Here is a 57,671-nt window from a genome sequence, read left to right on the forward strand (position 1 = left end):
TGCACCACAAAGGTAACTTTGCGGAACAAATTTCCCTTTCTCTTTTTTAATCGTTTAGGACGCTATTGTTTTGGAATCTATTTTCACGGAATCTTTTAAGCTCTCAATGATTGTGTTTTGAGCTTCAGTTATTTTTCCTGAATCATCACCAGAATATAAATATTCGACTAAAAGAGATTCGTATTCTTCTTTAAACTTAATATTTGTTTCACGTTTTTTTCTTAATCTTTGACGGATGATTTTTAAGTACATACTCATAAAAATGATAATTAGAGTCAACGACACACTAATTAACCAAGTCAGTTTAATTAGTAAAGGTAGGTCGTTATAAATGTTGTTTATGTACTGGTAATCAATCATGGGGGGAATTAATTTCAGTTATATGGTGTTGTTATATCTTCAATAATCGATTTACTCTAATCATTAATTCATTTGGACTAAATGGTTTTCCCATAAAATCATTAGCACCTAAATTAAAAGCTTTAAGCACCATTTCTTCTTGACCAGCGGCTGAAAAAACAATTATAGGAGTTTCTGAATTTATTTTATTTCTGATATGACTAATAACTTCTAGTCCACTAATAAAAGGCATCATGATGTCTGTGATGATTAAATCTGGTGAATTGCTTTCAATTAATTCTAGAGCTTCTTTACCATCTTTGGCCATGAATAAATCAAAACCTTCTTTTTCTAATCTAAATTTTAGTAATAAAGATAGTGTCGTGTTGTCTTCAGCTAAAACAATTTTCATTCTATTCATGTTGTAAATCTATATAGTTATATGTTTTATAGGTCACTTTACTTTTTTGATTATGACATTTATTAAATTCAATTGTTGAGATTTAATTTGGTGCAATATATGTATTTTAATCGACAAAATACATAAATAATCGATAAAGGGTATTATTATAGTGAAAAATATTTCATTACTAATATGATATAGAATAGCGTATTTGTATTAATATACTGTTTTTCAGCGTTTTGAAGTTTTAGGAAGATGTGGCGTGAAAATATTTGTAAGAAAAATATCTTGAAGATAATTGTGAATTTTAAATAGTAATGAGCTTATACTTTATAAGATATTGTAGGGTATATAGGCTGTTATTGAAGTAATTTCTTTATGATTGTATTGCTGTTTTTGGGGATATAATTATTACTCCACCTTCAAATTAACAGAAACCTCATTATTCTCCTGTATTTTTATATAATTACCTTTAGCAATAATTAAAACACCAATAATAAGTATTACTAAACTAATACCTAAAAATGTTTTACTTTTTTTCGAAGCACCTTTCCATTCTTTAGTTAAAATACCATTAAAAGTAGCTACCATAATTGCTCCTGTTTCTAGAATTGCAAATCCAACTGAAGTCCCTAATTCTCCTAAATGATAAGCTGCTAAACCATAAATAACCAACGCAGAATCATGAAAAACAGCCATTGCTATAACCAAAACTAGGGCTGTTAAAGCTCCAGATTTAGTATAGTTTCCCCAGGTTTTATTTTTTGTTAATCTATAACTAAAAAAAAGCATTGTTGAGATTGTGGCACCCATAAAAATTGGCAATAAAACGGCTAAACGAGCAATCCAAGGTTCATTTCCAAATTGAATTTCCGCTATTTCACCTATTCCCCCTAAATTATTTCCTGTGTGATATGATAAATTAAAACCCGCAGCACAAATAGCACCTAAAACACAAAATAAAATTCCTTGTCGTATCGTTTTCGTATCCTTTTCCTCGTTGTCTTTTCCTTTACTTTTATCCCTCAAAATACCGGCATATCCATTTAAAGCTATACCAGAAACAATAATACCAATACCGAATAACATTATATTGCCAATTTCTGTTCCAATAACGCTCTCTTGTCCTTCTGGCACTAAAATCAATGGCAATATAGTGTCAATAGAAGTTATAACGCCTAAAAACAAACTAAAGGCAAGTGCCATTCCAATAGAGTTAATACTATATCCCCAGAGTATATTTCCAATTCCCCAACAGAAGCTTAAGCCAAACATTGTAAAGAATACCCAAGAAGGAATTTGTTCATAAATTGCCCATAAATCTTTTACCAGTAGAAATGTGATGATAGTAGGAATAACAAACATTCCAAAGAAAAAAAAGCCTCCCCAAGTATTTTCCCAAGCAAAACCCTTGGTGTACTTTGATGGAAGCGCATAAACACCTAATAAGACAGCAGATAAAAGCGCAAATAAAATTCCTGAAAACATATAAAAATATTAAATTTGTCGAATATAAATAAAAAAACACCAAAGTTATGGTGTTTTTTATTTATATTAAAATGCATAACGTTGTGGGCCACCACGTCTAATTTCCTCACTACAATGGTCTTCAAACTTTTTAAAGTTTTCACGAAACGCATTGGTCAATTTAAACGCTGTTGTATAATAGGCTTCATCGTCATTCCAAGTTGCTCTAGGACTTAGAACACTAGTTGGAACGCCAGGACATGTTCTAGGTTGAGCAACACCAAATACCGAATGAATATGGTAGTCATCATAATTATACAAGCCTAAATCTCCATTTAAAACGGCATTTATCATGGCGCGTGTATACTTTAATTTCATTCTAGTACCAACACCGTAAGGGCCACCGGTCCAACCCGTATTTATCAACCAAACGTTTACCCCAGCATCAATCATTTTTTTACTTAGCATTTCGGCATATTTAGAAGGATGCAGTGGCATAAAAGGTGCTCCAAAACATGCCGAAAAAGAAGGTTGAGGCTCTTTAACTCCTGCTTCAGTTCCTGCTACTTTAGCCGTATAACCAGAAATAAAATGATATGCTGCTTGACTTGGTGTTAACTTAGAAATAGGCGGAATAACCCCGAAAGCATCGGCCGTTAAAAAGAATATGTTTTTTGGGTTTTTACCTATCGATGGGATTTGAATATTATCAATATGATGAATTGGGTAACTAACTCGTGTGTTTTGTGTAATAGACGTATCTTCAAAATCAACATGTCCAGCCGCATCTAAAACTACGTTTTCAAGAATCGCTCCTTTTTTGATGGCATCAAATATTTCAGGCTCATTATCTCTCGACAGATTAATTACTTTTGCATAACATCCGCCTTCAAAATTAAAGATGGTATTTTCTTTTGTCCAACCATGTTCATCATCACCAATTAAACTTCTACTAGGGTCTGTAGATAATGTTGTTTTACCCGTACCGGAAAGTCCAAAAAATACGGCGGTATCGCCATCTTTACCAACATTTGCGCTACAGTGCATAGGCAAGGTGTCTTTAAAGACTGGAAGTATAAAGTTTAAAGCAGAAAAAATTCCTTTTTTAATTTCACCTGTATAACCGGTTCCACCAATCAATGCTATTTTTTTTGTAAAATTTAAAATCGCAAAATTGTGTTGGCGTGTTCCATCTTCATCTGGAATAGCCATAAAGCCTGGAGCATTAACAACTGTCCATTCTGGAGAAAAGTTTTCTAATTCAGCAATTGTTGGACGTAAAAACATATTATAGGCAAACTGGTTGCTCCAAGGATATTCATTAATAACACGAATATTCAGTTTATAGTCTTCGTCTGCACAGGCATAACAATCCCTAACAAAAATTTCTTTATTTGATAGATAATCTACAACCTTGTTATATAGCTTATCAAATTGATTGGCTTCAAAAGGAATATTAATATTGCCCCACCATATTTTATCTCTGGTTATATCATCTTTAACTATAAATCTATCCTTAGGAGAACGCCCTGTAAATTCACCTGTATTAACAGCCAAAGCACCAGAAGAGGCTTCTACGCCCAATCCTTTTTCAATAGAAATGTCATGTAATTCCTCTGGAGATAGTTGATACTTGATTTTGGCATTTTTTATGCCGTACTGCTCTAACAAAATTGTTTTCTTAACCTGACTATAATTTCCCATAATTCGATACAAAATTATTTATTATGCAAAATAAAGACAATTATTTTAAGTATCCATAATTTAAAATCCTTTTTTAGGTGAAATCTTCAAAAAACCGACAAACATAAAACCCCAAGCTACAATTAACAACAAACCGCCAATGGGTGTTATAAATCCAATCGATTTAAAATCGAAAGCGGTTAATGTATTTGTTGCCAAACCATAAATAGAACCAGAAAAAAACAATACCCCAAACATAATTAAGTAGTACATGATTTTTTTTGTTTTTGGTTGAATTAAAGATGTCGTGCCAACAAACAGTAGTAAAATAGCATGATACATCTGGTAGCGCACACCGGTTTCAAAAGTCTGTATAGCGTGTTCTGGAATGAGTTGTTTTAAACCATGTGCACCAAAAGCACCTAAAATAATGCTTGTCATTCCTAAAATGGACGCCACGATTAAAATTTTTTTAGTCATATTTTGTAAATTATTCGCAACAAATGCTATTAATATTTATTAATTTCGTAAAATAAAATGCTGTTTTGGCACTTTGATAAGATTGAACTCAAGTTTCGATTAAATCAAAAAGTCAAGATAAGTTTATTAAACAAAACTACTCAACAAAACCCAATATGCGAAAAATTTTAATCATTGGTTCTGGAAAATCAACGGCTTACCTTTTAAAATATGTGTTAGATAAATCGGTTGTCGAAAATCTATTTATTACCGTTGCCGATTTAAATATTGAAAGTGCTCAAAAATTAATTGGTAACCATCAGAATGCCAAAGCCATTAAACTGGATGTTTTTGATGGAGCTTCGCGTGCTGAAGCTATTAAAAATGCAGACATTGTCGTGTCGATGCTTCCTGCGCGTTTTCACATAGATGTAGCAAAAGATTGTATTTCGTTCAAAAAACACATGGTTACCGCTTCGTATGTTAGTCCCGAAATGCAAGCTTTAGATGAAGATGCAAAAGCAAACGGGCTTATACTCATGAATGAAATTGGTGTAGACCCTGGCATTGACCACATGAGCGCCATGCAAGTTTTAGACCGCATACGAGATAAGGGTGGGGACATTATTTTATTTGAATCCTTTACAGGTGGGTTGGTAGCACCCGAAAGCGACAATAATTTATGGAATTACAAATTTACGTGGAACCCAAGAAATGTTGTTGTTGCCGGACAAGGAGGTGCCGCTAAATTTTTGCAGGAAGGTGCTTATAAATACATTTCTTATAATCGTTTGTTCAGACGTACCGAATTTTTGAATATTGAAGGTTTTGGGCGATTTGAGGTTTATGCCAACCGAGATTCCTTGAAGTATCAAAGTGTTTACGGATTGGATAATATAAAAACGCTATACCGTGGAACGATACGTCGTGTGGGTTTTAGTAGAGCATGGAATATTTTTGTTACTCTTGGACTGACCGATGACAGTTACACCATAGACGATAGCGAAAACATGAGTTACCGCGATTTTGTTAACGCCTTTTTACCCTACAGTCCGTCAGATTCTGTAGAATTAAAATTAAGGCACGCTCTAAAAATTGACCAAGATGATATTGTTTGGGACAAACTTGTAGAACTAGATATTTTTAATGCCAATAAACGTGTCGAACTCAAAAAAGCAACACCTGCACAAATCCTTCAAAAAATACTCATGGATAGTTGGACGCTTTCAGAAGACGATAAAGACATGATTGTCATGTACCATAAATTTGGTTACGAATTGAATGGTAAGACATATCAAATAGAGGCCAATATGGTTGCGCTTGGCGAGGGCCAAACCTACACAGCCATGGCTAAAACGGTGGGCTTACCTGTGGCTATTGCTACACTTGCCATATTAAATAGTAAAATAAAAACACCAGGCGTTCAAATCCCTATAGCCAAAGAAGTTTACCAACCTATTTTAAAGGAACTGGGAACTTTTGGTATAACATTTCATGAAAAAGAAGTGCCTTATTTGGGTTATAATCCCTTAAATAATTAATATTTGGGCGTTACCCTTCCCGATAGCTATCGGGAAGGGTCGGGCTATTCGTTACAATCTTTTTAAAAATGTCATTGAGAGGAGTGAGCGACGTAGCAATCTGTTAATTTTTAGTTCTAATCAAACTTTATTACACCCAAGTTTTAAAAAGGATTTACACTACTATCCCTAACGCAACATATTAGTTTCAGTTTAAAAGCAAATGGTTATTTTTATGTTTTAGATTTACACAAAACAACAAGATTACCTTCTTCAAGGGAATAAAAAAAACGAGTTTTCAATGAAACAAAAACAAAAAACCATAACCATAGACGGTATTGATAAAAAAATTCTAAGAGCCTTAACAGTCGATGCCCGAACACCTATTTTAGAAATTGCTCGTAGCGTTGGTATTTCTGGAGCAGCCATCCATCAGCGTTTACGCAAGCTTGAAAAATCTAAACTTATTTCTGGCTCCCATTTTATCATAAACCCAAAAGTGTTGGGGTATTCTACAATGGCTTTTGTTGGTATTTATCTCGATAAAGCAGCAAATACAGATGATGTTATAAGAGCTTTTAAAAAATCCCAGAGGTTTTAGAGTGTCATTATACAACTGGTGTTTATAGTATTTTATTAAACTTCTTAGTAGGGATAATGCTCATTTAATGGCTTTACTTAGCAACAATATTCAAGCTATTGCAGGTGTTTTGAGAACAGAATCACTGATTTCTTTAGAGCAACAAGTTGATAGACAAATAAAAATTTAGTTTTCTATTATGAGATACTGAAACAATCCCGATAGTTATCGGGATAGCATGACAAACTATGTTTGTCACATCTTCATCAACCAAGAACGTACATCTACTTCTTGCTTAATAATCGCTCTTAGATCTTCAATTTTAACACGCTGTTGTTCCATAGAATCTCTATGACGTATGGTGACCGTGTTATCATCTTTAGTGTCATGGTCTACAGTAATACAAAAAGGTGTTCCGTTGGCATCTTGTCTTCTATAACGTCTTCCAACAGCATCCTTTTCATCATAAACCACATTGAAATCCCATTTTAATTCCTCGACAATTTGTTTAGCAATTTCTGGTAAACCATCTTTTTTAACTAATGGTAAAATAGCCGCTTTTACAGGAGCTAAAACACTTGGTAATTTTAAAACCGTTCTTGTGGTGCCATTTTCAAGTTCTTCTTCTTGTAATGAATTAGAAAATACGGCTAAAAACATTCGGTCTAAACCAATTGATGTTTCTAATACATAAGGTGTGTAGCTTTTATTTTCTTCATGGTCAAAATATTGTAATTTCTTTCCAGAAAATTCTTCGTGTGCTTTTAAATCAAAATCGGTTCTGGAATGAATCCCTTCCAATTCTTTAAATCCAAATGGGAATTTAAACTCAATATCAGCCGCTGCATCAGCATAATGTGCTAGTTTTTCATGGTCATGAAAACGATAGTTGTCCTTACCCATGCCTAAGGATAAATGCCACTTCATTCTATGTTCTTTCCAGTGCTCATACCATTCTTTTTGAGTGCCTGGTTTAATGAAAAATTGCATTTCCATTTGTTCGAACTCACGCATTCTAAAAATAAATTGTCTTGCAACAATTTCATTTCTAAAAGCTTTACCCGTTTGTGCAATTCCAAAAGGGATTTTTTGTCGACTCGTTTTCTGTACATTCAAAAAGTTAACAAAAATACCTTGAGCCGTTTCAGGGCGTAAATATAAATCCATTGCAGTATCAGCTGAAGCACCTAGTTTGGTTCCAAACATGAGGTTAAATTGCTTAACATCCGTCCAGTTTTTGCTTCCCGTTAACGGGTCTGCAATTTCTAACTCTTCAATAAGCGCTTTAACATCTGCTAAATCTTCATTTTCTAAAGATTTCCCCATCCGCGAAAGCGTACTTTTTATTTTTTCTTGATAGCCAACAACACGTCCGTTTGTAGCTAAAAATTCTTCTTGATTAAAGGCATCACCAAATCGTTTTGCTGCTTTAGAAACTTCTTTATCAATTTTAGCTTCAATTTTAGCACAATAATCTTCAATTAAAACATCAGCTCTATAACGTTTTTTAGAATCTTTATTATCAATTAATGGATCGTTAAACGCATCAACGTGTCCCGAAGCTTTCCATGTGGTTGGGTGCATAAATATAGCGGCATCAATACCTACTATGTTTTCATTCATCTGTACCATGGCTTTCCACCAGTAGTCGCGTATGTTTTTCTTTAACTCTGCTCCGTTTTGTGCGTAGTCATAAACCGCACTTAAACCATCATATATTTCGCTACTTTGAAATACATATCCGTATTCCTTTGCATGCGAAATAACCTTCTTAAATTTATCATCTTGATTTGCCATGGTGCAAAAATAAAAAAGCGATTCAAACAAACATGTTGTTTACTAAAAAATTAGTGTGAGATTCATGATTTTTTATTTAAGTTTACAACACTACATTTTCATTACAAATGATTAAACCCTTATTAAATTTATTCTTCCCGAAAGTATGTTACGCGTGCCTTAACTTACTGAATGATAATGAGGATACCATTTGTATGGATTGCAGACATGATTTACCTGTAACAAATTTTCATTTTGACGATAGTGATGACGTTGCAAAAGTACTTTACGGACGTGCCAAAATTGAAGATGGAACAGCCCTTTTTAGATTTGAAAAAAAAGGGAACGTACAACAACTTATTCATAATCTTAAATATAGAGACCATGAAAACATTGGGTTTCTTCTAGGGAATTGGTTAGGTGGTGAATTAAAAACGATTAAAAACTATAAAACTATCGATATTGTTATTCCGGTACCGCTTCATAAAAAGAAACTAAAAACAAGAGGTTTTAACCAAGTGGCTAAGTTTGGACAACAAATTGCAGAAGCATTAAACGCAGACTACATGGACGATGTCCTATTAAAACTAACCAATACCAAAACACAATCTAAAAAAGGACGCTTAGCACGATGGATTAATAGCGAAGAATTATTTGCCATTCAAAATATACCATCCATTGAAAATAAACACATTCTTTTGGTAGACGATATTATAACAACAGGTGCCACTTTAGAAGCTTGTATTTCTGTTTTAAATGAAGCTAAAAACATAAAAATTAGCATCGCAACTATGGCAATAGCATAACAGGGCAGCCACATTAAAAAGATTAAGCCACGAATTTCGGGAGTTTTCACTAATATTTGAAAAATCTAAAGATTTTTCTATTCGTGTAATCATTTTTGGATAATTACTAGCCTGCTGGCTGGCAGGTTTCACGAATTTTAAATGAGTTAAACTCATTTATTCGTGCCAATTAGTGAAATTCGTGGCTAAAAATAAGAATATTGATTGTAATGCGTTTGCTCTTTATGGCTTAATTAGAATATCGTTATATTCCTAAAATTATGTAGGTTTGTAAAAATTTAAAATTGTTGATGAACAAGACCCTTTCAAATTTTATTTTAGCGGCTGTTATAGGTCTCATTTTTATTAATTGTGCCAATCGAGGCACACCAGATGGTGGTCCAAAGGACGAAACGCCTCCTAGTATTGTTAAGTCTGAGCCAGATAATTATTCAATAAATTTTAAAGGAAAAGTAATCAAGATTTATTTTGATGAATATATAAAGATTAAAGATTTACAGAAGCAGCTAATTATTTCCCCGCCCATGAAAACGCAACCAGACGTTACGCCACTTGGAGCGGCAAGTAAATATATTACAATTAAAATTTACGATACGCTTCAGCCCAACACGACTTACGCCTTTAATTTTGGAAATAGTATTACTGATAATAATGAATCTAATCCTTATCCCTATTACCGTTATGTGCTTTCAACAGGAGATTATATAGATTCGCTTAACGTTAAAGGTAATATTGTGGATGCTCTTAAAAAACAACCAGAAACTTTTGTAAACGTAGCTCTTTATGAAGTCGATTCTACCTTTGCCGATTCTATTATTTATAAAGAAACTCCCAAATACATCACCAATACTTTAGATAGTTTAACTACGTTTTCCATTGAAAATATTAAAGCAGGGAAATATATGCTTATGGCACTAAAAGATGGTAATGGAGACAATAAATTTCAGCAAAAAACAGACCAAATAGCCTTTTATAAAAGCTTTATTGATGTTCCCACAGACTCATCTTATACGCTAAGATTATTTTCTGAAGATGTTGATTTTAAAGCAACAAGGCCACGATTATTATCTGGCGAGAAAATAGCTTTTGGTTATGAAGGTGACTATAAGGATATGGCTATTAAAATTTTATCTGAAACGCCTCCAGAATTTGAATATCGTATAACCAAAGACCCAAAAACCGATTCGCTTAATTACTGGTACAAGCCAAGGTTAGAAGTCGATTCCCTTATTTTTAAGGTATCGCATCCTAATTTTGAAAAAAATTTTACCGTTAGAATTAGTGAACAAAAAAGAGATTCTCTTTTAATCGAGACGGCTCCATCGGGTAATATTGGGAACGACGACGCTTTCAAAATTTCTGGTAATACGCCTTTGGTACGTTTTGATAATTCAAAAATCTCACTAATGGACCAAGACTCTACTTATGTAGATTTTACTTCAGATTTTGATACCATTACAAATACGTATGCCTTAAGTTTTAACAAGACAGAAGCGAACAACTATAAAATACAAGTATTACCCGAAGCTTTTGTTGATTTTTTTGATGATACAAATGATACATTGAATTATTCTGTTAGTACCAGAAAAGCTTCTAATTTTGGTTATGCAAGGTTTACCTTAGTAAATGCAAAATACCCGCTTATTATCCAACTAACGGACAATCAAGGAGAGGTTAAAGTAGAAGAATATGTTTCCGAAGCAGGCGAGATAGACTTCCTTAATTTACAACCAAGCATGTATTCCATTAGAATTATTCACGATGCAAACGGCAACCAAAAGTTTGATACAGGGAGTTATTTAAAAAAGATTCAGCCAGAAAAGGTTAGTCATTTTCAAGATATTGAAATTAGGGCTGATTGGGGAATTCAAGAAACACTTCAGTTTAAGTAATTATAAACGAATCTTTATCATTTAGGAATTTCAGCTTATTCCTGTAGGCTTCAATATGTCTTTTTTCTAAAAAGACTATTTGGGTTTGCTCTTTGTGAGGTTCAAAAGAAGTGATGGTATTTCCCAGTACATCATACACAGCAGAATGACCAGAATAGGCGCTATTTACACCATCAATCCCAACACGATTAACACCTATACAGTAACACATATTTTCGATTGCACGTGCTTTTAACAAAGCATCCCAAGCTGAAACCCTTGGTTTTGGCCAGTTGGCAACGTAGATTAAAATGTCATAATCTTCAGTGTTTCTAGCCCATACTGGGAACCGTAAATCGTAACAAATTAGTGGACTAATTTTCCAGCCTTTATATTCTATAATAACTTTTTTTGAACCTGCTGTATACGTTTTATCTTCTCCAACTAAAGTAAACGTATGCCGCTTATCATAAAAAGTAATATGCCCAGATGGGGCAACAAAAAGTAATCTGTTATAAAAATTGTTGTCTTCTGAAATAACAATACTTCCCAGTATGGCTACGTCTTTTTTCGACGCTAAATCTCGCATCCAAGAAACTGTTTCTCCTTGCATGGTTTCAGCAACTTGTCCAGCATTCATTGTAAAGCCTGTTGTAAACATCTCAGGAAGAATCACTATATCTAGGTCTTCATTGATGTTTTTAATCTTTTTTGTGAAATTATCACGATTTTGTTTTGGGTTTTCCCAAACTAAATCTGATTGAATTAACGCTATGTTGAGTTGGTTTTGCATTAAGTACGCTTTAGTTTCTTTTTGGCTTTTTGATGGTTTACTTTAAGTTTTTCTATTTTTTTAAGCCATTTAGATTCATCTTCAGGAGACAATTTACCTTTCTTTTTTAACTTATCGTACTTTTTTATAGCGCCTTGGTGTTTTTTACCCGATTTATCAAAATTTGATTGTGTCTTTTTCTTCTGTTTTAATGATTTTTCAGCCTTTTTTTGTTTTTTTATAGCACTTTTTTTGTCTTTTTCTACTTTTTTTAGTCTTTTAGTGATTTGTTCAGATTCTTCAATCTGCAGCAATTTTTTGTCAAAGGCGGTTCTAATTTGTTGCTTTTTTTCTAGAGTTAACGTTTCTGTTACATCAATGTTATCTTTAAATATTCGTTCTTTTTCAATCTTGTACGTTACGCCGTTAAAGTTAACTTCTTGGGCGTTAATCGTATAGCTAAAACCTAAAAATATTAGTATCATTAAAAACCTCATAATTCTTCTTTTAAAATTTATATCTAGTGTTGAGACACAAAAATATTGAAAAAGTTACCTAAATATGGTTTAAAATTTCTGCTGCTTTTTTTAAGGTCTCATCTGTTTTTGCAAAACAAAAGCGTAATACATTGTTGTCTAGATTGTTTTCATTGAAAACGGATAACGGGATGGATGCTAATCCAGACTCAATCGTCAACCTTTTTGCGAAATCTACATCATATTCTTGAGTTATTCTAGAATAATCTAACACCTGAAAATAAGTTCCTTTCGAAGGCGTAAAGGTAAACTGTGAATCTTTTATAAGGCTTAAAAATAAATCGCGCTTCTTTTGATAAAACGGTGATAATTCCAAATAATGCTTCGGCTCTTGCATATAATCCGCAATCCCTTTTTGAGTTGGATGATGCACACAAAACACACTATATTGATGTACCTGCATAAATAATTTCATTAACGCTTTTGGTGCGCAGCAATAGCCAATGCGCCAACCGGTGTTATGGAAAGTTTTGCAAAACGAAGCCACTACAAAACTTCTGGATTTTAAATTTGGAAACAAGCAGGCGCTTTGATGTTTTTCGTCATCATATATCATGTGTTCATAAACCTCATCACTCAAAACAATAATGTTTGTGTTTTTCGTAATCCTTTCTAATTCCGACATGTCTGCTTTTGAAAAAATAGTACCGCTAGGATTATGAGGCGTATTGATAATAATCATTTTAGTACGATTATTAATTTTTTGGCTTACCGCACTCCAATCTATACTAAAATTTGGTGCTTGAAGTTGAATGGGAATAACTTTGCCGCCATTAAGTTTTATACCTGGTTCGTAACTATCATAAGCGGGTTTGAAGATGATAACTTCGTCATTTAGTTTTACAAATGTTGAGATTATTGTTGAAATGGCTTGAGTTGCTCCTGCGGTAACAGTTATTTCGTTTTCTGGATGATATGAAGCATTATACAAGACATCCATCTTTATGGCAATAGCCTCTCGTAATGCTAAATTACCTGCCATGGGCGCATATTGATTGTAGCCAGAATTCATGGCTTTACATACTAAATCAATTAGCTTTTGGTCGCTACCAAAATCTGGAAATCCTTGAGATAAATTTATGGCGTTGTGCTTGTTTGCCAATCCACTCATTATTGAGAAAATAGTAGTTCCTACATCAGGAAGTTTAGAGGTATGCTTCATAAAAGTAAAGATATTAACTTAATAGCGGTATTTGCACGCCTTCTTTGGAATGACAAAACCATCAAACAATATTCATCTTTTTCAACAAGAAAGATGCATTCATATTTTGGCAAATACCTGCTTTTAAAGTATAATCAAAGTGAAGTTCGTCATTTATAATTTCAGCATCGAAATAATAGTTTTTCACGTCCTCTAGTTCTTTTGAGATTTCACATAAACTTAAATCGTGCGTCGCTATAATCCCCGTAGCGTTTGATGCTACTAATTTCTCCACAAACTTTCTGGAGCCAATGGCTTTGTCGGTGCTGTTGGTTCCTTTTAAAATTTCGTCTAAAACAATAAAATAAGGTTCTTTTTGAATGGCATCAACAATATATTTAAGTCGTTTTAATTCTGAAAAGAAATACGAACTGTCATCAGTCAACGAATCGGTAGTACGCATACTGGTAATTAGTTTTACTGGCGAATATTGGCTCTTTTTTGCACATATTGGCAAGCCAACATTTGCCATAACAATATGTAAAGACACGGTTCTTAAAAAGGTGCTTTTTCCAGCCATATTAGCCCCAGTAACAATAAAAAATTGTTCGTTTTTAATAGTTAAATCGCTATCAACTCGTTTTTCTTTGTTCAATAAAGGATGTCCTAAATGATCTGCTTTTATAACCGAACCATCGTTTGTTATTTCTGGGAAAATAAATTCTGGGTGGTTATAAGCATAATTACCTAATGAATTGTATGCATCGAAAAAAGATACCGCTTCAAACCAATCAGAAACCTTATTGGCATATTGCTCAATCCATCGTTCAATCTGATAGCTATGCTTTATATCTGTCAAAAAATAACCGTTACCAAAAATAGCTCCAATGAGGTTATTTCGATTATCTAAAGCATCTAACGATTTTGAAAACGCTTTAAAAATATCAGAAGCTTTTTTATCGCCAGACTGGATTTGCTTCTGCTTTTGTTGTAATAATTCCGAAGAAAAAGTTTTATTTTCGATTAAATCTAGCAACGTAGCATATTGACGAAATGTATCTCTAACTTTATCGGTATTTGATGCTAATGCATTTATTTTTTTAAGATAACGACCAGTTATGCCTAATCCTAAAAGCAGCCAATAGCCTATTAAAGCTTGATATGTTATAATCCCTAAAAGTATAAGCACAAATAAGGCGATAGACGCTAACCCAAATGCCATAGGCAACCATGACATGATTTTTGGTAAAAATATTTTGTGATTTTGCAACCAGGTTACAACCTGTTTAGCAGGAGTTTCAACATCAACTAAACTGGAAGTGGCTGAATAATATTGTCGCCATTTTGGTTTAGAACTTAGCTCTTTAATAGCATCTTGCCTAGATTCAATTCCATCTATATGGTTTGCTTTTAAAGCATTAACTAATTGTTGAGTGCCTTCATTTATTGTTGTTCTATTAATGAATTGAAAAAATGAACCACGCCCAAATAAATCAATATCCAAACTATAAAAATGTGTTGGGTCTTGAAATTGTAAGCCTTCATTTCTATCATGAAAATCGCCTGAAGCGATTTTTATCTCATCAATATTAATATCAACAAGTGCTTTATTGAACTCACGTTTCCTTTTAATATCAGTATATTTTGAAAGCAAATAAATAAATACAACTACGCCAAAAACTCCTATTGGCACAGCGATTTGCCATTGCTGAAAAAAGAAATAAACCCCAAAGCCAGTAACTAAAAACACGAATAAGCGCAGCGTGCTAAGTGCCGTCATTTGTTTATACAGCCTTTTAGCTTCAGAATTGTATAGTTCTAGATGTGATTTATAATATTCAATTGGGTTTTTCATTTTAAATTAGGTTTTTGCAAAAGCAGAAAAACAATTTCAATTAAACCCTTAAATTACAAATTCAGAGGTTGCTTTTTCGTGCTAAATAAACAAAAAAGCCCTGAAATAGTTCAGAGCTTTTGATTTGTAATTAATGTTAAGCTTATTTCGCTTCTGCGTATCGTTTTTCAACTTCATTCCAGTTAATGACATTAAAAAATGCTTTAATGTAATCCGGACGACGGTTTTGGTAGTTTAAATAGTAAGCATGTTCCCAAACATCAATTCCTAAAATTGGAGTGCCACCACAGCTAACACCAGGCATTAAAGGATTGTCTTGGTTAGGTGTAGAGCACACTTCTACTTTTCCACCTTTGTGTACGCAAAGCCATGCCCAACCAGAACCAAAACGTGTTCCTGCAGCTTTAGCAAAATCATCTTTAAAATCATCAACAGAACCATAAGCAGCTTCAATAGCATCTTTTAATTCTCCAGATAAATACCCTTTTCCTTCTGGATTCATAACGCTCCAATATAATGAGTGGTTATAAAACCCTCCACCATTATTTCTAACAGCGCTATTTTCCATATCCAAATTAGCAAGAATATCTTCAATAGATTTCCCTTCTAAATCTGTTCCTGAAATAGCATTATTTAAATTGTTAGTATATCCTTGATGATGTTTTGTATGGTGTATTTCCATGGTTCTAGCATCTATATAAGGTTCTAGAGCATCATAAGCATATCCTAATTTTGGTAATTCGAAAGCCATAATTTTTTGTTTTTAAATATTAGTATTTATTTTCATTCAAATTTAAGGATAAAACACTTCAATTAAAAATAATAAATTGTTATGAACTCATTGATAGTTTTTATATTGTAAAACAAATTCTATTTCATGCAAACCAGCTATTTTACTATATATAATGCTTCTGCGGGTAGCGGAAAAACCTATACGCTTGTAAAAGAATATTTGAAGATTTTATTTAGTTCTAATAATTCGGAACAATTTAAACGTATTCTGGCCATAACGTTTACAAATAAGGCTGTTGCCGAAATGAAATCCCGTATTATTGAAACGCTTAAAATATTTTCGGATAACGCTATTTTGGAAAACCCAGATAGTATGTTTGAAACCATTTGCAGTGAGCTTCAAATAGGTCCACAATCATTACATCAAAAATCCAAAAAACTACTAAATACCATTATACATAATTATGCGGCCTTTGATATTTCGACTATTGATGGTTTTACGCATAAATTGATTAGAACGTTTGCATACGATTTAAAATTACCTCTAAACTTTGAAGTTGAATTAGATCAAGACGCCCTTTTAAATGAAGCGGTCGATAGCTTGATTTCTAAAGCTGGAACAGATACAGAGCTCACTAAGGTTTTAGTGGATTTTGCTATTGAAAAAGCCGATGATGATAAAAGTTATGATGTGTCTTTTGATTTTAATAAGATTGCGAAACTTTTAGTAAACGAAAATGATATTCCCTTTATTGAAGGTTTAAAGGATAAGACTTTAGATGATTTTAAAGTCCTTAAAGTACAGTTGAAAAATGAAATTGCTGCACTAGAACTAAGTATTGTTGAAAAAGCACAAAATAGTTTAACCATAATTGAAGAAGCAGGATTAGAGTTTAACGATTTTTCGGGAAGTTATTTACCCAAGCATTTTAAAAAATTGGCAGATAAAATTTTTGATGTTAATTTTGAAGCCAAGTGGCAACAAGATATTGAATCCAAAACCTTATATCCAAAACGTGTTACCAGTGATATTGCAGGTATTATTGAACAAATTCAACCACAAATGGCTTTAGGGTTTAACGAAACGAAACATGCCGTTTTTCATCTTAAATTTTTAAAAGGATTTTATAAAAACATAACACCATTATCGGTTTTAAGCGCCATTAATAAGGAGCTTTCTTTTTTGAAAGAAGACCAAAATAAAATGTTGATTTCAGAATTCAATGCTATTATTAGCAAAGAAATTAGAAATCAACCCACGCCTTTTATTTATGAGCGTATTGGCGAAAAGTTTAATCATTATTTTATTGACGAATTTCAAGACACCTCGGTTATGCAATGGGAGAATTTAATTCCGTTGTTAGGGAATTCGCTTTCTACAGAAACAGGAAGTACCATGCTGGTTGGCGATGCAAAACAAGCTATTTACAGATGGCGAGGAGGTAAAGCAGAACAGTTTATAGGGTTGTTCAATAAAGAGAACCCGTTTTATATAAAAAAGCGTGTTGAAAATCTTCCTTCTAATTTTAGAAGCTTTAAAGAAATAGTACATTTTAATAATGGCTTTTTTAAGTTTTTGGCTACTCAGGTTTTTAATAATCCCGATTATAAAACCCTTTACGACAATGCCAATCAGATCATTACTAAAGATGACGCAGGTTATGTTGAATTATCGTTTTTAGATATTGAAAAGGATGATGATAGAGATGACATATTTTCAGGCAACGTTTTAAAAACAATCCAGAAATGTTTAGAAAATGGTTTTAAACTAGAAGACATTTGTGTTTTGGTAAGAAAGAAAAAAGAAGGTGTTGCGGTGGCTAATTATTTAAGTCAAAATCATATTCCTATTATTTCGTCTGAAACCTTACTTATTCATAATTCGCCAGAAGCCGTTTTTATAAATGACTTGTTGGCACTTTTAATTCAACCAAAAAATAATGAACTGAAAATTAAGGTTTTAAATTTTTTAGCAACGCTATTTAATATTGATGACAAGCACGCCTTTTTCTCAAATCATATAAAGTTGCCTATTTCAGAATTATTCAAAAGTTTTGAAGTTTTTAATATATTCATATCAAATGAAGTTTTGCTGCAACTTCCACTTTACGATTTAGCCGAAACCATTGTTAGAAGCTTCAATTTAGTGAAAACTTCAAACGCTTACATTCAATTTTATTTAGATGTTGTTTTAGATTTTTCACAGAAAAAAGGTTCTGATATTTCTGGTTTTTTAGATTATTTTGAGAAGAAAAAAGATAGTTTGAGCATTATATCGCCAAAAGGGCAAAATGCGGTTCAAATCATGACCATTCATAAATCAAAAGGTTTAGAATTTCCTGTGGTTATACTTCCTTATGCCGATTTAGATATTTATAGAGAAGTAGAGCCTAAAGAATGGTTTTCTTTGGACAAAGAAAAATACAATGGTTTTTCGCATACGCTTTTAAACTATAATAAGGATATTGAGCATTATGGTGAAGAAGGTCAATCTATATATAGTAAACATCAATCTGAACAAGAATTAGATAATATCAATCTATTATATGTAGCTTTAACCAGGGCTGTTGAGCAGTTGTATGTTATTTCAAAAAAAGAGGTCTCATCAAAAAGAGAAGTAAATAGCAAAAAATATTCGGGATTATTGATTAATTATTTGCAGCATTTAGGTTTGTGGAATGATTTAGAAGTATCATATAGTTTCGGAACCCCGATTGCTTTCGGGGCTAAAAAAACATCTGATATTTCATCTACTTCTAAAGACACCAAAATTCAACACGAATTTATTTCAACAGCCAAGGAAAACCATAATATAAAAGTAGTCACTAAATCAGGATTCCTTTGGGATACCAATCAACAAGAAGCTATAGAAAAAGGAAATCTTATACATGATATTATGTCTCAAATTGAAACAAAGGATGATATTGATTTTGTGATTAGTGATTTTATAAAGATGTCATTAATTAATAAAGACCAAGCAGCTGCGTTAAAGCAAATAGTTTTTCAAATTGTTGAACACCCAAAACTAGAAGATTATTACAGTTCAGATTACACCATATATAACGAGCGCGATATCCTTACAAAGGATGGTGTTATTTTAAGACCAGATAGAGTGGCTGTAAATCCTGAAAGCAATGCTATAATTATCGATTATAAAACCGGCGTTGAAGACAAAAAACATGAACAGCAATTACAACTATATCAAGATGTTTTGGAAGACATGAATTTGATTGTTAAAAAGAAGATTCTTGTTTATATAAATGATGATATTTTAGTGAAAGATATTTAAATTTGCATAAAACGCCAAAATATGTACGGGAAACTGAAAAATCATCTAAAAGAAGCCCTTCGAGATATAAAAAACGACGGGCTTTATAAAGAGGAGCGCATTATTACTTCAGCTCAAGGTGCCGAAATTACTTTAAGCACAGGCGAAACCGTGTTAAACTTTTGTGCAAACAATTATTTAGGCCTATCAGCCCACCCCGAGGTTATTCAAGCTGCAAAAGACACCATGGACACGCATGGTTTTGGTATGAGTTCGGTTCGTTTTATTTGTGGCACACAAGATATACATAAAGAGCTAGAGGAAAAGATAGCTGATTTTTATAACACCGAAGATACTTTACTATACGCCGCTGCTTTTGATGCTAATGGTGGTGTTTTTGAACCTTTATTTGATAAAGAAGATGCTATTATTTCAGATTCCTTGAATCATGCCTCCATAATAGACGGTGTGCGTTTGTGCAAAGCTGCGCGCTATCGTTATAAAAATAGTGACATGGCAGATTTAGAGAAACAGCTTATTGCCGCTAATCAAAACGGAGCGAGATTTAAGGTTATAGTTACAGATGGTGTATTTTCAATGGACGGATTATTAGCGCCATTAGATAAAATTTGTGATTTAGCTGATAAATATGACGCATTGGTCATGATAGATGAATGTCATGCCGCAGGTTTTATAGGCAAAACAGGGCGTGGAACACTAGAAGAAAAAGGTGTTCTATATAGAATAGATATAATAACTGGGACTTTAGGGAAAGCATTAGGAGGCGCCATGGGAGGGTATACCACAGGAAAAAAAGAAATAATTGATATGTTACGCCAGCGTTCTAGACCATATTTGTTTTCAAATTCGCTTGCTCCCGCTATTGTTGGTGCTTCTATAAAGGTGTTTGAAATGCTTACTAACGATACAGAATTAAGAGACGCTTTAGAATGGAACACCAATTATTTCAAAAAAGGTATGAAAAACGCAGGTTTTGACATTGTTGATGGCGATTCTGCCATTGTTCCAGTTATGTTATATGATGCAAAATTATCTCAAACTATGGCAAATATGCTATTGAAAGAAGGTATTTATGTTATTGGCTTTTTTTTTCCGGTCGTACCAAAAGAAAAAGCAAGAATACGTGTGCAACTCTCTGCGGCACATACAAAAACGCATTTAGATAAAGCTATTACTGCATTTGTAAATGTAGGAAAAAAGCTAAAAATTATCTAAAATCATTCTTAACTATCGACCAACTGCCAATATATTCTATTTTTTTCTATATTTGTCTTTGTTAATAACATTTAACAACTTACTTTTGTTTACGATTAACACTTAAAATTAAACTTTTGAATATGAAAAATCTTAGCAGATTATTGTTCGCTATGTTGCTTGTACTTGGTTATAGCAACGCTAATGCGCAAGACAACAACAACCCATGGCAGATTACTATCGGGGTAAACGCAGTTGATGCTTATCCTTCTGGAGACGGCGGATTATTTAGTGAAACTATTTTTGATGAGTTCGCTAATGTTACCGATCACTGGAATATTTTACCTTCTTTATCTACAATCTCCGTATCTAAGTATTTAAGCGATGGTTTCTCTTTTGGAGTTGCTGGTTCTTTAAATAAAATTAATAAATGGGGAGACATAAGTACAAACCCAGATACAACTAACAATGTTGACGACTGGTCTTATTACGGAGTTGATGGAACTATTAAGTACAATTTTAGAGAAAATAAAACTTTCGATCCTTACGTAGGAGTTGGAGGTGGTTATACTTGGATTGATGAAATTGGAGCTGGTACTTTAAACGGAACTTTAGGTTTTAACTTATGGTTTAGCGAAAACATTGGTTTAACTGTTCAAACAGCATACAAACATGCTTTTGAAGATTATTTACAAACTCATTTCCAACATACTGCTGGTTTATCTATCAAATTTGGTGGAACTGATACTGACGGTGATGGTATATATGACAAAGATGATGCTTGTCCAGATGTTGCTGGTTTAGAAGCTTTCAACGGATGTCCTGATACTGACGGTGATGGCATCGAAGACAGTAAAGATGATTGTCCTAGCGAAGCTGGTTTAGCTGAGCTTAACGGATGTCCTGATACTGATGGTGATGGTATTGCTGACAACAAAGATAACTGTCCTACAGTTGCTGGTTTAAAAGCTTTAGCTGGTTGTCCAGATGCTGACGGTGATGGTATAACTGATGCTGATGACAAATGTCCTAACACTGCAGGTCCTGCTGCTAACAAAGGTTGTCCTTGGCCAGATGCTGACGGTGATGGTGTTTTAGATAAAGACGATAAATGTCCTGACGTTAAAGGAACTGTTGCTAACAACGGATGTCCTGAAGTAACTGAGGAAGTTCAAAAAACACTTAACGAGTACGCTAAAACAATTTTATTTGATACTGGAAAATCATCTATCAAGGCTCAATCTGAAGCTGTATTAGGTGACATCATAGGTATCCTTAAAGAATACCCAACAGCTAAATTTACTGTTGAAGGTCATACTGATAGTGTTGGTAGCGAAAAATTAAACCAAAGATTATCTGATTCTAGAGCTAATTCTGTAAAAGAATACTTAGTTAAAAACGGTATCGATGCTTTCAGACTTTCTGCTCTTGGTTACGGAGAAGCTAAACCAATTGATTCTAACAAAACTAGAGCTGGTAGAGCGAATAACAGACGTGTTGAAATTAACTTAGCAAAATAAGCTAAACTAATTTTAAAACAAATAAGTTTACAAAAAACGCTTCGGATATCCGAAGCGTTTTTTATTTTTATATAACCAATTAAACTTCAAAATGGTACATGTAAATAGTTTCTTTTTTACTTATTTTTCGTTTAAAAATGTAACCGTAACTCCTGTTATACTTATATTTTCAGCCTTAAATAACCAAAAAATAATTCCACTTACTAATGCACAATTTTAAAATTAAATTGGTATGACAACTTTCATTCACGATGTTTTAAAAGATTTACAAGACAGCAAAGCAAATCTTTCTGAATTAACCTTTGTACTACCTAGTAAAAGAGCTGGGTTGTTTTTAAAACATGAACTTCCAAAAGTTGTAAAGCAAACTGTTTTTTCTCCACAGATAATTAGTATAGAAGAGTTTGTCGAAGAGTTATCTCAACTAAAAAGTGTTCCAAACACAGAACTCCTTTTTGAGTTTTATAATTCCTATATTGAATTAACAAAAAAAGAAAACCTTGATACTTTTGAATCCTTTTCAAAATGGGCCCAAATATTATTGCAAGATTTTAATGAAATTGATCGGTATCTAATCCCTCAAGAAAGTATTTTCAACTACCTAAGTGCCATTCAAGATTTAAATCATTGGTCATTAGAAGCACATAAAACAGATTTTGTTAAAAATTATTTAGCATTTTGGAATAAACTTTATATCTATTATAAGCATTTTACAGAACATCTTTTAAACAAAAAAATTGGCTATCAAGGTCTGATTTACAGAGAAGCTGTTGAGAATTTAGAACCCTACATTCAAAACAATCCTAAAAAGCAACATGTGTTTTTAGGGTTTAATGCTTTAAACACTTCAGAAGAAACCATTATACAAGAATTGCTAAAAAACGGTTTAGCAAAAATTTATTGGGATATTGATAAAGTCTTCTTGGATAACAAAAAGCATGATGCCGCATTATTTACTAGGCAGCATAAAAACAATTGGAATTTCTTTAAAACAAATCCTTTTAATTGGATAACAACAAATTACGCAACAGAAAAAAACATATCTGTTTTTGGCATCCCAAAAAATATTGGGCAAGCTAAATACATTGGGTCGCTTTTAAATACTATACAAAAAGAGAATCAATCATTACAAAATACAGCGGTTGTTTTAGGTGATGAAAACTTATTGGTTCCTGTACTTAACTCAATTCCTTCAAGCATCAATGCGTTAAACATAACCATGGGATTTCCGTTAAAATCCATCCCACTGTCATCGCTTTTTGAAGCTTTGTTTCGTTTACATAAAACGTATTCAAGTTCATTTTACTATAAGGATGTTAAAAATATTATATCGCATCAATTTATAAGACCTATATTTTATATTGAAAACATAGATTATGCATCTAAACTCATTGAAACTATTGACAGTAATAACCTTGTATACTTAAATAGAGAGCGTTTAAAAGAAATTGCTACTAAGGCTAGCCATATTGTTGATTTGTTGTTTTCTAGCTGGGACATGTCCATTGAAACAGCCTTAAGCAATTGTTCAAAACTCATTTTAGCTATTAAAAACTATTTAGATGTTGAGAAAGCTTCAAATTTACTTCCATTAGAATATGTGTTCCGCTTTAATGAACTGTTTAATGAGCTTACCCGATTAAATTCAGAGTATCATCATATAAAAGATATTTCAACGCTCCATGGCGTTTATAAGGAGTTATTAAGTACAGAAACTTTAGATTTTCAAGGTGAACCTCTTCAAGGTTTACAAATTATGGGCATGCTGGAATCTCGTGTTTTAGATTTTGATACTGTCATTATTTCTTCTGTAAATGAAGGGGTGCTTCCTTCAGGAAAAAGCAATAATTCTTTTATTCCTTTTGATGTTAAAATTGAAAATAACTTGCCCACTTATAAAGAAAAAGATGCGGTTTACACCTATCATTTTTATAGGCTTTTACAACGTGCTAAAAATGTTTTCATATTGTATAATACTGAGGCAGATGTATTAACAGTCGGAGAAAAAAGCCGATTTATTACACAATTAGAGTTAGAAGGTATTCATCATATAAATCAGCAGATTTTAACACCTCAAGTTCCCATTATTGAACCTACTTTAAACATTGTTAAAAAAACGAAAGCTTTACAAAAACAAATAATCCAACTGGCGCAAGATGGGTTTTCACCTTCATCATTAACCAACTATATTAGAAACCCTATTGATTTTTATTATCAGAAAATATTAAAAATAAAAGAACATGATGATGTTGAAGAAACTGTTGCTGCAAACACTTTAGGCACAGTCGTACATAATACGCTTGAAGATTTTTATAAGCCTTTATTGGGCATGTTTTTAACTGTAGAAATTATTAAAAACTTAAAATCTCAAATTGAAGAAAAAGTAACGTTTCATTTTAAAAATGAATACAAGGAAGGCGATATTACTAAAGGTAAAAACCTAATTATTTTTGAAATTGCAAAACGTTATGTATCTAATTTTTTGGATTTAGAAATTAAAGACATAAAAGCAGGAAATGACATAAAAATTATAGCGATTGAAGCTGATAATACTATTTCAATCAACATTCCTGAACTCAATTTCCCAGTTAAAATAAAAGGCAAAGTGGATAGAGTAGATGAGTGCAATGGTATAACTCGTATTATTGATTACAAAACAGGTAGCGTTCAGCAAAATCAAGTTGAAATTGTAAATTGGGAAGACCTGACAACAGATTATAAAAAGTATAGCAAGAGTTTTCAAGTGCTAACATATGCGTATATGATGCAGCTTTCAAAAGAGATAATGCTTCCTGTTGAAGCTGGAATTATTTCATTTAAAAATTTAAGTTCAGGATTCTTAAAGTTTGCTAAAAAAGATAAGGCTGGTAGTTACGCTAAAAAAGACACATTAATAACTCAAGAAATTATAGATGAATTTAGCGTTCAACTAAAAAATCTTATTATAGAGATTTGTAATCCAAACATAGATTTCACTGAAAAAGAAGTTTAAAAATGACTTTTACTAAAAATATAATTATTCAAGGGCAACATGGTAAACCGATACTTACCGATGTTGTTTATATTAAAAATAATCAGCCTAAACCCGTTATCATTTTTTGTCATGGTTATAAAGGCTTTAAAGATTGGGGCGCTTGGAATGTAATGGCAAAAGCTTTTGCCGAAGCTGGGTTTTATTTTATAAAATTTAATTTTTCGCATAATGGCGGAACCGTTCATCAGCCTATAGATTTTCCAGATTTGGAAGCTTTCGGAAATAATAATTACACCAAAGAATTAGACGATTTACAATGTATAATCGATTGGGTTTGTTCAAATCCCGAATTTAAAAAAGAAGCAAACAGAAATAATATTTCTCTTATTGGTCATAGTAGGGCTGGTGGTATTGTAACTATAAAAGCTGAAGAAGATAACCGTATAAAAAAAGTTGTAAGTCTTGCAGGGGTTTCTAGTTTTGGAAAAAGAACTTCAACAACTGGAGATTTAGAACAATGGAAAAAAGATGGTGTTAAATATGTTTTAAACGGCAGAACAAAACAACAAATGCCACATTATTATCAATTCTATGAAGATTTTATTGCTAATGAAAATAGACTAACCATTAAACGTGCTGTTTCAAACTTGAAAATCCCTTACCTGATAATCCATGGAAACACCGATACGAGCGTTTTTATTGAAGAAGCTCAAAATCTTCACAACTGGAACCCAAATGGTAAACTAGAAATTATTGATGGTGCAAATCATGTTTTTGGAGCTTCACATCCATGGCATAGTAAAGAGATTCCAAAATATTTAGACATTGTGATTAATAAAATTATTAGTTTTATTACTATTTAGATTAATGCCTGTTTTAAAATACTAACAGGATGTTCTGCAATGCGTTTGGTGCCATCAAAAACTTGATGACGACAACTGGTGCCAGATGCAGCAACAATTACAGAGGTTTCCATATTTCTTATCTTCGGAAACAAAGTGTCTTCTCCTACTTGCATACTCACATCATAATGCTCTTTCTCATAACCAAACGAACCTGCCATACCGCAACATCCTGAATTAATAATACTAACAGTATAATTTTCAGGCAAGTTCAACATAAAAAAAGTTGGTTCAACGCTACTTAAGGCTTTTTGATGACAATGCCCATGAATTTTAATCATGGATGATTGACTGGTAAATTGATTAGGTTTAATGTTCCCTTTTAGCACTTCATTTTTTATAAATTCTTCTATAGTAAACGTGTATTTAGCAATTTTTTTAGCGTCATCTTTATTTTCAGCTAAACGTAAATATTCGTCTCTAAAAGATAATATCGCTGAAGGTTCAATGCCAATAAGCGGTAGGTCTTCAGAAATTATAGAAGTGAAAATTGAAATATTTTTATTGGCAATTATTTTAGCCTCATCAAGAAAACCTTTGGAAAGATGGCTTCTACCACTTTCTTCATGGTCAATAATGTGTATTTTATATCCCAGTTCGGTTAGCAATTCAAAAGTATCAATACCAATTTGAACATCGTAATAATTAGTAAATTCATCTACAAACAAATACAGTTCGCCTTTGTCAAATGATTTATTCTGAAATGTATTATGATTTGTTCTGTACCATTTTCTGAATGTATTGGAAGCTAGTTTTGGGATACTTCTTTTTTTAGCAACTCCCAATACGTTTTTCGCTAAAGACGTATTTAATAATGTATTTGTTATACTAGGAAATAAGCTGCCTATTTTATTGTATTTTACATTATTTGCCATCATTTTTGTTCGCAATGACGGTGGGTTTTCTTTTTGATATTGGTGTAAAAATTCGGCTTTAAAACTCGCAACATCTACATTGCTTGGACATTCACTGGCACAGGCCTTACAACTTAAACACAAATCAAACACGTCTTTTAGCTCAGTATGATTGAATTTGTTTTCTTTATTAGAGTTCGTTAAAAATTCTCGTAAAATATTCGCTCTAGCTCGTGTTGTGTCTTTTTCGTTTCGAGTAGCGCGATAACTAGGACACATGGTTCCTCCTGAAAATGGTAATTTTCGACAATCACCAGAACCATTACATTTTTCAGTGGCTCGTAAAAGTCCTTTTGAATCTGAAAAATCCATTAGCGTCTCAACTTCAGGTTCTTCTCTATCAATCTCATAGCGTAACGATTTATCCATAGGATAAGCATCAACTATTTTACCTCTATTAAACACATTATTGGGATCAAAAGCATGTTTTATCCGCTTTAACAACTCGTAATTTTTTTCTCCAATCATAAGTGGTAAAAATTCACCACGAACAATGCCATCACCATGTTCCCCGCTAAAGGATCCTTTATATTTTTTAACCAGTTTTGCTGTTTCGGTAGTAATTTCCCTAAAAAGAGCTACGTCTTTATTTTTCTTTAAATTTAATATTGGTCTTAAATGTATTTCTCCTGCTCCCGCATGCGCATAATAAACAGCCTTTTGCCCATAACTATCCATCATTTTTGTAAATTCAGAAATGTAATTTGGTAAATCTTTTAAATCTACTGCAGTATCTTCAATACAAGCTACTGCTTTAGCATCGCCAACAATATTCCCTAATAAACCTAGCCCTGCTTTTCGTAATTCAATAACCTTCTTTATATCTTGACCATATAGTTTTGGAAATGCATAGCCTAATTGATGTTGCTTTAAATCTTGAATTAGATTGGTAGCTAATAACTCGGCTTTTTCAGATGACTGATCTCTAATTTCCAACATTAAAACAGCTTCGGGGTCGCCTTCAATAAAAAATCTGTTTTTAACTTGTTCTCTATTGTTTTTCGTACAGTCTAAAATAGTTTTATCTAATAACTCACAAGAATAGAGATTATGCTTCATGGCTATTAAAGTGGCTTCTAAACTTTCTTGAACACTTTTAAAATGAGCGATAACAAACACATCTTCTTTTGGGGGTAATAGGTCTAATTGTAATGTTATAGCTGTTGTAAAAGCCAATGTTCCCTCGCTTCCACAAAGTAATTTTGCAACATTGATGTCTTCAGATAGCCCGTTAGGCGAACGCTTATCTAAAAAGGCATCAATGGCGTATCCTGTATTTCTTCTATGAATAGATGCTTTTGGGAACGCTTCATGTATTTCAGTTTGAATTTTTGGATTTGACAACTCTTCAAAAAGGGTCTTGTAAATAGCACCTTCAATACTATTATTTAGCTGCTTTGCTTTAAACGCTTCAACAGAAAGTGAATGAAACATGACTTCAGACCCATCGGACAATATCGTTTCGATTTCTAATACTTTATCACGTGTTACCCCGTATTTGATTGATGTAGATCCAGAAGAATTATTGCCAACCATGCCGCCTAGCATGCAGCGATTACTAGTTGATGTATTAGGAGAAAAGAACAAGCCAAAAGGTTCTAAAAAATGATTCAATTCATCTCTTATAATACCAGGTTCTACAACGATGGTTTTTTGTTCTTTATTGAATTCTATAATTTTGGTAAAATGCTTAGATACATCAACAACAATACCTTCTCCAACACATTGGCCGGCTAAAGAGGTTCCGGCTGCTCTCGGAATAAGCGTTACATTTTGATTATTGGCGAAAATTATTAATTTTTTAATATCGCTCTTGTCTTTTGGATATGCAACAGCCAAAGGTAGCATGCGGTAAACGGAAGCATCTGTAGCATAAATACTTTTGTGCAAGTCATCAAAAAAAAGGGCGCCATTTAATTGTTCTGAAAGCGCTTTTAGGTCTTTTTTTATTATGGATTCTGACATGAAGTTTTAAGTACCGTTTAATTTGGATTTGACTAAGATATTAAACATGTTTTTAAAATGAATAAATAACTATGTTTAATTAGGTGTTTTTTGATGCAAATAAAAAAGCTTCAAAAGTAAAAACTTCTGAAGCTTTTTATATACTGTGGAGAAGATCGGATTCGAACCGACGACCTCTTGACTGCCAGTCAAGCGCTCTAGCCAACTGAGCTACATCCCCAATTTATTATTTTAATCCACTTAATACTAACACAGGAATATTACTGTGAAAATCTTTTTTTAAGATAGTATTCTTTTCCCATTTTTTAGCAAAAAAACCTCTTTTGCGTCTTACAACACATAGCATATCTGGTTTATGAGATTCAAAATGAAATAGCACCCCCTGAAAAGTGGTTGCATTTTCTGTTTTAGTAATACTTTTTACAATACCCTTTAATTCATCATTAACATCAAAATCACCTTTGTTATGAAATGGTGTTTTTACTAATAACAAATCAATAATAGCATCAAATTGAGTTTTTATTAATTTAAGAGGCTTGAGCACATTGTCTTTTTTAATAATAGCTGATTTAATAGCCATTAAAATATTGGAAGGCGGTATAAACTTATAATCCTCAGGAATAATTAACACAGGTACATCCATCTGCTTTACAATCTTACCAGATGTTTTACCTAAATACACCTCGTCTTTAATAGAGTTTGTTCTAGGTTCAACTAGCATTAAATCTATATCAGCGGCTTTACAGGCTAATTCTAAAGTATCAATCAGTTTTCCTTTTAGTGTTTTTACAATAACTTTAACGCCTTTAGTGTCAATTTTAGAAACTAAATCTTCTAAAAAAGCTTTGCTTTCACGCTCAATAATTTCATCAACCCTAACCATTGTTCCTGCTTTTGTATAAACGTTATACACTTGTACAACAAAGAGATTAGCTCCAAAAGATTCAGCAAAGTCAACAGCATACTGTAAATGACTTACTGCATTTTTAGAAGATCCAACGGGTACTAAAATATTCTTCATATCTGTAAAGTTTTAAAACTAAATTTACAATAAATTTGAGGCAAAAGTAGAATATTTAAATGATTTGTAAAGCAACATTAGAAGATATTGATAAAATCCTTCAGTTAACAAAAGCTTGCGCTACGCATATGGTTGATATCCATATTTACCAATGGAACGCGTTTTACCCTAACAAACAAGCTTTTTTAAAGGATATTGAGCGTTATGAATTGTATGTGTTAAAATTAGAAAATAAATTAATTGGCTGCATTACAATATCAACATTTATAGATGAAGAATATATACCTATCACTTGGCTAACACCTAATATTAACACTATTTATATTCATCGTTTAGCAATTCATCCAAACGAACAAAGCAAAGGATATGCACAACAACTCATGCAATTTGCTGAAGACTTCGCCAAAAAAAACGAATACACTTCAATAAGGTTAGACACTTTTTATCAGAACCGAAAAAACCAAAAATTTTACGAACTTCGTGGCTACAAACGTTTAGGAGACATATTCTTTCCTAAACAAAGTAAACACTCTTTTTATTGTTACGAACTTGTACTGTGAACATAAATATCAGCTTAAAACATATAAACAAACTCGCTATTCCAGCCTTAATTTCTGGAGTGTCCGAACCTATTTTGTCATTAACCGATGCGGCAATAGTCGGCAATATTCAATACAACGCCACCGAATCTTTGGCAGCTGTTGGCATAGTTACCACGTTCTTGTCGATGTTAATTTGGGTTTTGGGTCAAACAAGGAGTGCCATTTCATCAATCGTATCGCAATACGTTGGTGCTAATCAATTAGAAAAAATTAAAAATCTTCCAGCACAAGCAATTTTTATTATTACATCTTTAAGTATTCTTATTATTGTTAGCACTTACCCATTTGCTAAAAATATTTTCAAACTTTATAATGCTTCAGATTTAATTTTAGACTACAGTATCGTTTATTATAAGATACGTGTTCTGGGTTTTCCTTTTACTTTATTTACTATAGCGGTTTTTGGGGCATTTCGGGGTTTGCAAAACACTTATTATCCTATGATTATTGCCATTATTGGAAGCATAGCTAATATCGTTCTAGATATTATCTTAGTATACGGCATCGATGGTTATATAGCACCTATGAATATTGAAGGTGCTGCTTATGCCAGTGTTATTGCTCAAGTTTTAATGGCCATTTTTTCGGCCTATTTTCTGCTTAAAAAAACGACCATTCCTCTAAAATTCACTTTTCCTTTTAATAAAGAAATCAAACGCTTTATTTTAATGATTCTCAACCTTTTTATAAGAACCATCGCGTTAAACGTTACGCTATATTATGCTAGTGCGTTTGCCACGAGTTATGGTGCAGCTTATATAGCAGCTTATACTATTGCAATAAACTTATGGTTTCTCGGTGCTTTTATCGTTGATGGCTATGCTAGTGCAGGTAATATTCTATCTGGAAAACTTTTTGGAGCAAAAGCTTTTGGTACGTTAATTACCCTTAGCAATAAATTAATAAAATACGGACTAATAATCGGTGTTGTTCTAGGTCTTATTGGTGCATTGTTTTATTATCCTATAGGACGAATTTTCACTAAAGAACCCGAAGTTTTAAAAGCATTTTATAATATTTTTTGGATTGTTCTTGTCATGCAACCCCTATGTACATTGGCATTTATTTTTGATGGCATTTTTAAAGGCCTTGGCAAAATGAAATATTTACGTAATGTACTTTTGTTTTCAACATTTTTAATATTCATACCCATATTATTTTGGTTGGATCATTTAGGCTATAAATTACATGCTATATTTATTGCCATTACCGTCTGGATTATAGCGAGAGGTATCCCTTTAATAATAAAATTTAGAAAAATATTTATGCCGCTTTCACAAAATAATTAACTTTGACCGATAATCGGCAATAAGCAAAAATTAATTAAATGAATTTATTTGTAGCTTTTCTAAATCAGGTAGATATTGAAGAAAAAATACAAAGCGCCCCAGATAAAGGTTACGAAATTGGTGTATTTATTGGCTCAATGCTACCATTTGTGGTTCTTGTATTATTAGCTTATTTTATTTACCGATACAACAAAAACAGAATTAATAAAGAATAATATGGATATCATGTCATTTATGAGCGGAAACGGATTGTTTCTCGTTTTAGCTCTGGTTTTAATAATCGTTTACGCAGTAAACCGCAGAAAAAGAAAATAATGGGCAATAACATTCGCATCACAAAACAATTCTCTTTTGAAACTGGTCATGCCCTTTACGGCTACGACGGAAAATGTAAAAACGTGCACGGCCACAGCTACAAACTATCGGTTACAGTTATTGGGAAACCTATTTCAGATAGCACCAATGTTAAGTTTGGAATGGTTATAGATTTTGGCGACCTTAAAAAAATCGTGAAAGAAGAAATTGTAAATGTCTTTGATCACGCCACGGTTTTCAACAAAAACACGCCACATATAGAACTTGCCAAAGAGCTCCAGGATCGTGGACATAATGTGCTTCTAGTAGACTATCAGCCTACCAGCGAAATGATGGTTATAGACTTCTCCAAAAAGATAAAAGCACGCCTACCAAAGCATATTCATCTACACTCCCTAAAACTTCAAGAAACCGACAGTTCGTTTGCAGAATGGTTTGATTACGATAATAATTAGGGCGTTACCCAAACGGGTCGGGCTTTCCGCTATATCTTTTAAAACGTCATAGAGGGGTGAGCGACGTTACTATCTGTTTATTATTTGCTTGAAGCTAATATAGTGCTAACTAATTTTAAAAGGATGCCGCTGCAATCCCTAACGCGAAACAAACCGTAACCATTCATATTTTGTCATTTCGACAATTGGAGAAATCTCATAATCAATGCGGTATAAATTATGCGATGTCTCAATCGTGCCTCATTTCGACATGACAAAAAAATTATGTTATTCAGCACATACAAGTTCAGCGTTATGCGCTGTAGTGTTACCCAACAATATTTACAATCTTACCAGGAACCACAATCACTTTTTTAGGCGTTCTTCCTCCTAATTGCTCTTGTGTTTTTTCGTGTGCTAAAACAGCAGCCTCAATATCATCCTTACTCATATCCATTGGCAATTCCATAGTAAAACGCATTTTACCATTAAATGAAATGGGGTAATTTTTGCTGCTTTCAACTAAATGACTGGCATCAAATTCTGGAAAAGGTGCTTTTGAAATAGACCCGTTATTCCTTAACTGACTCCATAGCTCTTCAGCAATATGAGGTGCATAAGGCGAAATTAAAACCAATAAAGGTTCTAATATTTCCTTGCTAGTACATTTTTGAGCCGTCAACTCATTGGCCGCAATCATAAATGTAGATACCGACGTATTAAACGAAAAGTTCTCAATATCTTCTTTTACCTTTTTAATGGTTTTATGAAGTGTTTTTAAATTGTCTTTTGTTGGTGTAGCATCTGTAACTTTCAATCCGTTATCATCAGCATATAATTTCCATAGTTTTTTAAGGAACGAGTGCACACCAGTAATTCCAGCAGTATTCCAAGGTTTGTATTGCTCTAACGGCCCTAAGAACATTTCGTATAAACGTAAACTGTCTGCTCCGTAATCTGAAACAATATCATCTGGGTTTACGACATTATATTTAGATTTTGACATTTTCTCAACATCACGACCAACTTTATAAACTCCATTTTCTAAAATGAATTCTGCATCCGCATAATCATCTCCAAATTCTTCATCATTCTTTAATCCTTCAATATCTAACTCATCGGAAGCATTAACATATTTCACTTTAACATGTAATGGCTGTACTTTCTTATTTTCAATTAAACCAAAAGATAAATAGGTATTTGTACCTTCCTCTCTATAAACAAAAGCACTAGTCCCCAAAATCATGCCCTGGTTAATCAGCTTCTTTGCATATTCATCAACAGGCACAACACCTTTATCAAACAAGAATTTTTGCCAAAAACGAGAATACAATAAATGCCCTGTGGCATGCTCGCTTCCACCTATGTATAAATCTACATCTTTCCAATAATTAAGTGCTTCTTTACTTGCAAACTCTTCGGTGTTATTGGCATCCATATAGCGATTAAAATACCAAGAACTTCCTGCCCAACCTGGCATCGTATTCAACTCTAAAGGGTGAATGGTTTTATTATCAATCAAGTCATTTGAAACCACTTCATTCTTCTCAGTATCCCAAGCCCAAACTGTGGCGTTTCCTAATGGTGGCTCGCCCGTTTCGGTTGGTAAATACTTTTCAACTTCCGGTAGTTTTATTGGTAAATGTGCGGCATCAATCATTTGTGGCATCCCATTCACATAGTAAACAGGAAAAGGTTCTCCCCAATAACGTTGTCTGCTAAAAACCGCATCACGCAAACGGTAGTTGGTTTTTCCTTGACCTTGCCCTATTTGCTCCAACTCATAAATAGCACGCTTGGTTGCTTTTTTATAATTCATCCCGTTTAGGAAATCACTATTTCCAATCACAGTTTTTTCTTTATCTGAAAAGGCTTCTTCAGAAATATCAACACCATCAAAAATATTTGGAATTGGAATACCAAAATGTTTAGCAAAGGCGTAATCACGTTCATCACCACAAGGCACAGACATTACTGCTCCGGTACCATAACCTGCTAATACGTAATCCCCAATCCAAACTGGAATAGGTTCTTTTGAAAACGGATGTTCTGCATAAGCACCTGTAAAAACTCCTGAAATGGTTTTTACATCTGCCATCCTATCGCGTTCACTACGTTTAGCTGTTTTTAAAATATAAGCATCAACAGCTTCTTTTTGTTCTGGCGTTGTTATTTGTGACACCAACTCGTGTTCTGGCGCTAGTGTCATAAAACTAACTCCAAAAATAGTATCGGGTCTTGTTGTGAAAACGTCTATAACATCAGATTGCTTCGTTTCACTCGCAATGACGTTAAACGTTACAGAAGCACCAACAGATTTTCCAATCCAGTTACGTTGACTTTCCTTTAAAGAATCTGTCCAGTCAATTTTTTCTAAACCTTGAAGTAAACGTTCTGCATAAGCAGAAATACGCATACTCCATTGGGTCATCTTCTTTCTAATTACAGGATGACCACCACGCTCAGAAACGCCATTTACTATTTCATCATTTGCTAAAACGGTTCCTAAAGCAGGACACCAGTTAACTTCGGTTTCAGCTAAATAGGTTAATCTATATTGTAATAATATTTGTTGTTGTTTTTCAGAAGAAAAAGCATTCCAGTCTTCTGCAGAAAAAGGTTCGATATTGTCATCGCAAACCGCATTGACATTTTCGTTGCCTTCAGAAGAAAAAATCGTTTCTAATACTGAAATATCTTCAGCTTTATCGGTATGATTATTATACCAAGAATTGAACAATTGGATAAATATCCACTGCGTCCATTTGTAATAACTTGGGTCGGATGTTCTAACCTCACGGGACCAATCGAATGAAAATCCAATTTGATCTAATTGACGACGGTATGTTTTTATATTTTCGGCAGTTGTAATAGCTGGGTGTTGCCCTGTTTGTATCGCATATTGTTCAGCCGGCAATCCAAAACTATCATAACCTTGTGGATGCAATACATTAAATCCTTGATGACGTTTGTAACGCGCATAAATATCGGAAGCAATATACCCTAACGGATGACCAACGTGTAAGCCGGCGCCACTTGGGTAAGGAAACATATCCAAAACATAGTATTTTGGTTTATCGCTTCCATTTATGGCTTTAAATGTTTGGTTTTCTGCCCAATATTTTTGCCATTTGGCTTCAATTTCGTTGAAATTGTACTTCATTATCATCCTTTTTAAGAAGTTGCAAATTTACGTTTTAAATAGAAATATGACCGCTTAATGCACAAAAAATGAGTTTGCTAAATATTTGTAAAATATTACGTTTACTTTTGGCTCAAAATAAAAATTAATTCAACACAATTAGATTACAGCATTGACAAAGAGCAGTATCGTAAAAGCACATCTTGCCTTATTTGGAACGCATGTTATTTATGCCGCCAACCATTTTATTGCTAAAGGCATAATGCCTGAAAAATTAAATCCTACACCGTTTGTGTTATTTCGTGTTTTAGGAGCTGGTTTGTTGTTTTGGTTTATCAAGTTATTCATAAAAGAAAAAGTAGAAAAAAGAGATTTTTTAAGACTTATAATCTGCGGACTATTTGGAGCTTCTTGCAATCAACTTTTTTTCTTGCATGGCTTAAACTTAACATCACCTATTGATACGTCTATTATCATGACTTCTGCTCCTGCTGTCGTTTTTGTTTTCAGCATGATTCTATTAAAGGAAAAAGTAACCAAAAACAAATTAATTGGCTTAAGTATTGGGGCTATAGGCGCTATTGGTTTAGTTTGGTATGGTCAAGTGGCAGAAGGTGCAAGTGGTTTTTTAGGGAATCTCTTTGTTTTTCTGAATGTGATATTCTATTCGCTTTATCAAGTAGCCGTTAAACCTTTGATGAACAAATATCATTTCATTACTATAATTAGCTGGGTGTTTTTATTTGGGTTATTATTTCTTATTCCTTTTGGAATAAATGATGTTTTGCACAATACTAATTATGACTTATTCGACTTTAATACCTACATGGTTATTGCTTATGTCATTGTTTTTACTACATTCCTAGCCTTTCTCTTTAATATTTATGCGCTAAGGCAAGTTTCACCATCAGTAGCTGGCAGTTATACTTATGTGCAACCAGCCGTAAGTTTCACCATTGTTCTTATTTTATCATTGCTTTTTAATATAGATACTTATAATGACGACATTAATATAATTAAGATTCTATCTTGCTTTTTTGTGATTATTGGGGTCTATTTAATTAGTGAAAAGCCAAAGGCTATCCCTTAATAAGTTGTTGTTTCCAACATTATTGATATGTTTTAGTTAATATAATATTTTGAAGAGGTTCCCTGCAGATGGTTATTGGGGTCAGGCATGACAATTTCAAATGAAATCAAAAGACTTTTAGCCTTTTGAAGTTTTATTAAAATACTTTATTATTTTTACGTTTTAATCCAATTACTACATGAGTTCATCATTTGAAAAACACCAAAACCGCAGACTAATTTCTTCATACTTTTCTGTCGTTTTGAGTATTGCTTTAGTCTTGTTTTTATTGGGTTTATTGGGTATGCTGATTTTAAATGCAAAAAAAGTATCGGATCACTTTAAGGAGCAAGTCGTGGTGACCATTTATTTAAAAGATAATGCCAAAGACGTTGAAACCAAACAACTGGAAAAAAGCTTGGCGATGGCGGATTATGTGAAATCTACCGAATATGTATCTAAAGAACAGGCTGCCGAATTTATGAAAGCTGAAAATGGGGAGGATTTTATGGATTTTGTAGGTTACAACCCGCTTCAAAACTCTATTGATGTGCATTTAAAAGCCGATTTTGTTACTTCTGAACATCTTGATAAAATTTCTACAGAAGCGACAAATAAAAGCTTTGTGGAAGAAGTGACTTATGATAATGACCTCGTTAATCTAATGAACGATAACGTGAAGAAAATTAGTTTTTGGGTGCTGGTTATTAGTGCTATTTTCACCTTAATTGCTGTATTACTCATCAATAGTTCTATTCGCTTAGCAGTATATTCTAAACGATTTACAATAAAAACCATGCAAATGGTTGGTGCTACTAAACAGTTTATTCGTCGCCCATTTGTTTGGAAAAGTGTACGCTTAGGCATGATTGGCGCTTTTTTGGCACTCATAGGAATGGCAATTGTTCTATATTATTTAAACAAAACATTCACTGAGCTAGAATTGCTAAGCAACCCTGTTTTAGTAGCGCTATTATTTGTTTTTGTATTTGCTTTAGGTATTATTATTACTTGGATAAGTACACATTTTGCAACACAACGTTTCTTGAATTTGAAGACGGATGAGTTGTATTATTGATTTTTTATATAAATGTTAAGAACCATTTTTTAATAAATGCGTTAATTTGCATTAAGATTACGATATAGTTATGGGGGAAAAAAAACGAAAAGAAGCAGCAAAGCCTGTTTTTGTATTTGGAAAGAAAAACTATAAATTCATGTTTATAGGTTTAGCATGTATTGCACTTGGTTTTATTTTAATGTCTGGTGGAGGTAGTGATGACCCAAATGTTTTTAATCCTGAAATTTTCAGTTTCCGTCGTATTCGGTTAGCGCCAATGTTGGTTCTCATTGGGTTTGGTGTTGAGATATATGCTATTCTTTTGAACCCTGATAAAAAATAATTTATAAGGTTTTAGCAAATACTTCTGCCATTTCTTTAACATAACTATATCCATTTTTCATAGCATCATCTATACCTTCTGAATGATTTAAAACAGCATCGTTATAAACTATACCGAAATCCATAATACTGTTTTTATCTAAATCTATAGCACCACAAAACGCTGCTACTTTTATATTTTGTGCCTTGGCAGAATTCATAACACCTTGAATTGTTTTTCCAGAGAATGTTTGAACATCTAATTTACCTTCACCTGTAATAATCCAATCGGCTTTTTTAATTTGACTATCAAAATTAGCCAGATTTTTTACAAGTTGAATTCCAGGCTCTAAATTGCCATTTAAAAATACTTTTGTTGCAATGCCCATGCCTCCTGCTGCTCCTGCCCCTTTTATAGTTTGCGCATCCACATTAAAAACAACGTTGATAATTTTAGACATAGATTCTAACCCTTTATCTAGCATTTCTATATCTTCATTTGACGCGCCTTTTTGGGCTCCATAAACATAAGCAGCTCCATTTTTCCCGTATAACGGATTAGTAACATCGCAAGCAATATTGAATTTTACATCGTTAAGTTTTGGAAATACCTTGGTTACATCAATAGAAATAATTTTAGACAAATTAGCACCAGTTGGTTTTACCTCATCATTATTTTTATCTAAAAAACGATAACCTAATGCCATTGCCATACCAATACCACAATCATTAGTAGCGCTACCCCCAATACCTAAAATAATTTCTTTAGCTCCCTTTTTTATAGCATCTGCAATCATTTCTCCCGTACCAAAGGTTGTAGCATTTTTACAATCAAATTGTTCTGGTTTTAAAAGTTTTACACCCGAAGCTTCAGCCATTTCAATAAATGCAGTTTTAGACGAATCAGAATAAAGATATGAAGCCATTACTGGATTAAAAAAGGGATTATTTACTTCAACATTTACAACTTCTCCTTTTAAATAAAACTTTACAACTTCAATTGTGCCATCGCCACCATCTGCCAGTGGCAGTTTTATGATTTCTGTGTCAGGTTTAATATTCTTAATCCCTTCTTCAACAGCGTTGCAAAACTCTAGTCCTGTTAGTGAATTTTTAAATTTATCTGGTGCTAAAATAATTTTCATATGTCAAAACTTTAACTTAAAAGTGCTGGTAAAAAATAACTAAGGATTATAATAAATACAAAAAAGGCTAGAAGAATATACACTTCTTTTATCATGAAATCTTTCTTTGTTATTTTGACGTTAAAATTAGAAATCTTTTTAATTTCCGTTTTACTTGTTAAAGCACTAACACTATAAGCAACTACCAATGCTATGATGACACCTGTAAAGTTTAGCCATATCCAAAAAATATTAAATCCTAAATCGATATGAAATAATTCTTGAATGGTTTTTGAAAACACTAGGTTGATAAGTACTGCTGAAATAATAGCAGCGTTCATACCTATGTGATTCACTTTTTTTGAAAAAAACGCTAAAAAGAAAGTGACTAATACAGGGCCGTAAAACACAGATCCAATGGCGTTTATAATTTCTATTACCGCACTTTTACTGCCTCCAAATAAGAAGGCACTGGCAATACAAACAGCACCCCAAAAAACCACTGACCCTTTTGAAATAATCATGTATTTCTTGTCAGTTAGTTTTACTTTACCTCTATTAAAGAAATCTTCTACTGTTACTGCAGAAAGGGAATTTACCGTAGAACTTAAAGAAGACATCGCTGCCGATAATATTCCTACCATCAAAATTCCTATTAAACCATGTGGCAAATATTTCATAATAAAAACGGGCACCATTAAATCTGCTTTAACACCATGAGCGGCATATTCATCTGGAAAATATTTTTGAGTAGTCATAGCAATTTCTTCAAGAAAATCTGGTGCTAGAGTAATCAAGCCTCCAATTACTAAACCCATAATACAATATATTAAAACTACGGGGAATCTTAAGAGTCCATTAGCCAATAACAAGGTTCTTATTGTTTTTTCATCTTTTGCGGATAACATACGTTGCGCTTGGGTTTGATCGCATCCATAATATGAGGCATATAGAAAGAAGCCTCCAATTATCATTGGTAATAAACCATATTCACTACCTTCTCCTATTCCTAAATTATAATCGATAACTTGTAATCTTTCAGCATCAAAACCAGCAGTTAAACCTCCATGTTCTTGGAGTAGATTCCATCCAAAATATAAGCAAATAATTAAGCCTGCAAATAAAATAATCATCTGTATAGCATCTCCCCATACAACAGCTTTCATACCGCCTTGCCATGAATAAATAATGGTAATAATACTTATTATTAGTATGGTATAAACAAAGTCAATATCTAAAACTGCTTGTAATATAATGGCAATAGTATACACCATTACCCCAGTTCCGAGAGCTCTACTTATTTGAAAAACGATGCTTAATATTAATCGTGTTGATGTACTAAAGCGTTTCTCTACAAATTCATAAATACTAACGACTCCGGATCTAAATAAAGGAGGAATTATGACAATCATTATAAAAATCATGGCGAGCGGGACAGCAAACTCAAAGGTTAGCCATTTCATACCGCCTCCTAGTTTTAGGCCTACAAAAGCAGGAGCTGAAATGAAACTGATAGCAGATAATTGAGTTGCCATTGTAGAAAGGCTTAAGGGAAACCATCCCATACTTTTTCCTCCTAAAAAGTAATCTTTAGAATCTTTATTATCCTTAAAAAAGAATCCCATTCCTAAGAAAAATATAATATAAAATATGACGATACTATAGTCTAGCCAATTCATAATTTAAAGTTTTAGTGTTTAGTTAGTTTGTGTTTTAATTCTGTTTTCGCTGTTTCAAGCCATTCATCTTTTAGAATGCTCAATAAAATAATATCTGCTCTCCCGTTACCATTAATAGCAGGAATAAAGTTTCGTAATACGCCTTCTTCACTACAACCCACACTTTTCATAGCGGCTATGCTTATTTTATTTTCGGCATGAGCTCCAAAACCTACACGTTCTAATTCTAACGTTTCAAATGCAAATTGAAATAGTAACCATTTACAATGTTTATTTAATCCTGTACCGCGAAAATCCTTTCCGTACCATGTATGTCCTAGTTTAATAGTTTTTAATTCATATGAATAATCATAAAATCTTGTTGTTCCGGCATACTGCTTTTTAATTTTATCAAAAACTACAAAAGGATATTCTTTATGATGCTTTCTATTATGAACAGTTAATGAAATATAATGAGTTAAGTTTTCTAAACCGTTTCCTTTTTCAAGAAAATAGGTCCATAGATTTGGTTCTTTTGAAATATCTAATAAACGCTCAACATGTTCTATCTTAAGAGGCATTAGTTTCACATAATCATCCTCTAAAACATAATCTTGTGAGAAATCTAATTGCGACACTTATATCTAACTTTCAAGTAAATCAATTAATAGAGCAGCACTCCAAGAAAAATTATTACCACCATAACCTGCTTTTCCATTTTGGTGCATTTCTTTTCTTGAATCAAAATATTCGTAAAATCCATTCTTTTCAAGAATTTCAATGGTATCTTGTTTTACTCGTTCTGCAATTTCGGTATAACCATAAGTTTTTAATCCATTATACAACATCCAGTTTAAATTTACCCAAACTGGCCCTCTCCAATATTTTTTAGGATTGAAGCGTTCGCTAGTAGGATCAAAAGAAGCACATAAATATTGATGGTCTCCACCAAACTTATCCATCATGACTTTCACTAGAGATTCTGCTCTTTCTTTGTTTGGAATGCCAGCATATAATGGTGAAAATGATGATGACGATAAATACCGAAGTGGTCTTTCATTTCTTAAATCATAATGTACATACGCTCCAAGTTCTTCATCAAACAATTTGCTATTAAATGACTGAATACTCTTTTCTTGCCACTTTTTTAATTGGCTTACTTTTTCAGTATTCCCTAACTTTTCATATAAATTGATTAAACTCTGATTAGATTTAATCAACATGGAATTAAACAGTGGATCTTGTACTAAAAATGGCGATAGTTCAGCTATTTTTTCGTCACTATAATTATGTTCTTTTGCAATATCAATGATATACAAATAATGGTCGTATTCTCTTTTTGATGGTCTTTCGGAAGCATCAACGTGCGTCGTGTCTCGCCTTTCAAAAGTGTACTCTGGAGGATTCATAGTATCCCAAATATCATCCCAAATAGGAGAATTATCTGTGCCAGATTCCCAATTATGATATATATAAACAAGTCCTTCGTTTTGAGGGTCTCTGTTTTTATAGAAATACTCATGATTAAAGTAAACCTTATCAATAGTCTTTTCTATAAACTTCAAAGTTGAATCTTTGTCTTTGCTAATGCGGTATATTTCTTCTAACACAAAACCTGTTACTGGAGGCTGTGTCATGCCTGTTGATTTGTATTTTTTTGATGATTGGGGATGTAAATCAGATAGATGAAAATCTGGACCTGGAAAATATGTATCGGTGTCAGTATGAAAAATAATATGTGGAATAAAACCATTACCCCATTGTGCATCCAACAACGTTTCAATTTCTCTTTCGGCCTTTACCATATCAAAATGAGCAAACCCGATAGCAATTAAACCTGAATCCCAAAACCATTGGAATGGATACAAATTAGCACAAGGTATACTAAAACCAACTTCATCTTTCCAATTACTATCTAGAACTTTTATTGCTCGGTTTTTTAATTCTTTCATAATATTTTTCGATTTTAAAAAAACTCACCACCAACGACTTAGCATCGTCAGTGATGAGTTATCAAACTAAACTCAAACTAAACTTATACTAAATTTAAACTTATATCAGTATATTAAAAACTAAATGTTGCTGTTAAGAAAAACCTACGTGGTAAAATAGGTCTTCCAAAGAAAAACTCTGCATCACCAGCTTGATTTACATTTCTTGGATCTCCTTCAGTAACCCCTTCATCATTAAATAAATTGAATACCGAGAATCCTAATCTTAAAGTATCATCGCTATCTTCATTATCTCCCATTTTGAACATATATCCTGCTCCAATACGTGCAATAGAAATAGCATCTAATTCTACTGTATTGTTATCGGCAGCAAACTTGCTTCCTGTATGATTGATAGAGAATAAAGCATCAAATTGATTATCATCGTAGTGTAATCCAATGCTTCCTAAGAAATTAGGTTGTCTTGCTAATTCATTCCCTTCATTAGTAGTTGAAGATGTATTATTAGTTAAATCTGTAGAAACATTTTTTGAAATCTCATGATCTTGGTAAGTAGCTGTTCCTCTTAAGCTAAGGTTATCGGCTAAACTATAATCAAAAGAAGCCTCTAAGCCAATAGTTCTCGTGCTTTGTTCTGATCTTGTTAAATCAACTAATGTACCACTTACAAATCCTTGATCTATTTTAATTCTGTCGCTTAAACCTACATAATACGCAGCTACAGATCCTTTTAATTTCGCAGTTCCTAATTTTGCTCCAACTTCAAATTGAGTAATTTTTTCTGAATCATATTTACTTCCTGTAACACCAGAAGCTATAGGAGTAAATCCTCTAATCTGTGGAAAAAAGAAACCTCTAGAAAAGTTAGCATATAAATTAACGGGATCACTTAGTTTGTATAAACCAGCTAAAGACACTGCCCAATCTGTTGCACTAACATTTGCTCTTGTAAAACTACCATCAGCAAAATTAACATTTGCTAATTCTGGAGTTAAAGTAGCATCATCATATACTTGACTTTCTACAATATTTCCATTACTAAAAGTTCCTTCAGTATTTTCTATTCTAAAACCAACATCAAAACGCCATTTATCAAAAACCATCTCATCTGTTAAATAAAACGCCGTTTTATTTTGAGATAAAAACTTGTTTGAAGTCATACCAATTCTGTTATAAAGACCACCCGTAGAAAACGTAACATCATTTCCACCAGCATCTACATAACTTAAGTTTACTAATTGAGGATTATTGTTAAACTCAGATAATACTCTATATTGATAGTTAACATCTTCAGCTTCTGTACGTGCTAAATAAACACCTCCTGTAATGTTGTGTGTTCCATTTGTTACTTCTAAAGTTTTAGTTAAAGATGCCTCTCCAGAGTAATCTGTCATTGGACGCAATCTATCTACATGTAAATTATCTACAACTAAATCAGATCCGTTAATTGTAGTTGATGTACCTTGATACTGAGCGGTAAATCCTAAGTTGCCAGGTGCAACATTACCAACATAATCGTTTAAAGTAATAGGATTATTATTGTCTCCATTACCTCCTACATACAAGGCAAAATTGTGCTTATAATTTGCATACTTAACTTTCGATTTAAATTTTAAATCATCAGCGAAATCATAGTTAAAATCAGCCATTAAGTATCCACCTTGAGTGAAAACACCATCTTCAATCGGGCTTTCGTAAACACCTCCTGCTGTTAGAAATGATGTATTGGCTAATTCTCCAGACAATAATTGAGATACATCCTCACCATCGTTACCGGCAATTCTTTTTCTGTTTCCATCTAAAGGAAGCGGTAAGAAAAACTGTGCTTTATCATTAATAAACTGACCATGAACTGTAAATGATCCGTTTTCAAATTTCTTTTTGATATTAGCTCTAAACTGAACACCCTTTGTTGGTAATCCTGTTTCAATTGGACCATCATCTTTTCTAACAAATCCAGTAAATGCATAATAAGTATTAGAATCTTCTCCTCCTAGTTTACCACCAGTATAAAAGTCTGTTTTTAAACGACCTTTATCTGCCCATTCTAGATTGATAATGTTTTCGTCATTTGAATCTCCTGTTTTACTTGTATAGTTTATTATACCGGCAACAGATCCTGCCCCATATAAAACGGCGGCACCACCACGAACAAACTCTACACCCTTAAAGCCTATATCTGGTCTCGCATAAACATCATGCGCAGATGAATTTAAACCAAACGTACTCATTAATGGCATACCATCATATTGTAATGGGTTAAATACATATTGACCACCAGAAGGCAAACCTCTTACAAAAACGTTTGTAGCTGTTTCACCACCACCACCTTCTGCAGTAATACCGGGGATACTTCTAATAATATCAGCTTGACTATTTGCTGAAAGTTTGGTTATTTCTCTCTGCTTTATTGAACTGATTGACATTGGCGTTTCCTTTTGCGACCTAAAAGTAGCAGAAGCTGTTAATACAACTTCATCTAAAGCGTTTCCTCCTTCTTGCAAAACAAAGTTTAAATTAATTGGGCTACCTTCAAGAGTGACAACTTTTTCTTGTGATTCATATCCTAAGTAGGATATCTTAACCGTTTGTGTACCTTCTAGACTACTAGAGAAACTATAGTTTCCGTCAAAATCTGATGTTGCACCTGATGAGCTACCTACAATAAGCAAGTTTGCTCCTGTAATTGGCACACCTGCTTTGTCTTTAACAGTTCCTGATATATCCGTTTGCGAAAACGTTGCAGAAATGCTAAACACACATAATAATGTAAAAATAATTTTTTTCATGATATTTAGAATTAGTTAATATTTTGCCAAATTTATAAGCAGATACCTAATAAAAGTTCTAAAAAAATATGATATTTTTACGCAACCGTTTGCGGGAACGTTTGTTTTTTACATTTGCATTAAAAATAGATCACTTAAAATGAAAAAAGAAGTAGTTACTCTAAAAAAATTAGCACAAATACTTGATTTATCAACCTCAACAGTTTCAAGAGCCCTCAATGATCATCCAGACATTAGTGAAGCTACGATAAAAAAAGTTAAGAATCTTGCTCAATCCATGAACTATGTTCCAAATATTTTTGCTAAGGGCTTTAGAAAGCACAAAACAAATATTATTGGTGTTGTTGTACCTAACATTACGCACTACTTTACAACTACCATCGTAAGGGGTATTTTGGAAGAAGCGGCAATAAGAGGATATAGGGTTATTATTTCAGAATCTAACAATGATGTAACAAAACAAACTGAAATGCTTAATACCATGATACAATTTGGAGTAGATGGTATTTTAGCTTCTTTAACAAAAATGACTCGAGATATTGATTCTGTTTTACAAACATTAAACACATCTCCTTTAATTTTATTTGATAAGGTATCCAATAAAATTCCCTGTACACAAATAACAATTAACGATGAAGAAGCGGCTTTTAATGCAATAGAACATTTAATAAATATTGGTAAAAAAAGAATTGCCATTATTAAAGAAAGAGAATTTTCATATAACTCTGAAAAAAGATATGCGGGATATTTAAAAGCTTTAAAAGAGCATAATATTGAAGTTGATGAAAAAATAATTATTAGTGTTGATGATATTTCTTTACAACAAGGCAAAAGAATGACTAACCTATTACTTAGTTTTAAAAAAAGGCCTGACGCTATATTTACAATAACCGATAGTGCCGCTGTTGGTGTGATTCAAACACTAAGAAAATTTAACATAAAAATACCAGATGAAATTGCTGTGGTTGGTTTTAGTAATTCAAGACTCTCTACTGTTATAGAACCAAATCTTACAACCATAGACCAACCTGGTGAAATCATAGGAAAAACAGCTATTAAATATTTGATAGAAGAAATTGAAAGTACTTCTGAAACTATTGCCACTAAAATGATAGAAATAAAAGGAAGTCTTATAATTAGAGATTCTACATTTAAAGTCTAAAATTTCTGTTTTAATTATATATTACTACCTCAATTTTAATATTTTTGCGCCATGGAAATAATAGACGCGATTATCCTTGGTATTATACAAGGTCTTACCGAATTTTTACCTGTTTCATCTAGTGGTCATTTAGAATTAGGAAAAGCCATTCTAGGTGATAGCTCAGTACCCGAAGAAAGTTTATTATTCACTGTAGTTTTACATTTTGCAACAGCTTTAAGCACCATGGTTGTTTTTAGAAAAGATATTTTGGATCTTATAAAAGGGGCGTTAAAATTTAAATGGAATGACGATTTACAGTTTATTTCTAAAATTGCGATTTCTATGATTCCAGCAGTAATCGTTGGGTTGTTTTTTGAAGAACAATTAGAAGCCCTTTTTGGTGGTAACATCTTATTAGTAGGTTGTATGCTTATTGTTACGGCCATTTTATTGTTTCTGGCAGATAGAGCCAAAAATACCGAAAAAAAAGTGTCCTTTAAAAATGCCTTTGTTATTGGTGTTTCTCAGGCCATTGCCATGATTCCTGGAATTTCACGTTCTGGTGCAACTATTTCTACTTCGGTTTTGTTAGGAAACGATAAAACCAAAGCAGCTCGTTTTTCATTTTTAATGGTTGTACCCTTAATTTTCGGAAAAATAGCCAAAGATATTGTGAGTGGTGATTTAACTTATGACAGTGGAAATTTTACGTCGCTTTCTATCGGTTTTGTAGCTGCTTTTGTAGCTGGGCTTTTTGCTTGCACTTGGATGATTGCTTTAGTTAAAAAGAGCAAACTTACATACTTTGCCATTTACTGTGTTATTGTAGGATTGATAGCCATTGGTTTTGCCTTATTAAATAACTAATATGCTGACTAAAGACGATTATCTTTCCGGTCAAGTTTTACTTATAGATAAACCTCTTAAATGGACCTCTTTTCAGGTTGTAAACAAATTACGTTGGGAAATTCGTCAAGCTTTCAATATTAAAAAAATAAAAGTTGGTCATGCGGGTACATTAGACCCTCTAGCAACAGGCTTGTTAGTTATTTGTACTGGAAAAATGACCAAGCAGATTGACACCTTTCAAGGTCAGGTAAAAGAATATACGGGCACTATAGTTTTAGGAAGCACAACACCTTCTTTTGATTTGGAAACTGAAATAAATGAAATCTTTCCAACAGAGCATATATCAGAAGATTTAATTCATAAAACTACAGCACAGTTTATTGGTGAGATTCAACAATTTCCGCCTGTGTTCTCAGCGTTAAAAAAAGATGGAAAACGTTTATATGAATATGCTAGAGCTGGTGAAGCTGTTGAAATTAAAGCAAGAACGGTAAATATTTCAGAATTTGAAATCACAAATATTGATACTTCGACTGGGCTCAGTACAGGCTCAATAAATCTTGGTTTTAGAGTAGTCTGTAGCAAAGGTACTTACATTCGTTCTTTGGCTAATGATTTTGGTAAAGCATTAAACTCTGGTGCACATTTATCAAACCTAAGACGCACCAAGATTGGAGATTTTAATGTAAACAATGCATCTACAATTGAAAGCTTCATAAATATTCTGACTTCGGAATAATTGTTGATGCACTACTTGCTTCAAAAGTTTTTCTTAATGAAGTCAATAAATAATGCCTTTATACTCTTTTTCAATTGGCATTCATTTCACAAGAAAACGCTTCGGCTACAAAGCCTCAGAAGGATTGTCCAGTATGTCCGTTTTCGTCGAATTTGTGCTATTCTAAACCTTTTTTGTTCTTTTTGCGTATCTTTAATAAACCTTAAATCTAAAAAATATCGATTTGAACCTAACAAATCAACATAAAGCCTTGCTAATAACACTTCTAATTTCTGGAACTGTTGTCTTGTCTATTTTTAATTTAAGCTTGAAAAAACAGAGCGAATTCATGACTGAAAGTTACTATGAAATTGAACCTGAAAAAGAGCTTGCCGAAGAAGATATTAAAATACTTGAAGCTTTAGATAAACTCAATAATACAAAGGCTGAAACCAATGAAGCTTTTAATGAAACTCAAGAAGTGAAACACTTTGCCCAAGCTTATAAAACTATTGCGCCTCCTGAAGATTATGTACCTAAATCTAGTCATATTTCTGAAAGTCAAACAAGAACCAGTAAAACTTATGAAATTCCTGAAGAGTCAAAATTAAATCAAGAGGAATTATCAAAATTCAGTAAAGTCAATGATTTGCTTAAGCAACAACAATCTCAGGGAAATAACTCTAAAAGTTCCATCAGGTTTTCATTAACCAATAGAACCAAAATTTACATCCCCATTCCTGTATACCTTTGCGAGGTAGATGGTAAAATAGTAGTAAATATAACTGTTAATTCTAATGGTAGTGTAATAGATGCTTACGTAAACACCTCTTCAACATCGAGCAACGCGTGTTTAATTGAACATGCAATTGAGTATGCTGAGCAGTCGCAATTTAGTAATGATGCTTCAAAAGAAACTCAAATAGGGACCATTACATTTTACTTTATTGGCAAATAACAGGCTCTAATTTGCAAAGTATTTCAGTAACATCATTAATCACATTTTGTCCTTTGTCTTTGTTGTACCAATGCTGTAAATCTTCTTTAAATTCGGGTGTAAGCATACCGTATTTCGCCTTAAATCGCTTTACGTAATTTGCGGCTTCACTTGGTCTAGGGCCATAAGTGTTTAAAACATTTCCTGTTTCATTGTCAACTATAATTACTTTAGGTATTGCTTTATTTCCATTTGTCAAAAAAGCATCCATAAGCTCGGGGTTTTCGTCACGTAGCACCAATCTTAAGTTTATATTGGTGTTCAACTCTGCTATTTTATTAAGTACTGGTATTACATGGGCAGCATCACCACACCAACTCTCCGCGATAACTAACCATGATATATTTAGATTAAAATTTGAAATCCTTTGTTGAGTGGCTTCAGATACTTTTATGGTTTTGTCCCAACGCTTCATGCGTTTATCATTAAGCTTTGTGTAATTTGCTAAATCCTCTGTTTTTTCTAATCCAGTATTAGAATTCGCCTCAGTCAACTGGTTTACTAAGTCTCTATAGTCTTGATAAGAGATACTACGTTCAATACTTTTTTTTATAATGGGATTCATAATATTTATTTTTTGGAACAAAATCTTCTGGGACAAAATTAACACCTCAAGATTTTAATTAAGATGATATTTGTCATACTTTTACTTTAAACCTTACAGGTTCCCATAATGGCGTTATTTAATAGTCCTTATATAGAAAATGAAAAAATACAGATGCGGTTGGTGCGAAGGTGATGATTTATATGAAGCTTACCATGATAATGAGTGGGGTGTGCCTGTTTATGACGATGCTACCTTATTTGAATTTTTAATTTTAGAAACCTTTCAAGCGGGTTTAAGTTGGATAACCGTGTTGCGCAAACGTGAAAACTTTAGAAAAGCATTTGATAATTTCGATTATAAAAAAATAGCCAATTACAACAAAGGTAAAATTGATGAACTACTTCTAGATGCTGGGATCATCAGAAATAAACTCAAAATAAAAGCCACGATTACTAACGCCCAATCTTTTATAAAAATTCAAAAAGAATTTGGCAGTTTTAGTAAATATATTTGGGGTTTTGTTGATGGAAAGCCTATAAAAAATGAATGCATAAGTATGCAAGATGTTCCTGCTACAACAGCCATTAGTGATGTTTTAAGTAAAGACTTAAAAAAACGAGGCTTTAAGTTTGTAGGCCCAACTGTTGTTTATGCACACATGCAAGCTACTGGCATGGTGAACGACCATGTAAAGGGTTGTTTTAGATATGATGAGGTTTAACCGATTTCTTTTTCTATAATTTCAACATGCTCTATAACGGCTTCATCTTTTGGAAGGTAGGGCATCACATTTAAAAGATGCTCAATGGCTTCTATTCTTGCTTTCGTTTTTTTGTTTGCTTTAATTATTACCCAAGGTGCTATTTTAGTATGTGTTTTTTTAAACATTTTCTTTTTATATTCCGTATAATCATCCCATAGCTCCAAGGCTTTTTGGTCTACGGGGCTGTATTTCCACTTTTTTAAAGGACTCCTTTTTATGTCTTCAAAACGTTGTTCTTGTTCATCTTTTGAAATAGAGAAATAAAATTTTACCAATCTAATTCCCGATTCGGTTATCATACGCTCAAACTGATTAACTTGATTCATAAAAACGGCATACTGCTCATTTGAACAAAATCCATTAACAGGTTCTACAATAGCTCTATTGTACCAGCTTCTATCAAAAAAAACAATCTCTCCTTTCCTAGGTAATTTATTTATATACCTTTGGAAATACCATTGTCCCTTTTCTTCAATAGTAGGCTTAGGAAGTGCTACTACTTTAAATTCCCTAGGGTTTAAATGCTCTGTAATTCTTCTAATAGCACCACTTTTACCAGCTGCATCTCTACCTTCAAAAATAATCACAATTTTTTCATGATGCTCTTCAACCCAATTCTGTAGCTTAATTAATTCTTCTTGTAAAGATTTTAACCGCGATTCATAATTCAAGTTTCTTAAAACTTTTGAAACAGAAATCGTATCATCTAATAAAAACTGAATGATCCCTTTTTTAGAGTTTAATTTTTTTAAGTCTTTTACTGTTATATTATTATCCATAGTATAGTCTTAGTCAATTTGTTTAACAAGTCTGTGATAACGTTGTGCTATATTTGGGTCTGGGAATAATTCTATACCAGAGTTGCCTTTGTTTTCATATTTAAATTTAGACAATACATAGCGCATACTTTCTAAACGAGCTTCTTTCTTTATGTTAGTTTTTATAATAATCCATGGACTAAATGTAGTGTGTGTTTTACTAAACATTTGCTCTTTGTAATAAGTATAATCATCCCAACGTTTTTGCCCTTCTTGATCTACTGGACTAAATTTCCAACGCTTTAATGGGCTTTGTAATCTTGAATTAAACCGACGTACTTGCTCTTCTTTAGAAATAGAAAACCAAAATTTTATCAAATCAACACCATCTTCATAAAGCATGTGTTCAAACTCTGGAACCTGTACCATGAATTTGTCATACTCTTCCTCGTTACAGAATCCCATAACGGGTTCTACAACAGCACGATTGTACCAGCTTCTGTCAAAAAAAACAATTTCACCTGGATTTGGCATTTCTTTAATGTATCGTCTAAAATACCATTGCCCTTTTTCAACATCTGTAGGTTTTGTTAAAGCTACAACCCGCATAGACCGCGGATTTAAATGTTCGATAAAACGTCGTATTGCACTTCCTTTTCCTGCGGCATCTCTGCCTTCGAAAATAACACATACCCTTTTTTTATGTTTAGCAACCCATTGTTGAAGGTCTACTAATTCTGCCTGAAGCATTTTTAACTCTTTTTCATAAGCAAGAGTATTAAGCGTGTCCTTAAACTGCTCTTCAGGTTGTTTTGTTTTAAGAAGATTGATAAACCCTTCTTTCGTTTTAAGTTCTTTAAAATCTTGTATTGTTAGCATATTTTATGATTAATAAACTAATATCACGTTTTTTTAAATCAAAAAATATGACGTTTGTCAGGTAAAAGAGATTAAAGTTAAAAGAAAATCAACTTTTGTAAAGGCAACTATGTAAGCACATAGTATGGTGTATGATTATGGAATATATTGCTTTAGGTATTTGGAAGTTTGAAATTCTAATTGATTTTTGTTCGCAATACTCTATTTTGTTTTTCAGCTTCCAGATCCTTAGCTCTACCAATAACAAGACCAATTAACATCCCTAAAGCAAGACCTATTGAGTTGCCAGATGCTCCAAGACTAGTTCCGAAAGCAACTCCAAAACACATGCCCAAACTCATTCCTATAGCTGTATAATAGCCTTCTGAAATTAAAGAGAACTCCTTTTTTAAATAGGTTTTAAAGGCATTAAGTTTTTTGCTAAAATATTTTCTTTTGTTTTCGGGGTTCGATTTTAAATTCAATATTTCAATTTCATTTTCTATCGACAACAATTGGTTTTCACTTAAACCCCTGCTTTTTAAATTTGATAAAATGGAAATAAAGCTTCTGTAAATCTTTATTTCTCTCTTTTTGTCGGTCTCTTTTAATTGCTTTTCAAAAAAACCTAATGCTTCAATTATGTTCATAATATTAATCTTTATCTAATACCAAAAGAGCATCAAAACAACTGATTAAATTCGTTCCTATTTCCCTTAAATTTCAATATAAAATATAACCGTAACTATGGCTATGCTCGTATTTTCTATTTTATCTAAAGAAAATATAATTCAAATTTATTATCAATCATTTTGAAATTCATTTGGTATAAATTAGTGTTCGAAATCAAAAAATATTACACTCATCAAAGATTTATTTTTTTATCCATTCAAAACTAAGCTCTTAAATCTTCCATATCGGCAATAAGCTCATCTAGTTTTTTTAAAATGCGTCCGTAAACTATTTTTAAATCCCATTTATAAATGCGTCCTCCAAATATGGCTAATACTACTACGATTGCTATCATAGTAAGTACCCAAAATACAGGTATGCCGTATAATACATAAGGTTGATAACCTCCTAATATTCTATTTAAAGTTTCCCTAAAATGACTTGAAAACCCAAAACCAGAAACCATAGCAATAAAAATATATGGGTAAATATATTTTGACATTTTATAATTAACTGCAATTTGAGCCTTCATCCAAGTATCGAAAGACTTAAGATATTGATAACTGCTCACGTTTTTGTCAATGTCATTTAAACCTTTCAATAACCTTTTATTTACAATAACAATAACATTAAAAAGAATGAACATAAGCACTCCCATAACAGGAATTTTTACAAAAAAAGAAGCTATCAAAATAAAAAAAGAAAATACAACCAGTGCGTTTAGGTTTATTTTAAACATTCTTTTGAATTTGTCTATAATATGAATAGACTTTTGATTGTAAAGGTTATTCAACTTTGGCGCTACCATAGCATCGTTTTCTAAAAAGCCTTGTTTCCAAATTGATTCAATTGATTTTTCCATCTAGTAATTTTTTTAATCGTTCTTTAATTCTATTGACACGAACACCTATATTGTTTGGTGTTGTGCCAATTATTTCCGCAATTTCTTTGTTTGGCTTTTCTTCCAGATAAAGTAAAATAACCGCTCTATCAATTTCTGATAGTTGTTTGATGGCTACATATAGGAGGTTAAGAGATTCATCAGAAAATGTACAATCATCTTCTATAGCTTCACTTTCAACCATATAATCGGAATTATAGTGCTGACGATTTCTTTTCTTTTTCTTGATTAATGTCAAACATATATTTAATGATAGCCGGTATATCCATGTAGACCATTTAGCATCGCCACGGAACTTATCTCGACTTCTCCAAATTTGCAAACAGACTTCTTGATAATAATCTTCGAAATCTTCTTGCGAATCGGTATATGCCCTACAAATCTTTATAATTATTCCAGAATAGGGTAAAATTGATGATATATAAAAATCGTTACTCAAACATTGTTTTTCATGGTTAGTGGTAGAAGTTAAAGATTATTACATCCTTTTAAATATTTTTTTTGAATTTTTAATTTTGATGCTACAAAAACTCTAAAAAGTTTATATAATAGGAATAGTCAGCTCCCAAACTTTCTAAATGATTGGCGACTCAAGGACACATTAAAATCGCAAACCAGTTTGGAGTGTAATTGGAAGTTTTTAATACAAAATTTAAGCACAACTTGTTTGTGAAGACTTGAGTGATTTTGAGGATTTAAAATAGCGCAGTAATTGCCCTAAAATTATTTTAGCACAAGTAAATTCAGAATGGCTCTGCTTTGTATGTTTTTTTATGGATTAAGCTTCTTTTTTAGCGCAACAAGCTTTCTTGCAATCTGCTTTACAAGTTGTTTTTTCGCCAGCTTTACAGCACTCTTTTTCACAACCAGGTTCACAAGTTTTTTTGTCTTTGTTTGCACAGCACGCTTTAGTGCAATCTGCAGCACATGCTTTTTTTGTAGAAAAATCATCTACGGTTTTCATATCGCTTACTTTGTAGATATCTGCAACTTTAGTTACGGTTTCTTCAAGTAGAGTAGGTGTAACTTTAGCTTCATTGTATTCAACCATGGCAAGCCTTTTGTCAAAATCTACAGTAGCAGATTTAACACCTTCCATTTTAGAAATCTTTTTTTGAATAGTTGCAGCACAACCAATAGCACACGTCATGCCATCAATAGTGAATTCTGCTTTAGCGTAGGTTGCATTTGGGTCTAGTTCTTTTACCGTTTCAGTTTCAACAGTTTTAACTTCAGGCTTAACTTCATTTTTACAACTAAAAGCAAAAGCTGTAATTAATACAAGTGCAAAAATATGTTTTATGGTTTTCATTGAAAAGATGTTTTAAAGGTTATAGTACAAAGCTACTAAATAAAGTGGTTTAGTAGCTTAAAAAGGAAAATTTTATGATTCTTATAACATGAAACATTCATAGCTAAAAGTTTAATACTCACGCAAAATCATCATAAAGGATACTATATGTTGCGACTAAAAAACAAACACAATCACTTGAAATAACATGCGGATTTTTTTAAAAAAAGGCTAATAATTATTTTTATTCAGGATTTTTTACGAAATTTAAGAGAATTAATCCCGTATAGTTATGAAAAAATTATCGCTTCCCATTCGTTTTGGCTTAGTTACTAGTGCTGTTTTAATAGCTTATTTTTTGGTTCTAGCAATGGTTGATAAACATACAAATCCAGCATTTAGTTTTGTTAACGCTATTATCACAGGTTTTGGAATTTACGAAGCTATACGTCTAAGTAAGTTTGAAAACTCAGATAATTTCTCTTACGGCGAAGGTTTTAAAACAGGAATCATTGCGGGTTTTGTTGCAACTATAGTGTTTACCATCTTCTTTTTGTTTTATGCAACAGAAATAAATAGTGAATTTATACCAGAATTACTTCAAAAAATAAAAGGAGGCTTTAATGCAGATGTGGGCATGGTAACCTTTGTGGTTGCTGTTATGGGTTTAGCAACAACAGTAGTTTCTGCGCTAACAGTGATGCAACTTTTTAAAAAGACCGGAAATATTCCTCAAAATTAATAATAACGTTTGTAGATTAATTAATTAGCAGTATATTTGCACTCATTTTTGAACAAAATTAATTAATAAAAACGTTACGCTATGTACGCAATTGTAGAGATAGCAGGGCATCAATTTAAAGTTGAAAAAGACCAAAGAGTTTTTGTTAACCGTTTACAAACTGAAGAAGGTAAGAAAGTTTCTTTCGATAATGTACTTCTTTTAGGTGATGGTGACAAAGTAACTGTAGGCGCCCCGGCTATAGATGGAGCACAAGTAAGTGCAAAAGTCTTAAAGCACCTTAAAGGTGATAAAGTAATAGTCTTCAAGAAGAAAAGACGTAAAGGTTACCGTGTAAAAAACGGACACAGACAATCTTTAACTGAAATTGTAATTGAAAGTATTGCTGCTTCTGGAGCTAAAAAAGCTGCTCCGAAAAAAGAAGTTAAAAAAGCAGAACCAAAAGTGGAAGCGAAAGCTGCTGCTCCTAAAGCTGAAGCAACTCAAGATTTAAGCAAATTAACAGTTGCTGAATTGAAAGACATGGCAAAAGCTAAAGGTATTGAAGGAATTTCTTCAATGAAGAAAGCTGATTTAATTGCTGCTTTAAGTTAATTTTAAAAACTAAAATCGAAATAAAATGGCACATAAAAAAGGAGTCGGAAGTTCGAAAAATGGTAGAGAATCAGAATCGAAACGCTTAGGTGTTAAGATATTTGGTGGTCAAGCTGCCATTGCTGGAAACATTATCGTAAGACAAAGAGGAAATACACATCACCCAGGTGAAAATGTATATTCTTCAAAAGATCACACATTACACGCATATGTTGATGGCGTTGTAAAATTCACAAAGAAAAAAGATAACAAATCGTATGTTTCTATTGAGCCTTTTGAGGCTTAGGGAATACTTTTCTTTAAAAAAACTTAAGAGCCCTTTCTGTTTACAGAGAGGGCTTTTTGTTTGAAAAATAATTCCTCGAGGATTTGTCTCGAGGTTTCCGTTGAAATTGTCATTCCCGTAAAATCGGGAATCTAAATAAAGAATTTTAGAAATTCTTTATTACTTCAAAATATCATTTACAATTTTTAAATGATGTTTAGTGTGAATTTCTAAAAAGCGAAGCGTTTGTTGTTTTGCTAGCATACCAAAAACGTGGTGTTTAAAATGCGATGTTTTTGGTAATGGTTTAACTGCTTTAATATGATAATGTTCTTCTCGTAATTGATTGAATAAGTCTTCTTTTAAAATAACATCTGGTGGCAATACCACTTTCGGTGCTCTTGCTTTCCCTCTTGGGATGTAGCATAGCGTGAATAATACTGTTCGTATAGCATTAAATTCTTTTTTATATTTATTGGGATCTGTTTTTATTAAGATGCCTCAAACGTCATTTATAACTTTTAAAGTGTGGTCTAGTTGCCAGCCTATATCAGATTTCGAAACAGAAGGGTTTATTTGCTTTTTAAAAGGAATATGTTCTTCAACTTGTGCTAGTAGATTGTTTAAAATAACGATGCGTTTATTCCTCATTGGGAAAATTTATTCCAAAAGATATTAAATAAATGCTTAACTTTATAGTATTGCATTCGCAATTGCAATTTGTTTCACTTAAAATTAATGCTTATGCTACCGTTCAGGTCAGAAATTAGAAACTCTCCGAGTCACCAAACCATTAAGATTTTTTTAGCGGATGAATCTTTAGATTCAAGAATAAAAAAACATTTAGAGCATTTTAATGAAATAGAAGAGATAGAAATAAGGCAAAGTATTGGTCAAAATAGAGCAAACGAGAATATTACTATTTTTTTAAAAGAAGGTGCTGATATTACTAAGATGAAAGCGTCTATTGATTCTAGCTTATGGTGGTATTTTGAAGAGGATATGGTTGATGAGTAATTGAAAAACCTAGAGTGTTAATATATACTCATTGGTTTTCACCTGTATAAATGTAGATCATCACATCATTTATACATTTGT

At 32.7% G+C, this 57,671-nt stretch carries 53 protein-coding genes, 1 tRNA gene and 1 pseudogene (1 of these 55 running past the window's edge); 25 read left to right on the forward strand and 30 right to left on the reverse strand.

Annotated elements, in window-relative coordinates; translation table 11 throughout:
- Nucleotides 1-54: 54 nt before the first annotated feature.
- The 5 genes from ABD935_RS11995 to ABD935_RS12015 all read right to left on the reverse strand — a co-directional run bounded on the left by ABD935_RS11995 (nt 55) and on the right by ABD935_RS12015 (nt 4,372).
- The gene (locus tag ABD935_RS11995; RefSeq protein WP_345192318.1) at nt 55-258 is read right to left on the reverse strand and encodes a hypothetical protein; all 204 of its coding nucleotides are present in this window, start codon (nt 256-258) and stop codon (nt 55-57) included.
- 133 nt (nt 259-391) lie between these two features.
- Complete coding sequence (locus tag ABD935_RS12000) at nt 392-751, reverse strand: response regulator transcription factor (protein ID WP_345192319.1); 360 nt, start codon at nt 749-751, stop codon at nt 392-394.
- Nucleotides 752-1,153: 402 nt separating this feature from the next.
- Nucleotides 1,154-2,230: an L-rhamnose/proton symporter RhaT gene (locus ABD935_RS12005; RefSeq protein WP_345192321.1), complete on the reverse strand. Its 1,077-nt coding sequence runs from the start codon at nt 2,228-2,230 to the stop codon at nt 1,154-1,156.
- A gap of 66 nt (nt 2,231-2,296) precedes the next feature.
- Nucleotides 2,297-3,913: a phosphoenolpyruvate carboxykinase (ATP) gene (pckA, locus tag ABD935_RS12010; protein WP_345192323.1), complete on the reverse strand. Its 1,617-nt coding sequence runs from the start codon at nt 3,911-3,913 to the stop codon at nt 2,297-2,299.
- 60 nt (nt 3,914-3,973) lie between these two features.
- Nucleotides 3,974-4,372: a DUF423 domain-containing protein gene (locus ABD935_RS12015; RefSeq protein WP_345192324.1), complete on the reverse strand. Its 399-nt coding sequence runs from the start codon at nt 4,370-4,372 to the stop codon at nt 3,974-3,976.
- Between the two features lie 155 nt (nt 4,373-4,527).
- Here ABD935_RS12015 and ABD935_RS12020 point away from each other — a divergent pair, with 155 nt between their 5' ends.
- On the forward strand, nt 4,528-5,892 hold the full coding sequence (locus ABD935_RS12020; RefSeq protein ID WP_345192325.1) for a saccharopine dehydrogenase family protein: 1,365 nt from the start codon (nt 4,528-4,530) through the stop codon (nt 5,890-5,892).
- Nucleotides 5,893-6,172: 280 nt separating this feature from the next.
- A pseudogene (locus tag ABD935_RS12025) lies at nt 6,173-6,641 on the forward strand (Lrp/AsnC family transcriptional regulator).
- A 65-nt stretch (nt 6,642-6,706) separates the two neighbouring features.
- Here ABD935_RS12025 and ABD935_RS12030 read toward each other — a convergent pair.
- Nucleotides 6,707-8,248, reverse strand: a complete 1,542-nt coding sequence (locus ABD935_RS12030) for a glycine--tRNA ligase (RefSeq protein ID WP_345192327.1) — start codon at nt 8,246-8,248, stop codon at nt 6,707-6,709.
- A gap of 107 nt (nt 8,249-8,355) precedes the next feature.
- On the opposite strand from ABD935_RS12030, the gene ABD935_RS12035 reads away from it, so the two are divergent.
- Together ABD935_RS12035 and ABD935_RS12040 are read left to right on the forward strand one after the other, a co-directional pair.
- Complete coding sequence (locus ABD935_RS12035; RefSeq protein WP_345192328.1) at nt 8,356-9,033, forward strand: ComF family protein; 678 nt, start codon at nt 8,356-8,358, stop codon at nt 9,031-9,033.
- Between the two features lie 290 nt (nt 9,034-9,323).
- Nucleotides 9,324-10,925, forward strand: a complete 1,602-nt coding sequence (locus ABD935_RS12040) for an Ig-like domain-containing domain (protein ID WP_345192330.1) — start codon at nt 9,324-9,326, stop codon at nt 10,923-10,925.
- On the opposite strand, the gene ABD935_RS12045 is transcribed toward ABD935_RS12040, so the two are convergent.
- The 5 genes from ABD935_RS12045 to ABD935_RS12065 form a co-directional block, all read right to left on the reverse strand.
- Nucleotides 10,918-11,697 (reverse strand): amidohydrolase, encoded by a 780-nt coding sequence (locus tag ABD935_RS12045; protein WP_345192331.1) that lies wholly within the window; start codon nt 11,695-11,697, stop codon nt 10,918-10,920. The two genes, ABD935_RS12040 and ABD935_RS12045, sit on opposite strands and share 8 nt — an antisense overlap.
- Nucleotides 11,697-12,161, reverse strand: coding sequence for a hypothetical protein (locus tag ABD935_RS12050; RefSeq protein ID WP_345192333.1), 465 nt, complete (start codon nt 12,159-12,161; stop codon nt 11,697-11,699). The genes ABD935_RS12045 and ABD935_RS12050 overlap by 1 nt, the downstream gene beginning before the upstream one ends.
- A 70-nt stretch (nt 12,162-12,231) precedes the next feature.
- Complete coding sequence (locus ABD935_RS12055) at nt 12,232-13,374, reverse strand: methionine aminotransferase (protein WP_345192334.1); 1,143 nt, start codon at nt 13,372-13,374, stop codon at nt 12,232-12,234.
- A gap of 61 nt (nt 13,375-13,435) precedes the next feature.
- Complete coding sequence (locus ABD935_RS12060; RefSeq protein WP_345192335.1) at nt 13,436-15,208, reverse strand: MutS-related protein; 1,773 nt, start codon at nt 15,206-15,208, stop codon at nt 13,436-13,438.
- A gap of 142 nt (nt 15,209-15,350) precedes the next feature.
- The gene (locus ABD935_RS12065) at nt 15,351-15,959 is read right to left on the reverse strand and encodes a superoxide dismutase (protein ID WP_345192337.1); all 609 of its coding nucleotides are present in this window, start codon (nt 15,957-15,959) and stop codon (nt 15,351-15,353) included.
- 126 nt (nt 15,960-16,085) lie between these two features.
- Between ABD935_RS12065 and ABD935_RS12070 the strand changes: the two genes are divergently transcribed.
- From ABD935_RS12070 to ABD935_RS12090, 5 genes are all read left to right on the forward strand, one after another.
- Complete coding sequence (locus ABD935_RS12070) at nt 16,086-19,229, forward strand: UvrD-helicase domain-containing protein (RefSeq protein ID WP_345192338.1); 3,144 nt, start codon at nt 16,086-16,088, stop codon at nt 19,227-19,229.
- Between the two features lie 21 nt (nt 19,230-19,250).
- Nucleotides 19,251-20,444, forward strand: coding sequence for a glycine C-acetyltransferase (gene kbl / locus ABD935_RS12075; RefSeq protein WP_345192340.1), 1,194 nt, complete (start codon nt 19,251-19,253; stop codon nt 20,442-20,444).
- A 122-nt stretch (nt 20,445-20,566) separates the two neighbouring features.
- Nucleotides 20,567-21,943, forward strand: coding sequence for an OmpA family protein (locus ABD935_RS12080; RefSeq protein WP_345192341.1), 1,377 nt, complete (start codon nt 20,567-20,569; stop codon nt 21,941-21,943).
- A gap of 232 nt (nt 21,944-22,175) precedes the next feature.
- Nucleotides 22,176-24,935 carry a PD-(D/E)XK nuclease family protein gene (locus tag ABD935_RS12085; RefSeq protein WP_345192343.1) on the forward strand — a complete coding sequence of 920 codons (2,760 nt, stop codon included), beginning with the start codon at nt 22,176-22,178 and terminating at the stop codon, nt 24,933-24,935.
- 2 nt (nt 24,936-24,937) lie between these two features.
- Entirely contained in the window at nt 24,938-25,780 is an 843-nt protein-coding gene (locus ABD935_RS12090; protein ID WP_345192344.1) for an alpha/beta hydrolase family protein, read from the forward strand.
- Here the strand turns inward: ABD935_RS12090 and ABD935_RS12095 are convergent.
- From ABD935_RS12095 to ABD935_RS12105, 3 genes are all read right to left on the reverse strand, one after another.
- Nucleotides 25,777-28,698 (reverse strand): FAD-binding and (Fe-S)-binding domain-containing protein, encoded by a 2,922-nt coding sequence (locus ABD935_RS12095; protein WP_345192345.1) that lies wholly within the window; start codon nt 28,696-28,698, stop codon nt 25,777-25,779. The two genes, ABD935_RS12090 and ABD935_RS12095, sit on opposite strands and share 4 nt — an antisense overlap.
- A gap of 146 nt (nt 28,699-28,844) precedes the next feature.
- Nucleotides 28,845-28,918: transfer RNA gene (locus ABD935_RS12100), tRNA-Ala, on the reverse strand.
- Between the two features lie 6 nt (nt 28,919-28,924).
- Entirely contained in the window at nt 28,925-29,719 is a 795-nt protein-coding gene (locus ABD935_RS12105; protein ID WP_345192346.1) for a universal stress protein, read from the reverse strand.
- Nucleotides 29,720-29,778: 59 nt separating this feature from the next.
- Here ABD935_RS12105 and ABD935_RS12110 point away from each other — a divergent pair, with 59 nt between their 5' ends.
- From ABD935_RS12110 to ABD935_RS12125, 4 genes are all read left to right on the forward strand, one after another.
- Nucleotides 29,779-30,279 carry a GNAT family N-acetyltransferase gene (locus ABD935_RS12110; RefSeq protein WP_345192347.1) on the forward strand — a complete coding sequence of 167 codons (501 nt, stop codon included), beginning with the start codon at nt 29,779-29,781 and terminating at the stop codon, nt 30,277-30,279.
- Entirely contained in the window at nt 30,276-31,610 is a 1,335-nt protein-coding gene (locus ABD935_RS12115) for an MATE family efflux transporter (RefSeq protein ID WP_345192348.1), read from the forward strand. The genes ABD935_RS12110 and ABD935_RS12115 overlap by 4 nt, the downstream gene beginning before the upstream one ends.
- Before the next feature lie 38 nt (nt 31,611-31,648).
- Nucleotides 31,649-31,825, forward strand: coding sequence for a hypothetical protein (locus ABD935_RS12120; protein ID WP_345192349.1), 177 nt, complete (start codon nt 31,649-31,651; stop codon nt 31,823-31,825).
- A gap of 99 nt (nt 31,826-31,924) precedes the next feature.
- Nucleotides 31,925-32,380, forward strand: a complete 456-nt coding sequence (locus ABD935_RS12125; RefSeq protein WP_345192350.1) for a 6-pyruvoyl trahydropterin synthase family protein — start codon at nt 31,925-31,927, stop codon at nt 32,378-32,380.
- Nucleotides 32,381-32,687: 307 nt separating this feature from the next.
- On the opposite strand, the gene leuS is transcribed toward ABD935_RS12125, so the two are convergent.
- Nucleotides 32,688-35,522, reverse strand: a complete 2,835-nt coding sequence (leuS, locus tag ABD935_RS12130) for a leucine--tRNA ligase (protein ID WP_345192351.1) — start codon at nt 35,520-35,522, stop codon at nt 32,688-32,690.
- A gap of 151 nt (nt 35,523-35,673) precedes the next feature.
- Between leuS and ABD935_RS12135 the strand changes: the two genes are divergently transcribed.
- The 3 genes from ABD935_RS12135 (at nt 35,674) to ABD935_RS12145 (ending at nt 37,973) form a co-directional block, all read left to right on the forward strand.
- Nucleotides 35,674-36,591, forward strand: coding sequence for a DMT family transporter (locus ABD935_RS12135; RefSeq protein ID WP_345192352.1), 918 nt, complete (start codon nt 35,674-35,676; stop codon nt 36,589-36,591).
- Between the two features lie 178 nt (nt 36,592-36,769).
- Nucleotides 36,770-37,648 (forward strand): cell division protein FtsX, encoded by an 879-nt coding sequence (locus ABD935_RS12140; RefSeq protein ID WP_345192353.1) that lies wholly within the window; start codon nt 36,770-36,772, stop codon nt 37,646-37,648.
- A 70-nt stretch (nt 37,649-37,718) separates the two neighbouring features.
- Nucleotides 37,719-37,973: a DUF3098 domain-containing protein gene (locus tag ABD935_RS12145; protein ID WP_345192354.1), complete on the forward strand. Its 255-nt coding sequence runs from the start codon at nt 37,719-37,721 to the stop codon at nt 37,971-37,973.
- Nucleotide 37,974: 1 nt separating this feature from the next.
- Here the strand turns inward: ABD935_RS12145 and ABD935_RS12150 are convergent, their stop codons facing one another.
- From ABD935_RS12150 to ABD935_RS12170, 5 genes are all read right to left on the reverse strand, one after another.
- A complete protein-coding gene (locus tag ABD935_RS12150; protein WP_345192355.1) occupies nt 37,975-39,096 on the reverse strand; it encodes a glycerate kinase in 1,122 nt (373 codons plus the stop codon).
- An 11-nt stretch (nt 39,097-39,107) separates the two neighbouring features.
- The gene (locus ABD935_RS12155; RefSeq protein WP_345192356.1) at nt 39,108-40,754 is read right to left on the reverse strand and encodes a sodium:solute symporter family transporter; all 1,647 of its coding nucleotides are present in this window, start codon (nt 40,752-40,754) and stop codon (nt 39,108-39,110) included.
- An 11-nt stretch (nt 40,755-40,765) separates the two neighbouring features.
- Nucleotides 40,766-41,371 carry a GNAT family N-acetyltransferase gene (locus ABD935_RS12160; protein WP_345192357.1) on the reverse strand — a complete coding sequence of 202 codons (606 nt, stop codon included), beginning with the start codon at nt 41,369-41,371 and terminating at the stop codon, nt 40,766-40,768.
- Between the two features lie 6 nt (nt 41,372-41,377).
- Nucleotides 41,378-42,685 (reverse strand): MGH1-like glycoside hydrolase domain-containing protein, encoded by a 1,308-nt coding sequence (locus ABD935_RS12165; RefSeq protein WP_345192358.1) that lies wholly within the window; start codon nt 42,683-42,685, stop codon nt 41,378-41,380.
- A gap of 113 nt (nt 42,686-42,798) precedes the next feature.
- Nucleotides 42,799-45,474: a TonB-dependent receptor domain-containing protein gene (locus tag ABD935_RS12170; RefSeq protein WP_345192359.1), complete on the reverse strand. Its 2,676-nt coding sequence runs from the start codon at nt 45,472-45,474 to the stop codon at nt 42,799-42,801.
- A gap of 139 nt (nt 45,475-45,613) precedes the next feature.
- On the opposite strand from ABD935_RS12170, the gene ABD935_RS12175 reads away from it, so the two are divergent.
- The 4 genes from ABD935_RS12175 (at nt 45,614) to ABD935_RS12190 (ending at nt 49,143) form a co-directional block, all read left to right on the forward strand.
- Nucleotides 45,614-46,636, forward strand: coding sequence for a LacI family DNA-binding transcriptional regulator (locus ABD935_RS12175; protein ID WP_345192360.1), 1,023 nt, complete (start codon nt 45,614-45,616; stop codon nt 46,634-46,636).
- 51 nt (nt 46,637-46,687) lie between these two features.
- Nucleotides 46,688-47,485, forward strand: coding sequence for an undecaprenyl-diphosphate phosphatase (locus tag ABD935_RS12180; RefSeq protein WP_345192361.1), 798 nt, complete (start codon nt 46,688-46,690; stop codon nt 47,483-47,485).
- A gap of 1 nt (nt 47,486) precedes the next feature.
- Nucleotides 47,487-48,206: a tRNA pseudouridine(55) synthase TruB gene (gene truB, locus ABD935_RS12185; RefSeq protein ID WP_345192363.1), complete on the forward strand. Its 720-nt coding sequence runs from the start codon at nt 47,487-47,489 to the stop codon at nt 48,204-48,206.
- A 223-nt stretch (nt 48,207-48,429) separates the two neighbouring features.
- Nucleotides 48,430-49,143: a hypothetical protein gene (locus tag ABD935_RS12190; protein WP_345192364.1), complete on the forward strand. Its 714-nt coding sequence runs from the start codon at nt 48,430-48,432 to the stop codon at nt 49,141-49,143.
- Here ABD935_RS12190 and ABD935_RS12195 read toward each other — a convergent pair.
- A complete protein-coding gene (locus ABD935_RS12195; RefSeq protein ID WP_345192365.1) occupies nt 49,130-49,747 on the reverse strand; it encodes a thioredoxin family protein in 618 nt (205 codons plus the stop codon). The two genes, ABD935_RS12190 and ABD935_RS12195, sit on opposite strands and share 14 nt — an antisense overlap.
- A gap of 139 nt (nt 49,748-49,886) precedes the next feature.
- Between ABD935_RS12195 and ABD935_RS12200 the strand changes: the two genes are divergently transcribed.
- On the forward strand, nt 49,887-50,450 hold the full coding sequence (locus ABD935_RS12200; RefSeq protein ID WP_345192366.1) for a DNA-3-methyladenine glycosylase I: 564 nt from the start codon (nt 49,887-49,889) through the stop codon (nt 50,448-50,450).
- On the opposite strand, the gene ppk2 (ABD935_RS12205) is transcribed toward ABD935_RS12200, so the two are convergent.
- The 6 genes from ppk2 (ABD935_RS12205) to ABD935_RS12230 form a co-directional block, all read right to left on the reverse strand.
- Entirely contained in the window at nt 50,447-51,271 is an 825-nt protein-coding gene (ppk2, locus tag ABD935_RS12205) for a polyphosphate kinase 2 (protein WP_345192367.1), read from the reverse strand. The genes ABD935_RS12200 and ppk2 (ABD935_RS12205) overlap by 4 nt on opposite strands.
- 9 nt (nt 51,272-51,280) lie before the next feature.
- Nucleotides 51,281-52,129 carry a polyphosphate kinase 2 gene (gene ppk2, locus ABD935_RS12210; protein WP_345192369.1) on the reverse strand — a complete coding sequence of 283 codons (849 nt, stop codon included), beginning with the start codon at nt 52,127-52,129 and terminating at the stop codon, nt 51,281-51,283.
- A gap of 176 nt (nt 52,130-52,305) precedes the next feature.
- On the reverse strand, nt 52,306-52,758 hold the full coding sequence (locus ABD935_RS12215; RefSeq protein ID WP_345192371.1) for a hypothetical protein: 453 nt from the start codon (nt 52,756-52,758) through the stop codon (nt 52,306-52,308).
- A gap of 245 nt (nt 52,759-53,003) precedes the next feature.
- Nucleotides 53,004-53,642, reverse strand: coding sequence for a hypothetical protein (locus ABD935_RS12220; protein WP_345192373.1), 639 nt, complete (start codon nt 53,640-53,642; stop codon nt 53,004-53,006).
- Nucleotides 53,626-54,120 carry an RNA polymerase sigma factor gene (locus ABD935_RS12225; RefSeq protein ID WP_345192374.1) on the reverse strand — a complete coding sequence of 165 codons (495 nt, stop codon included), beginning with the start codon at nt 54,118-54,120 and terminating at the stop codon, nt 53,626-53,628. Before ABD935_RS12225 ends, ABD935_RS12220 begins: the two co-directional genes overlap by 17 nt.
- Nucleotides 54,121-54,459: 339 nt before the next feature.
- Nucleotides 54,460-54,993: a cation transporter gene (locus ABD935_RS12230; protein ID WP_345192376.1), complete on the reverse strand. Its 534-nt coding sequence runs from the start codon at nt 54,991-54,993 to the stop codon at nt 54,460-54,462.
- A 271-nt stretch (nt 54,994-55,264) separates the two neighbouring features.
- Here ABD935_RS12230 and ABD935_RS12235 point away from each other — a divergent pair, with 271 nt between their 5' ends.
- The 3 genes from ABD935_RS12235 (at nt 55,265) to rpmA (ending at nt 56,594) form a co-directional block, all read left to right on the forward strand.
- Nucleotides 55,265-55,714, forward strand: coding sequence for a DUF4199 domain-containing protein (locus tag ABD935_RS12235; RefSeq protein WP_345192378.1), 450 nt, complete (start codon nt 55,265-55,267; stop codon nt 55,712-55,714).
- An 81-nt stretch (nt 55,715-55,795) separates the two neighbouring features.
- Entirely contained in the window at nt 55,796-56,308 is a 513-nt protein-coding gene (rplU, locus tag ABD935_RS12240) for a 50S ribosomal protein L21 (RefSeq protein ID WP_345192379.1), read from the forward strand.
- A gap of 25 nt (nt 56,309-56,333) precedes the next feature.
- Complete coding sequence (gene rpmA / locus ABD935_RS12245) at nt 56,334-56,594, forward strand: 50S ribosomal protein L27 (RefSeq protein ID WP_345192380.1); 261 nt, start codon at nt 56,334-56,336, stop codon at nt 56,592-56,594.
- Nucleotides 56,595-56,753: 159 nt separating this feature from the next.
- Here rpmA and ABD935_RS12250 read toward each other — a convergent pair whose 3' ends face one another.
- Entirely contained in the window at nt 56,754-56,963 is a 210-nt protein-coding gene (locus tag ABD935_RS12250) for a hypothetical protein (protein ID WP_345192382.1), read from the reverse strand.
- A gap of 111 nt (nt 56,964-57,074) precedes the next feature.
- Entirely contained in the window at nt 57,075-57,224 is a 150-nt protein-coding gene (locus ABD935_RS12255; protein WP_345192383.1) for a hypothetical protein, read from the reverse strand.
- Between the two features lie 93 nt (nt 57,225-57,317).
- On the opposite strand from ABD935_RS12255, the gene ABD935_RS12260 reads away from it, so the two are divergent.
- A complete protein-coding gene (locus ABD935_RS12260) occupies nt 57,318-57,590 on the forward strand; it encodes a hypothetical protein (protein ID WP_345192384.1) in 273 nt (90 codons plus the stop codon).
- 28 nt (nt 57,591-57,618) lie between these two features.
- Here ABD935_RS12260 and ABD935_RS12265 read toward each other — a convergent pair whose 3' ends face one another.
- Nucleotides 57,619-57,671, reverse strand: the 3' end of a protein-coding gene (locus ABD935_RS12265) for a very short patch repair endonuclease (RefSeq protein WP_345192385.1). The gene runs 418 nt beyond the window's last position; only the last 53 of its 471 coding nucleotides appear in the window; the start codon falls outside the window, past its right edge; the stop codon is at nt 57,619-57,621.

Origin of the sequence: Algibacter agarivorans, assembly GCF_039543245.1 — a bacterium.
Taxonomy (GTDB): domain Bacteria; phylum Bacteroidota; class Bacteroidia; order Flavobacteriales; family Flavobacteriaceae; genus Algibacter_G; species Algibacter_G agarivorans.

Bases quoted from the DNA above. Each gene is read 5' to 3' on its own strand.
- ABD935_RS11995 (WP_345192318.1), bottom strand. From the start codon at position 258: ATGAGTATGTACTTAAAAATCATCCGTCAAAGATTAAGAAAAAAACGT.
- ABD935_RS12000 (WP_345192319.1), bottom strand. From the start codon at position 751: ATGAAAATTGTTTTAGCTGAAGACAACACGACACTATCTTTATTACTA.
- ABD935_RS12005 (WP_345192321.1), bottom strand. From the start codon at position 2,230: ATGTTTTCAGGAATTTTATTTGCGCTTTTATCTGCTGTCTTATTAGGT.
- pckA (WP_345192323.1), bottom strand. From the start codon at position 3,913: ATGGGAAATTATAGTCAGGTTAAGAAAACAATTTTGTTAGAGCAGTAC.
- ABD935_RS12015 (WP_345192324.1), bottom strand. From the start codon at position 4,372: ATGACTAAAAAAATTTTAATCGTGGCGTCCATTTTAGGAATGACAAGC.
- ABD935_RS12020 (WP_345192325.1), top strand. From the start codon at position 4,528: ATGCGAAAAATTTTAATCATTGGTTCTGGAAAATCAACGGCTTACCTT.
- ABD935_RS12030 (WP_345192327.1), bottom strand. From the start codon at position 8,248: ATGGCAAATCAAGATGATAAATTTAAGAAGGTTATTTCGCATGCAAAG.
- ABD935_RS12035 (WP_345192328.1), top strand. From the start codon at position 8,356: ATGATTAAACCCTTATTAAATTTATTCTTCCCGAAAGTATGTTACGCG.
- ABD935_RS12040 (WP_345192330.1), top strand. From the start codon at position 9,324: ATGAACAAGACCCTTTCAAATTTTATTTTAGCGGCTGTTATAGGTCTC.
- ABD935_RS12045 (WP_345192331.1), bottom strand. From the start codon at position 11,697: ATGCAAAACCAACTCAACATAGCGTTAATTCAATCAGATTTAGTTTGG.
- ABD935_RS12050 (WP_345192333.1), bottom strand. From the start codon at position 12,161: ATGATACTAATATTTTTAGGTTTTAGCTATACGATTAACGCCCAAGAA.
- ABD935_RS12055 (WP_345192334.1), bottom strand. From the start codon at position 13,374: ATGAAGCATACCTCTAAACTTCCTGATGTAGGAACTACTATTTTCTCA.
- ABD935_RS12060 (WP_345192335.1), bottom strand. From the start codon at position 15,208: ATGAAAAACCCAATTGAATATTATAAATCACATCTAGAACTATACAAT.
- ABD935_RS12065 (WP_345192337.1), bottom strand. From the start codon at position 15,959: ATGGCTTTCGAATTACCAAAATTAGGATATGCTTATGATGCTCTAGAA.
- ABD935_RS12070 (WP_345192338.1), top strand. From the start codon at position 16,086: ATGCAAACCAGCTATTTTACTATATATAATGCTTCTGCGGGTAGCGGA.
- kbl (WP_345192340.1), top strand. From the start codon at position 19,251: ATGTACGGGAAACTGAAAAATCATCTAAAAGAAGCCCTTCGAGATATA.
- ABD935_RS12080 (WP_345192341.1), top strand. From the start codon at position 20,567: ATGAAAAATCTTAGCAGATTATTGTTCGCTATGTTGCTTGTACTTGGT.
- ABD935_RS12085 (WP_345192343.1), top strand. From the start codon at position 22,176: ATGACAACTTTCATTCACGATGTTTTAAAAGATTTACAAGACAGCAAA.
- ABD935_RS12090 (WP_345192344.1), top strand. From the start codon at position 24,938: ATGACTTTTACTAAAAATATAATTATTCAAGGGCAACATGGTAAACCG.
- ABD935_RS12095 (WP_345192345.1), bottom strand. From the start codon at position 28,698: ATGTCAGAATCCATAATAAAAAAAGACCTAAAAGCGCTTTCAGAACAA.
- ABD935_RS12105 (WP_345192346.1), bottom strand. From the start codon at position 29,719: ATGAAGAATATTTTAGTACCCGTTGGATCTTCTAAAAATGCAGTAAGT.
- ABD935_RS12110 (WP_345192347.1), top strand. From the start codon at position 29,779: ATGATTTGTAAAGCAACATTAGAAGATATTGATAAAATCCTTCAGTTA.
- ABD935_RS12120 (WP_345192349.1), top strand. From the start codon at position 31,649: ATGAATTTATTTGTAGCTTTTCTAAATCAGGTAGATATTGAAGAAAAA.
- ABD935_RS12125 (WP_345192350.1), top strand. From the start codon at position 31,925: ATGGGCAATAACATTCGCATCACAAAACAATTCTCTTTTGAAACTGGT.
- leuS (WP_345192351.1), bottom strand. From the start codon at position 35,522: ATGAAGTACAATTTCAACGAAATTGAAGCCAAATGGCAAAAATATTGG.
- ABD935_RS12140 (WP_345192353.1), top strand. From the start codon at position 36,770: ATGAGTTCATCATTTGAAAAACACCAAAACCGCAGACTAATTTCTTCA.
- ABD935_RS12145 (WP_345192354.1), top strand. From the start codon at position 37,719: ATGGGGGAAAAAAAACGAAAAGAAGCAGCAAAGCCTGTTTTTGTATTT.
- ABD935_RS12150 (WP_345192355.1), bottom strand. From the start codon at position 39,096: ATGAAAATTATTTTAGCACCAGATAAATTTAAAAATTCACTAACAGGA.
- ABD935_RS12155 (WP_345192356.1), bottom strand. From the start codon at position 40,754: ATGAATTGGCTAGACTATAGTATCGTCATATTTTATATTATATTTTTC.
- ABD935_RS12165 (WP_345192358.1), bottom strand. From the start codon at position 42,685: ATGAAAGAATTAAAAAACCGAGCAATAAAAGTTCTAGATAGTAATTGG.
- ABD935_RS12170 (WP_345192359.1), bottom strand. From the start codon at position 45,474: ATGAAAAAAATTATTTTTACATTATTATGTGTGTTTAGCATTTCTGCA.
- ABD935_RS12175 (WP_345192360.1), top strand. From the start codon at position 45,614: ATGAAAAAAGAAGTAGTTACTCTAAAAAAATTAGCACAAATACTTGAT.
- ABD935_RS12180 (WP_345192361.1), top strand. From the start codon at position 46,688: ATGGAAATAATAGACGCGATTATCCTTGGTATTATACAAGGTCTTACC.
- truB (WP_345192363.1), top strand. From the start codon at position 47,487: ATGCTGACTAAAGACGATTATCTTTCCGGTCAAGTTTTACTTATAGAT.
- ABD935_RS12195 (WP_345192365.1), bottom strand. From the start codon at position 49,747: ATGAATCCCATTATAAAAAAAAGTATTGAACGTAGTATCTCTTATCAA.
- ABD935_RS12200 (WP_345192366.1), top strand. From the start codon at position 49,887: ATGAAAAAATACAGATGCGGTTGGTGCGAAGGTGATGATTTATATGAA.
- ppk2 (WP_345192367.1), bottom strand. From the start codon at position 51,271: ATGGATAATAATATAACAGTAAAAGACTTAAAAAAATTAAACTCTAAA.
- ppk2 (WP_345192369.1), bottom strand. From the start codon at position 52,129: ATGCTAACAATACAAGATTTTAAAGAACTTAAAACGAAAGAAGGGTTT.
- ABD935_RS12215 (WP_345192371.1), bottom strand. From the start codon at position 52,758: ATGAACATAATTGAAGCATTAGGTTTTTTTGAAAAGCAATTAAAAGAG.
- ABD935_RS12220 (WP_345192373.1), bottom strand. From the start codon at position 53,642: ATGGAAAAATCAATTGAATCAATTTGGAAACAAGGCTTTTTAGAAAAC.
- ABD935_RS12230 (WP_345192376.1), bottom strand. From the start codon at position 54,993: ATGAAAACCATAAAACATATTTTTGCACTTGTATTAATTACAGCTTTT.
- ABD935_RS12235 (WP_345192378.1), top strand. From the start codon at position 55,265: ATGAAAAAATTATCGCTTCCCATTCGTTTTGGCTTAGTTACTAGTGCT.
- rplU (WP_345192379.1), top strand. From the start codon at position 55,796: ATGTACGCAATTGTAGAGATAGCAGGGCATCAATTTAAAGTTGAAAAA.
- rpmA (WP_345192380.1), top strand. From the start codon at position 56,334: ATGGCACATAAAAAAGGAGTCGGAAGTTCGAAAAATGGTAGAGAATCA.
- ABD935_RS12255 (WP_345192383.1), bottom strand. From the start codon at position 57,224: ATGAGGAATAAACGCATCGTTATTTTAAACAATCTACTAGCACAAGTT.
- ABD935_RS12260 (WP_345192384.1), top strand. From the start codon at position 57,318: ATGCTACCGTTCAGGTCAGAAATTAGAAACTCTCCGAGTCACCAAACC.